This is a genomic window from Streptomyces sp. NPDC032472 (assembly GCF_040636955.1).
Taxonomy (GTDB): Bacteria; Actinomycetota; Actinomycetes; order Streptomycetales; family Streptomycetaceae; genus Streptomyces.
Window position 1 is genome coordinate 1 of sequence record NZ_JBEZVK010000019.1, and the last position, 54,720, is coordinate 54,720.

57 protein-coding genes (1 of these 57 only partly in view) are annotated in these 54,720 nt (G+C 74.0%); 27 read left to right on the forward strand and 30 right to left on the reverse strand.

All coding sequences use genetic code 11. From position 1 onward, the window contains the following. Positions 1-313: 313 nt before the first annotated feature. Entirely contained in the window at positions 314-826 is a 513-nt protein-coding gene (locus tag AB0F11_RS15070) for a hypothetical protein (protein WP_362172651.1), read from the reverse strand. A gap of 171 nt (positions 827-997) precedes the next feature. On the opposite strand from AB0F11_RS15070, the gene AB0F11_RS15075 reads away from it, so the two are divergent. Next, complete coding sequence (locus AB0F11_RS15075) at positions 998-1,903, forward strand: Gfo/Idh/MocA family oxidoreductase (protein WP_362172654.1); 906 nt, start codon at positions 998-1,000, stop codon at positions 1,901-1,903. On the opposite strand, the gene lnt is transcribed toward AB0F11_RS15075, so the two are convergent. The 5 genes from lnt to AB0F11_RS15100 all read right to left on the reverse strand — a co-directional run bounded on the left by lnt (position 1,827) and on the right by AB0F11_RS15100 (position 6,025). Further along, positions 1,827-3,449 carry an apolipoprotein N-acyltransferase gene (lnt, locus tag AB0F11_RS15080; protein ID WP_362172657.1) on the reverse strand — a complete coding sequence of 541 codons (1,623 nt, stop codon included), beginning with the start codon at positions 3,447-3,449 and terminating at the stop codon, positions 1,827-1,829. The genes AB0F11_RS15075 and lnt overlap by 77 nt on opposite strands. A 47-nt stretch (positions 3,450-3,496) precedes the next feature. Then, complete coding sequence (locus tag AB0F11_RS15085) at positions 3,497-3,985, reverse strand: nuclear transport factor 2 family protein (RefSeq protein ID WP_362172660.1); 489 nt, start codon at positions 3,983-3,985, stop codon at positions 3,497-3,499. Between the two features lie 70 nt (positions 3,986-4,055). Further along, the gene (locus AB0F11_RS15090; RefSeq protein ID WP_362173020.1) at positions 4,056-4,223 is read right to left on the reverse strand and encodes a hypothetical protein; all 168 of its coding nucleotides are present in this window, start codon (positions 4,221-4,223) and stop codon (positions 4,056-4,058) included. 149 nt (positions 4,224-4,372) lie between these two features. Beyond that, positions 4,373-5,251, reverse strand: a complete 879-nt coding sequence (locus tag AB0F11_RS15095; protein WP_362172663.1) for an undecaprenyl-diphosphate phosphatase — start codon at positions 5,249-5,251, stop codon at positions 4,373-4,375. A 48-nt stretch (positions 5,252-5,299) separates the two neighbouring features. Beyond that, positions 5,300-6,025 (reverse strand): VTT domain-containing protein, encoded by a 726-nt coding sequence (locus AB0F11_RS15100; protein ID WP_362172666.1) that lies wholly within the window; start codon positions 6,023-6,025, stop codon positions 5,300-5,302. 194 nt (positions 6,026-6,219) lie between these two features. On the opposite strand from AB0F11_RS15100, the gene AB0F11_RS15105 reads away from it, so the two are divergent. From AB0F11_RS15105 to AB0F11_RS15120, 4 genes are all read left to right on the forward strand, one after another. Continuing rightward, a complete protein-coding gene (locus AB0F11_RS15105) occupies positions 6,220-6,381 on the forward strand; it encodes a hypothetical protein (RefSeq protein ID WP_362172669.1) in 162 nt (53 codons plus the stop codon). A 113-nt stretch (positions 6,382-6,494) separates the two neighbouring features. Then, positions 6,495-7,676 (forward strand): elongation factor Tu, encoded by a 1,182-nt coding sequence (tuf, locus tag AB0F11_RS15110; protein ID WP_362172672.1) that lies wholly within the window; start codon positions 6,495-6,497, stop codon positions 7,674-7,676. Positions 7,677-7,833: 157 nt separating this feature from the next. Then, positions 7,834-8,691 (forward strand): patatin-like phospholipase family protein, encoded by an 858-nt coding sequence (locus AB0F11_RS15115; protein ID WP_362172675.1) that lies wholly within the window; start codon positions 7,834-7,836, stop codon positions 8,689-8,691. Positions 8,692-8,791: 100 nt separating this feature from the next. Then, positions 8,792-9,583: a fused MFS/spermidine synthase gene (locus tag AB0F11_RS15120; protein ID WP_362172987.1), complete on the forward strand. Its 792-nt coding sequence runs from the start codon at positions 8,792-8,794 to the stop codon at positions 9,581-9,583. A 418-nt stretch (positions 9,584-10,001) separates the two neighbouring features. Here the strand turns inward: AB0F11_RS15120 and AB0F11_RS15125 are convergent, their stop codons facing one another. Beyond that, positions 10,002-11,369, reverse strand: coding sequence for an MFS transporter (locus AB0F11_RS15125; RefSeq protein WP_362172678.1), 1,368 nt, complete (start codon positions 11,367-11,369; stop codon positions 10,002-10,004). 87 nt (positions 11,370-11,456) lie between these two features. Then, complete coding sequence (locus AB0F11_RS15130) at positions 11,457-12,485, reverse strand: hypothetical protein (RefSeq protein ID WP_362172681.1); 1,029 nt, start codon at positions 12,483-12,485, stop codon at positions 11,457-11,459. 96 nt (positions 12,486-12,581) lie between these two features. Between AB0F11_RS15130 and AB0F11_RS15135 the strand changes: the two genes are divergently transcribed. From AB0F11_RS15135 to AB0F11_RS15145, 3 genes are all read left to right on the forward strand, one after another. Then, a complete protein-coding gene (locus AB0F11_RS15135; protein ID WP_173429180.1) occupies positions 12,582-13,034 on the forward strand; it encodes a DUF4442 domain-containing protein in 453 nt (150 codons plus the stop codon). 93 nt (positions 13,035-13,127) lie between these two features. Continuing rightward, positions 13,128-13,337, forward strand: coding sequence for a DUF2191 domain-containing protein (locus AB0F11_RS15140; RefSeq protein ID WP_362172684.1), 210 nt, complete (start codon positions 13,128-13,130; stop codon positions 13,335-13,337). Between the two features lie 92 nt (positions 13,338-13,429). Further along, on the forward strand, positions 13,430-14,101 hold the full coding sequence (locus AB0F11_RS15145; RefSeq protein ID WP_362172687.1) for a DedA family protein: 672 nt from the start codon (positions 13,430-13,432) through the stop codon (positions 14,099-14,101). 89 nt (positions 14,102-14,190) lie between these two features. Here the strand turns inward: AB0F11_RS15145 and AB0F11_RS15150 are convergent, their stop codons facing one another. After that, positions 14,191-14,742, reverse strand: coding sequence for a gamma carbonic anhydrase family protein (locus tag AB0F11_RS15150; RefSeq protein WP_362172690.1), 552 nt, complete (start codon positions 14,740-14,742; stop codon positions 14,191-14,193). Positions 14,743-14,894: 152 nt separating this feature from the next. Here AB0F11_RS15150 and AB0F11_RS15155 point away from each other — a divergent pair, with 152 nt between their 5' ends. Next, on the forward strand, positions 14,895-15,689 hold the full coding sequence (locus AB0F11_RS15155) for an acyltransferase (protein ID WP_362172693.1): 795 nt from the start codon (positions 14,895-14,897) through the stop codon (positions 15,687-15,689). A 185-nt stretch (positions 15,690-15,874) separates the two neighbouring features. Here AB0F11_RS15155 and AB0F11_RS15160 read toward each other — a convergent pair whose 3' ends face one another. Next, positions 15,875-16,741, reverse strand: a complete 867-nt coding sequence (locus tag AB0F11_RS15160; protein WP_362172696.1) for an EamA family transporter — start codon at positions 16,739-16,741, stop codon at positions 15,875-15,877. 106 nt (positions 16,742-16,847) lie between these two features. On the opposite strand from AB0F11_RS15160, the gene AB0F11_RS15165 reads away from it, so the two are divergent. Beyond that, entirely contained in the window at positions 16,848-17,426 is a 579-nt protein-coding gene (locus tag AB0F11_RS15165) for an XRE family transcriptional regulator (protein WP_362172990.1), read from the forward strand. Positions 17,427-17,446: 20 nt separating this feature from the next. On the opposite strand, the gene AB0F11_RS15170 is transcribed toward AB0F11_RS15165, so the two are convergent. Beyond that, entirely contained in the window at positions 17,447-17,851 is a 405-nt protein-coding gene (locus AB0F11_RS15170) for a CoA-binding protein (RefSeq protein WP_362172993.1), read from the reverse strand. Positions 17,852-17,951: 100 nt separating this feature from the next. Here AB0F11_RS15170 and AB0F11_RS15175 point away from each other — a divergent pair, with 100 nt between their 5' ends. The 3 genes from AB0F11_RS15175 to AB0F11_RS15185 all read left to right on the forward strand — a co-directional run bounded on the left by AB0F11_RS15175 (position 17,952) and on the right by AB0F11_RS15185 (position 22,900). Then, positions 17,952-18,578: a YigZ family protein gene (locus AB0F11_RS15175; protein ID WP_362172699.1), complete on the forward strand. Its 627-nt coding sequence runs from the start codon at positions 17,952-17,954 to the stop codon at positions 18,576-18,578. A gap of 135 nt (positions 18,579-18,713) precedes the next feature. Further along, positions 18,714-19,892 (forward strand): exonuclease SbcCD subunit D, encoded by a 1,179-nt coding sequence (locus tag AB0F11_RS15180; protein WP_362172702.1) that lies wholly within the window; start codon positions 18,714-18,716, stop codon positions 19,890-19,892. Then, complete coding sequence (locus AB0F11_RS15185; protein WP_362172705.1) at positions 19,889-22,900, forward strand: SMC family ATPase; 3,012 nt, start codon at positions 19,889-19,891, stop codon at positions 22,898-22,900. The genes AB0F11_RS15180 and AB0F11_RS15185 overlap by 4 nt, the downstream gene beginning before the upstream one ends. Here the strand turns inward: AB0F11_RS15185 and AB0F11_RS15190 are convergent. Continuing rightward, on the reverse strand, positions 22,890-23,336 hold the full coding sequence (locus tag AB0F11_RS15190) for an Lrp/AsnC family transcriptional regulator (RefSeq protein ID WP_361907246.1): 447 nt from the start codon (positions 23,334-23,336) through the stop codon (positions 22,890-22,892). The genes AB0F11_RS15185 and AB0F11_RS15190 overlap by 11 nt on opposite strands. Before the next feature lie 95 nt (positions 23,337-23,431). Here AB0F11_RS15190 and AB0F11_RS15195 point away from each other — a divergent pair, with 95 nt between their 5' ends. Further along, positions 23,432-23,944 carry a rhodanese-like domain-containing protein gene (locus AB0F11_RS15195; RefSeq protein ID WP_362172708.1) on the forward strand — a complete coding sequence of 171 codons (513 nt, stop codon included), beginning with the start codon at positions 23,432-23,434 and terminating at the stop codon, positions 23,942-23,944. A gap of 83 nt (positions 23,945-24,027) precedes the next feature. Here AB0F11_RS15195 and AB0F11_RS15200 read toward each other — a convergent pair whose 3' ends face one another. The 4 genes from AB0F11_RS15200 to AB0F11_RS15215 form a co-directional block, all read right to left on the reverse strand. Beyond that, positions 24,028-25,749, reverse strand: a complete 1,722-nt coding sequence (locus tag AB0F11_RS15200; protein ID WP_362172711.1) for a DUF885 domain-containing protein — start codon at positions 25,747-25,749, stop codon at positions 24,028-24,030. Between the two features lie 115 nt (positions 25,750-25,864). Further along, positions 25,865-27,334, reverse strand: coding sequence for a GNAT family N-acetyltransferase (locus tag AB0F11_RS15205; RefSeq protein WP_362172714.1), 1,470 nt, complete (start codon positions 27,332-27,334; stop codon positions 25,865-25,867). Between the two features lie 152 nt (positions 27,335-27,486). Next, positions 27,487-29,097 carry an alkaline phosphatase D family protein gene (locus AB0F11_RS15210; RefSeq protein WP_362172717.1) on the reverse strand — a complete coding sequence of 537 codons (1,611 nt, stop codon included), beginning with the start codon at positions 29,095-29,097 and terminating at the stop codon, positions 27,487-27,489. Positions 29,098-29,204: 107 nt separating this feature from the next. Next, a complete protein-coding gene (locus AB0F11_RS15215; RefSeq protein WP_362172720.1) occupies positions 29,205-30,056 on the reverse strand; it encodes an alpha/beta fold hydrolase in 852 nt (283 codons plus the stop codon). Between the two features lie 335 nt (positions 30,057-30,391). On the opposite strand from AB0F11_RS15215, the gene AB0F11_RS15220 reads away from it, so the two are divergent. After that, positions 30,392-31,165 (forward strand): GntR family transcriptional regulator, encoded by a 774-nt coding sequence (locus tag AB0F11_RS15220; RefSeq protein ID WP_362172723.1) that lies wholly within the window; start codon positions 30,392-30,394, stop codon positions 31,163-31,165. Between the two features lie 392 nt (positions 31,166-31,557). On the opposite strand, the gene AB0F11_RS15225 is transcribed toward AB0F11_RS15220, so the two are convergent. The 3 genes from AB0F11_RS15225 to AB0F11_RS15235 form a co-directional block, all read right to left on the reverse strand. Next, positions 31,558-32,715 (reverse strand): ROK family transcriptional regulator, encoded by a 1,158-nt coding sequence (locus AB0F11_RS15225; protein ID WP_362172726.1) that lies wholly within the window; start codon positions 32,713-32,715, stop codon positions 31,558-31,560. A 109-nt stretch (positions 32,716-32,824) separates the two neighbouring features. Next, positions 32,825-33,475 carry a response regulator transcription factor gene (locus AB0F11_RS15230; RefSeq protein WP_362172729.1) on the reverse strand — a complete coding sequence of 217 codons (651 nt, stop codon included), beginning with the start codon at positions 33,473-33,475 and terminating at the stop codon, positions 32,825-32,827. Between the two features lie 9 nt (positions 33,476-33,484). Further along, complete coding sequence (locus tag AB0F11_RS15235; RefSeq protein WP_362172731.1) at positions 33,485-34,657, reverse strand: histidine kinase; 1,173 nt, start codon at positions 34,655-34,657, stop codon at positions 33,485-33,487. 107 nt (positions 34,658-34,764) lie between these two features. Here AB0F11_RS15235 and AB0F11_RS15240 point away from each other — a divergent pair, with 107 nt between their 5' ends. Genes AB0F11_RS15240 through AB0F11_RS15250 form a run of 3 tightly spaced genes read left to right on the forward strand, consistent with a single transcriptional unit; the run spans position 34,765 to position 36,936 of the window. Continuing rightward, positions 34,765-35,676 carry an ATP-binding cassette domain-containing protein gene (locus AB0F11_RS15240; protein WP_362172734.1) on the forward strand — a complete coding sequence of 304 codons (912 nt, stop codon included), beginning with the start codon at positions 34,765-34,767 and terminating at the stop codon, positions 35,674-35,676. Positions 35,677-35,699: 23 nt separating this feature from the next. Then, positions 35,700-36,452, forward strand: coding sequence for an ABC transporter permease (locus AB0F11_RS15245; protein WP_362172737.1), 753 nt, complete (start codon positions 35,700-35,702; stop codon positions 36,450-36,452). Between the two features lie 49 nt (positions 36,453-36,501). Next, entirely contained in the window at positions 36,502-36,936 is a 435-nt protein-coding gene (locus AB0F11_RS15250; RefSeq protein ID WP_362172740.1) for a hypothetical protein, read from the forward strand. Here AB0F11_RS15250 and mug read toward each other — a convergent pair. The 3 genes from mug to AB0F11_RS15265 form a co-directional block, all read right to left on the reverse strand. Continuing rightward, positions 36,933-37,478 carry a G/U mismatch-specific DNA glycosylase gene (gene mug / locus AB0F11_RS15255; RefSeq protein WP_362172996.1) on the reverse strand — a complete coding sequence of 182 codons (546 nt, stop codon included), beginning with the start codon at positions 37,476-37,478 and terminating at the stop codon, positions 36,933-36,935. The genes AB0F11_RS15250 and mug overlap by 4 nt on opposite strands. Continuing rightward, positions 37,475-38,908 carry an adenylosuccinate lyase gene (gene purB, locus AB0F11_RS15260; RefSeq protein WP_362172743.1) on the reverse strand — a complete coding sequence of 478 codons (1,434 nt, stop codon included), beginning with the start codon at positions 38,906-38,908 and terminating at the stop codon, positions 37,475-37,477. The genes mug and purB overlap by 4 nt, the downstream gene beginning before the upstream one ends. A 71-nt stretch (positions 38,909-38,979) precedes the next feature. Further along, the gene (locus AB0F11_RS15265) at positions 38,980-39,771 is read right to left on the reverse strand and encodes an SGNH/GDSL hydrolase family protein (RefSeq protein ID WP_362172746.1); all 792 of its coding nucleotides are present in this window, start codon (positions 39,769-39,771) and stop codon (positions 38,980-38,982) included. A gap of 74 nt (positions 39,772-39,845) precedes the next feature. Here AB0F11_RS15265 and AB0F11_RS15270 point away from each other — a divergent pair, with 74 nt between their 5' ends. Then, a complete protein-coding gene (locus tag AB0F11_RS15270; protein ID WP_362172748.1) occupies positions 39,846-40,082 on the forward strand; it encodes a hypothetical protein in 237 nt (78 codons plus the stop codon). Here the strand turns inward: AB0F11_RS15270 and AB0F11_RS15275 are convergent. The 3 genes from AB0F11_RS15275 to AB0F11_RS15285 all read right to left on the reverse strand — a co-directional run bounded on the left by AB0F11_RS15275 (position 40,060) and on the right by AB0F11_RS15285 (position 43,415). Next, positions 40,060-40,848, reverse strand: coding sequence for an alpha/beta hydrolase (locus tag AB0F11_RS15275; protein ID WP_362172751.1), 789 nt, complete (start codon positions 40,846-40,848; stop codon positions 40,060-40,062). The two genes, AB0F11_RS15270 and AB0F11_RS15275, sit on opposite strands and share 23 nt — an antisense overlap. Before the next feature lie 204 nt (positions 40,849-41,052). Continuing rightward, complete coding sequence (locus tag AB0F11_RS15280) at positions 41,053-42,078, reverse strand: hemolysin family protein (RefSeq protein WP_362172754.1); 1,026 nt, start codon at positions 42,076-42,078, stop codon at positions 41,053-41,055. Then, positions 42,075-43,415: a hemolysin family protein gene (locus AB0F11_RS15285; protein ID WP_362172756.1), complete on the reverse strand. Its 1,341-nt coding sequence runs from the start codon at positions 43,413-43,415 to the stop codon at positions 42,075-42,077. The genes AB0F11_RS15280 and AB0F11_RS15285 overlap by 4 nt, the downstream gene beginning before the upstream one ends. A 235-nt stretch (positions 43,416-43,650) precedes the next feature. Here AB0F11_RS15285 and AB0F11_RS15290 point away from each other — a divergent pair, with 235 nt between their 5' ends. Next, on the forward strand, positions 43,651-44,076 hold the full coding sequence (locus tag AB0F11_RS15290; RefSeq protein ID WP_362172759.1) for a GNAT family N-acetyltransferase: 426 nt from the start codon (positions 43,651-43,653) through the stop codon (positions 44,074-44,076). 109 nt (positions 44,077-44,185) lie between these two features. Here AB0F11_RS15290 and bioD read toward each other — a convergent pair whose 3' ends face one another. From bioD to bioB, 3 genes are read right to left on the reverse strand one after another with little or no spacing between them, the layout of a single operon-like run. Next, complete coding sequence (gene bioD, locus AB0F11_RS15295; protein ID WP_362172762.1) at positions 44,186-44,905, reverse strand: dethiobiotin synthase; 720 nt, start codon at positions 44,903-44,905, stop codon at positions 44,186-44,188. 1 nt (position 44,906) lies between these two features. Then, positions 44,907-46,220 (reverse strand): adenosylmethionine--8-amino-7-oxononanoate transaminase, encoded by a 1,314-nt coding sequence (locus AB0F11_RS15300; RefSeq protein WP_362172999.1) that lies wholly within the window; start codon positions 46,218-46,220, stop codon positions 44,907-44,909. Between the two features lie 31 nt (positions 46,221-46,251). After that, positions 46,252-47,475, reverse strand: coding sequence for a biotin synthase BioB (gene bioB, locus AB0F11_RS15305; protein WP_362172765.1), 1,224 nt, complete (start codon positions 47,473-47,475; stop codon positions 46,252-46,254). Between the two features lie 154 nt (positions 47,476-47,629). Here bioB and AB0F11_RS15310 point away from each other — a divergent pair, with 154 nt between their 5' ends. Further along, the gene (locus AB0F11_RS15310) at positions 47,630-48,805 is read left to right on the forward strand and encodes an 8-amino-7-oxononanoate synthase (RefSeq protein ID WP_362172768.1); all 1,176 of its coding nucleotides are present in this window, start codon (positions 47,630-47,632) and stop codon (positions 48,803-48,805) included. Positions 48,806-48,854: 49 nt separating this feature from the next. Here AB0F11_RS15310 and AB0F11_RS15315 read toward each other — a convergent pair whose 3' ends face one another. Then, entirely contained in the window at positions 48,855-49,082 is a 228-nt protein-coding gene (locus tag AB0F11_RS15315; protein ID WP_362172771.1) for a DUF397 domain-containing protein, read from the reverse strand. Then, positions 49,046-49,981 carry a helix-turn-helix transcriptional regulator gene (locus tag AB0F11_RS15320; protein WP_362172774.1) on the reverse strand — a complete coding sequence of 312 codons (936 nt, stop codon included), beginning with the start codon at positions 49,979-49,981 and terminating at the stop codon, positions 49,046-49,048. Before AB0F11_RS15320 ends, AB0F11_RS15315 begins: the two co-directional genes overlap by 37 nt. Positions 49,982-50,177: 196 nt before the next feature. Between AB0F11_RS15320 and AB0F11_RS15325 the strand changes: the two genes are divergently transcribed. The 6 genes from AB0F11_RS15325 to ureG all read left to right on the forward strand — a co-directional run. Next, complete coding sequence (locus AB0F11_RS15325; RefSeq protein WP_362172777.1) at positions 50,178-50,627, forward strand: ATP-binding protein; 450 nt, start codon at positions 50,178-50,180, stop codon at positions 50,625-50,627. Positions 50,628-50,941: 314 nt separating this feature from the next. Continuing rightward, entirely contained in the window at positions 50,942-51,244 is a 303-nt protein-coding gene (locus AB0F11_RS15330; protein WP_361907199.1) for an urease subunit gamma, read from the forward strand. 14 nt (positions 51,245-51,258) lie between these two features. Further along, positions 51,259-51,570 carry an urease subunit beta gene (locus AB0F11_RS15335; RefSeq protein WP_362172780.1) on the forward strand — a complete coding sequence of 104 codons (312 nt, stop codon included), beginning with the start codon at positions 51,259-51,261 and terminating at the stop codon, positions 51,568-51,570. Beyond that, the gene (locus AB0F11_RS15340; RefSeq protein ID WP_362172783.1) at positions 51,563-53,284 is read left to right on the forward strand and encodes an urease subunit alpha; all 1,722 of its coding nucleotides are present in this window, start codon (positions 51,563-51,565) and stop codon (positions 53,282-53,284) included. Before AB0F11_RS15335 ends, AB0F11_RS15340 begins: the two co-directional genes overlap by 8 nt. Further along, positions 53,284-53,958 (forward strand): urease accessory UreF family protein, encoded by a 675-nt coding sequence (locus AB0F11_RS15345; protein WP_362172786.1) that lies wholly within the window; start codon positions 53,284-53,286, stop codon positions 53,956-53,958. Before AB0F11_RS15340 ends, AB0F11_RS15345 begins: the two co-directional genes overlap by 1 nt. A gap of 73 nt (positions 53,959-54,031) precedes the next feature. Continuing rightward, positions 54,032-54,720 carry the 5' portion of an urease accessory protein UreG gene (gene ureG / locus AB0F11_RS15350; RefSeq protein WP_361907191.1) on the forward strand. Its footprint extends 7 nt past the window's final position, so 689 of the gene's 696 nt are visible here — the first part of the coding sequence; it begins with the start codon at positions 54,032-54,034; its stop codon lies off the right edge, out of view.

Consider the following 54,720-nt stretch of genomic DNA (forward strand, 5'->3'; position numbering starts at 1 on the left):
TTGCGGACCCCCGGTCAGAGGCGTAGGCGGAGCCGCTGGGCTTCTGGGGCTCCGCCCCAGACCCCGTGCCTCAATCGCCGGCGAGGCTGGATTTGCGAACCCCCGGTCACAGGCGTAGGCGGAGCCGGCCGGGCTTTCTGGGGCGCCGCCCCAGACCCCGCGCCTCAAACGCCGGCGAGGCTGGAAGGTCCCCCCGCTTCGACAGCGAGGGCAGGATTGGGGAATCCACCCCACTGAAGCGAGGGCAAGGGTGGGGTGACCCCGCGCTGGAGTCAGGGCAGGGTCCGGGGCGTTCAGTGCCGGAAGTGGCGGGTCAGGGAGTGCGGACGCCCTCGCAGATTCGGGATTCCGGGCTGTCCGGGGTCCAGCGGCCGCGTGCGCGGCCCAGGGCGCATACGTCGGCCGGGCGGACCGGCAGCTGGTCCAGGACCTCGCGCGGAAGCTCGGCCTGCGCGGCGGGCCGTGGCGCGGGCCCGGCCGACTTGCCCCCCGCAGGCCGCTCGGCCGGCTTGCGCGGCTCCGGGATGTCCGGGACCGGCGGCGCAGTGGCCGGGGCGGCCGCGCCGGCCGGGGCCCGGCCCGTCCCCGTGGCCGAAGCCGTCGGCTCCCGCGGCACCGCCTTCAGCGCCTCCAGCGCCGGCGCCTGCACCTCCACCGCAGCCCCCGGCCCGCCCCGCGGATCGTGCCGGGGCGGCGCCGCCCCCGTCGTCCCGGGAGCGCCCGCCGGCTGCATGGAGGCGGGGGTCACATTCACACAGCCGGAAACGGCCGACACGGCGCCGGCGACCGAGAGCAGCAGCTTCGTCGAGGTTCGGGTGGTGTGCACTCGGGCAACTCTGCTGTGCGAGCACCCGGTTGTGGAAACCCGGAGCCGATATTGACCCCGCACGGGTGACACGCATCCGCCGGACACCCGCGCGGCTCCTCGGCCAACCGGGCCCCCGCCGCCAGGGATTAAGCTGCGGTGGTCCCCCGAGGAACAACCAGGAGGTATGCGGTGAAGGTCGGCGTCATCGGACTGGGCGACATCGCCCAGAAGGCGTACCTGCCCGTCCTGACCGCCCGCCCGGGCCTGGAGCTGCACCTGCAGACCCGCACCCCCGCCACCCTCGAACGGATCGGCGAGATCCACCACGTCCCCGTGGAGCGCCGCCACACCGGCCTTGACGGGCTGCTCGCGGAGGGCCTGGACGCGGCGTTCGTGCACGCGCCGACCACCGTGCACCCCGAGATCGTCGCGCGGCTGATCGAGGCCGGCGTGCCGACGTACGTGGACAAGCCGCTCGCGTACGAGCTCGCCGACTCGCGGCGGCTGGTCGAGCTCGCCGAGGACCGCGGGGTCCCGCTCGCCGTCGGCTTCAACCGCCGCCACGCGCCCGGCTACGTCCAGTGCGCCGACCACCCGCGCGAGCTGATCGTCATGCAGAAGAACCGGGTGGGACTGCCGGAGGACCCGCGCACCCTCGTCCTCGACGACTTCATCCACGTCGTCGACACCCTGCGCTTCCTGCTGCCCGGCGAGGCCGACCACATCGACGTCCGGGCCGTCGTGCGCGACGGCCTGATGCACCAGGTCGTCCTCACGCTGTCCGGCGCCGGCTTCACCGCGCTCGGCATCATGAACCGGCTGTCCGGCTCCACCGAGGAGATCCTGGAGGTCTCCGGCCAGGACACCAAGCGGCAGGTCGTCAACCTCGCCGAGATCATCGACCACCGCGGCCAGCCGACCGTGCGCCGCCGCGGGGACTGGGTGTCGGTGGCCCGCCAGCGCGGCATCGAGCAGGTCGTCGACGCCTTCCTGGAGGTCGTCGACGCGGGCAAGCCGCTCAGCGCCCGGGACGCGCTGCTGACCCACGAGCTGTGCGAGCGGGTGGTGCTGTCGGCTCTGGAGCAGGCTTCCTGAGCCCGAGGGAGCGGGTTCCCGCGACCGTGCAGTACGCGGCCAGCAGCACCAAGGCCAGGCCCGCGGGCCAGTTGCCGAAGCGGACGTAGAGCGTAGTCCCGCGGGCGAGCGGGACCTCGTACACCTGCGCCTCGCGCGCGGAGCCGGACAGCGCCGGGCCGATCTGCTCGCCGCCCGGGGCGTGCACGGCGCTGATACCGGTGAGGGTGGCGTGCACCACGGGGCGGCCGGTCTCCGCGGCGCGCAGGGCGGCCAGCGAGGCGTGCTGGGCCGGCGCCCAGCTGTTCTGGAAGGTGGAGGTGGCCGACTGGGCGACGAGCAGGGCCGCCCCGTCGCGGGTCAGGCGGCGGCTCATGTCGGGAAAGGCCGACTCGAAGCACACCAGCGGGCCGATCCGGACGTCCGGCCGCCCCGGCAGTCCCATCAGGACCGGGGCCGCGCCGCGGCGGCGGTCCTCGCCCGCGGCCTTGCCGACGGAGGTGGCCCAGCCGAGCAGGGACCGGGCCGGTATGTACTCGCCGAAGGGGACCAGGCGCATCTTGTCGTACCGGTCCCCGGTGGGGCCGCCCGGGCCGACGAGCACGGAGCTCTTGTAAATGCCGGTGCCGGTGCCGGTCCCGGACCCCGTTCCGGCAGCGGTGCCGGCCGCCGCCGGACGGCGGGCGTCGACGTTCACCAGGAGCGGGGCCCCGACCTCCGCGGACAGGGCGGCCAGTCTGCGGGACAGGTCCGGGCGCGCCGCCAGGTCCGCGCCCATACTGCTCTCGCCCCACACCACCAGGTCCACCGGCCGCCCGGCCAGGGCGCGGGTCAACTGCTCCTCCAGCGCGAAGCGCCGCTCCGCGCTGTCCGGGCCGTCGGCGACCAGGCCCGGCTGGACGACGGCCACCCGCAGCGTGCCCGAACCGCCCGCGCGCTCGGCCCGCGGCACCCACAGCCACACCGCCCCCGTCAGCACCGCACACCCCGTCACCCCGGCCACCGCCGGGAGCCGGGCCGCGGGAGCCGTGAGGAGCAGCACCACCGCACAGTTCACCGCCACCACCAGCAGGCTCACCAGCCACACGCCGCCCACCGAGGCCAGCCGCAGCGCCGGCGGCACCTGCCACTGGCTCGCCCCCAGCAGCCCCCACGGCCCGCCCAGCCCCTGCCACGACCGGGCCAGCTCCGACAGCAGCCAGCCCGCCGGTACGAGCAGCAGCGCGGCCCCGGCGCGCCCCGGCCGCGGGTTCCCGGCGAGGAGCTCGCGCACCAGCAGTGCCCAGGGGATCCACAGCAGGCCGAGCAGCGCCGCCAGCGGCAGCAGGAACACGTGGAGGCTGGGCAGCAGCCAGTGGTGCACGGCCACGATGAACCCGGCGCCGCCGAGCCAGCCCTCCAGGGCCGCCCGCCGCCCGGTCGGAGCCGTCCTCAGCAGCAGCATCCAGGGCACGAGGGCCACGTACGCGAACCACCACAGCGCGGGGGCGGGGAAGGCCAGGCACGGCAGCGCCCCGGCGGCGGCCGCGGCCGCCGCACGCCAGCACCGGGTCTGCCTCGTCAGCATGACGCGCCTCCGCTCTCAGTGTGGGACAGGGCAGGGCCGGCGGCCGCTCAGGGGGAGAGGTGGCGCCACTTCTCGTGCACGGTGACCCGGGTGAGCCGCCAGCCGTCGTGGGCGGTACGGGCCAGGGCGAAGGTGTAGCGGCCGGCCGCGGTGAAATTGGGGGCGGTGGCGGCCGCACCGGTCCCGGCCCCGCTCTCGGCCCCGCCCGTGTCGAGCCGCATCGGGTTGACGAAGTCCGCCCGGACCTCGGCCAGATCGGCCGGCCAGCCCACCCGGTTCTCCAGGCGGACGAGCCGGTTGACGATGAGGTGCTGGCGCACCGGGAACAGCTTCATGGTCTCCGCGAGCCACTCGGCGACCTCGCCGGCCGGCCCCTCGATCCCGCCCGCGGAGGTGTAGTCGGCCCGCCCGCCGGGCGCGAACAGCGAGCGGTACGCCGCCCAGTCGCCGTCGTCCACGGCCACCGCGTACCCCGTGACCACCTCGTCGATCGCCAGCCGGTCCATGACCGTGGCGAGGTCCACACGCTGCGTCATCGGGTCAGTGTGGGGGCGCCGGGCCGCGAGGCCAAGGGGTGTGCGCGCCACCGGCGGCTTCCGGGCGGGATCAGTGGCCGGAATGCCCCTCCCGCTGCTGTACCACGACCAGGAACGCGTCGCTGGCCAGGTCCATCACCACCTCGGCCGGCACGCCCTCGCGCAGCCGTTGCGCGGCGTACTCCTCGGCGGGCCAGCTTCCCCGCGGACTCCCGGCCGGGAAACGCTCCAACACCACGCGGCCCATGGGACACCCCCTGCTGTCTTGCCTTCGGGTCTTTTGCGGTCTCACCCGGCACAACGACGCAAAGGCCGCCCGGGAACGTTCCCGGGCGGCCTGGCGGTTCATGCGTGGGGGTGACGGCCGGGGTGACGGCCGGGCGTGCGCTATCCGGCGGACTCGCCGGCGTGCGGGCTCAGGACGTCCGTGCCGACCAGCACGAACAGGGCGATGCCCAGGGCGATCCGGTAGATCACGAACGGCATGAAGCTCTTGGTGGAGATGAACTTCATGAACCACGCGATGACGGCGTAGCCGACGACGAAGGCGATCACCGTGGCGAAGATGGTCGGGCCCCAGACGATGTGGCCCGGGCTTTCGACCACGTCCTTCACCTCGAACGCCCCCGAGGCCAGGACGGCGGGAATGGCGAGGAGGAAGGAGTAGCGGGCCGCGGCCTCGCGCGTGAAGCCGAGCAGCAGGCCGCCGGAGATCGTCGCACCCGACCGGGAGACGCCCGGGATCAGCGCCATCGCCTGGCAGACGCCGAAGATCAGGCCGTCCTTGACGCTCAGCTGCCGCAGCGTCTTGCGCTCGCGGACGGCGCGGTGGCGGCCGCCCTCCTCGTCGCGGGCCGCGAGCCGGTCGGCGACGCCGAGGACGATGCCCATCACGACGAGCGTGGTGGCGGTGACCCGCAGATCGCGGAACGGGCCCTCGATCTGGTCCTTGAGCGTCAGGCCCAGCACGCCGATCGGGATCGAGCCGACGATCACCAGCCAGCCCATCTTGGCGTCCTGCTCCGACCGCAGCGACGCGGTGTACAGCGAGCGGAACCAGGTAGAGATGATCTTCGCGATGTCCTTGCGGAAGTAGATCAGCACGGCGGCCTCGGTGCCGATCTGCGTGATCGCGGTGAAGGCCGCGCCCGGATCCTCCCAGCCGGCGAATGCCGCGGTCAGCCGGAGGTGGGCGCTGGAGGAGATCGGGAGGAACTCCGTAAGCCCCTGGACGAGACCGAGGATTAGGGATTCGAACCAGCTCATGTCGGGGTGCGCTCGTCCTTGTGATCGTCGGGCAGTTCGGGTCCGATGCTAGGGCCCGTGGGAAACGGCTCCGACCACAGGGGGGTGCTGGGCGAGGGGCTCGGGCTCCCCGGCCGTCTTCGCGGGTGCCAACCGGTGCCGCTTGCGCCAGCCGACGACCGCCGCGGCCACCGCCGAGACGGCGATGAAGCCGAACGAGACGAGGAACGCGGGCGAGCCCGGCGAGGAGGCGCTGGACCCGGCGACCACGTACGCGGCGGTGTTCGGTACGACCCCGATCGCGGTGGCCGTCAGGAAGGGCAGCCAGCCGCAGCGGGAGAACGCCGCGCAGTAATTGGCCACCGCGAAGGGCAGCCCGGGGAAGACCCGCACGGCCAGCATCGAGCGGAAGCCGTGCCGAGCCAGCTGGTCGTCGGCCGCCAGCAGCCAGCGCCCCCGCAACAGCGGCCGCAGCGCGTCGCGGCCCAGGGCCCGGCCCAGGCCGAAGGAGATCCCGGCGCCGAGCACCGATCCGGCCACCGCGGCGGCCAGGCCGAGCGGGGCGCCGAACAGGGCCCCCGCGGCCAGGTTGAGCAGGGGGCGCGGGACCAGGGCCGCCGTGCCGGCGCCGTACGCGGCAGCGAAGACGAGCGCCGCGGCGCCCTTCGGCAGATCCGGCGGCAGGCCCTCCGTGAGGAGGCGCTGGGGCTCGTACAGCAGCGCGCACGCGCCGGCCGCGGCCAGCAGCACGGCGAGCAGCGCCAGCCGGATCCACGGCGCCAGGAGGAGGGACATCCCGGGAGCGTAACCGACGCAAGCGGCGGGCCGCCGTAATCCAGGCCTCATGCGGAGGAACGGCCGGCGACCCGCGCACCGCACGGCCCGCGCCCGTCGTTCGCGCCCGTCGTTCGCGGCCGGGACGCCCAAGGGCCCGCGGGTGCACGGAAATTCATTCGACGGGCCGCCGCCGGTCCGGCAGGATCGGCCCCATGTTCCGGCACGCCTTCCCCGCAGCGCCGTCCGCAGTCGCGGACGCGCCGAAGGCTGCCGCCCTTCTCTTCGAGGCACAGGCGCAGGCGCCGGCGCAGGACCTGGCGCAGGCACTCGCCCTGGCACTGGCCCTCGCCGCCGTCGACGGCGCACGAAGCTGACCCTTCCCGGACAGTCCGGCGGGCCCCACAGGGGGAGGGTCGGCTCGTTTCCAGGGGTCCCGTTCCGGCTCCGGCCGGTTGTGAGAGCACCGAAGAACACGGGAAGAGACATCATGGCCAAGACGGCCTTCGTGCGCACCAAGCCGCACCTGAACATCGGCACCATGGGTCACGTCGACCACGGCAAGACCACCCTCACCGCCGCCATCACCAAGGTCCTCGCCGAGCGCGGCGGCGCCTCCTTCGTGCCGTTCGAGCGGATCGACAGGGCCCCGGAGGAGTCCCGGCGCGGCATCACCATCAACCTCACCCACGTCGAGTACGAGACCGACACCCGGCACTACGCCCACGTGGACATGCCCGGGCACGCCGACTACGTCAAGAACATGGTCACCGGCGCCGCCCAGCTCGACGGGGCGATCCTCGTCGTCTCCGCCCTCGACGGGGTCATGCCGCAAACCGCCGAGCACGTGCTCCTCGCCCGGCAGGTCGGCGTCGACCACATCGTAGTCGCCCTCAACAAGGCCGACGCCGGCGACCCCGAGCTCACCGACCTGGTCGAGCTGGAGGTCCGCGAGCTGCTCACCGCCCACGGCTACGGCGGCGACAGTGCGCCGGTCGTACGGGTCTCCGGGCTCGGGGCGCTGGAGGGCGACCCGCGGTGGACCGGGGCGATCGAGGCGCTGCTCGACGCGGTGGACACCTACGTCCCCATGCCGGTGCGGTACACGGAGGCGCCCTTCCTGCTGCCGGTGGAGAACGTGCTGACCATCACCGGACGCGGGACCGTCGTCACCGGCGCCGTCGAGCGCGGCACCGTCCGCATCGGCGACCGGGTCGGCGTGCTCGGCGGCGACGGCGAGCCCGTCGAGACGGTGGTGACCGGCCTGGAGACCTTCGGCAAGCCGATGGAGTCCGCCGAGGCCGGGGACAACGTGGCGCTGCTGCTGCGCGGGGTGCCGCGCGACGGGGTGCGCCGCGGCCACGTGGTGGCCGCGCCCGGCAGCGTGGTGCCCCGGCGCCGCTTCACCGCGCAGGTGTACGTGCTGTCCGGCCGCGAAGGCGGGCGCACGACGCCGCTGTCGACCGGCTACCGGCCGCAGTTCTACATCCGCACCGCCGACGTGGTGGGCGACGTGGACCTGGGCGCGGCGGCGGTGGCCCGGCCGGGCGAGACGGTCACGATGACCGTGGAGCTCGGGCGGGACCTGCCGCTGGAGGCGGGGCTCGGCTTCGCGATCCGCGAGGGCGGGCGGACGGTGGGCGCGGGGACGGTGACGACCGTCCTCGGCTGACCTGCGCGGTGTGACGCGGGAGATGTGGGGCGCCCCGGCTGCGGCCGGTGCGCCCCGCGGCAGTCGGCGTCGGCGGCCGTCCACCCCGCCGTGGGGGCGGCCCGCCCGGTGGGCGAGACTGCCCTCGACACGGGCGCGGCGGCGAAGGGCGGGCGGGATGGACGGCGGTACGGCACTGGTGCTGGGCGGCGGCGGGCTGACCGGCGTCGGCTGGGAATCCGGGATCCTGTACGGGCTCGCGCAGGCGGGCGTGGACCTGGCCGCCGGCGCCGACCTCGTCGTCGGCACCTCGGCCGGCTCGCTCGTCGGCGCCCAGCTGGCCTCGGGGCTGCTCACGCCGCAGGAGCTGTACGAAAGCCAGCTCGGCGACGCGGCCGGCGAGCCGGTGGCCCGGTTCGGCGCGGGCCTCATCGCCCGGTACGCCGTCGCCATGCTGCGCTCGCGCGACGCGGTGGCCTACCGGCGGCGGGTCGGCGCCCTCGCCCTGGCCGCCCACACCGGCGGGGAGGAAGAGCGCCGCACGGTGCTGCGGGCCCGGCTCGGCTCGCCCGACTGGCCCGGGCGCAGGCTCCTGGTCACCGCCGTCGACGCCCTCACCGGCGAGCTGACCGCCTTCGACAAGGACAGCGGGGCCTCGCTGCTCGACGCGGTCTCGGCGAGCTGCGCCGTGCCCGGGGTATGGCCGCCGGTGACGGTCGGCGGGCGGCGCTTCATCGACGGCGGGATCCGCTCGGCGACCAACGCGGACCTGGCCGCCGGATACTCCCGCGTGGTGATCGTCGCACCGATCACCCTCGGGTCCGCGCTCGTCCCCTCGCCGGCCGCCCAGGCGGCGAAGCTGCGGGCGGCGGGCGCCCGGGTGCTGCTGATCACCCCGTCCGCGCAGGCGCGCAAGGCCTTCGGGCGCAACCTGCTGGACCCCGCGCGGCGGGATCCGGCCGCGCGCGCCGGGCTCGCGCAGGCCGCGGAGCACGCCGCGGAGGCGGCCGCGGTCTGGGCGGGCCCGGCGGTCTGAGGGCGCGGCCGGACGGATCGTCCCGCTGCCGGACAATGGTGCCGTGAGCGACGAACAGATCCCGGTGATCCGGGACGTGGGCCAGGGCACCGCCAGGCTGATGCCGGACGTGGACCGGGACCGGGCCTGGCTGCTGACCGTGGACGGCGCCCCGCAGTCGTACGTGGACCTCGACGATCCGCTCCACCTGGAGTTCGAGTACGCACGCCGCCTCGCGCACGTCCTGGACTGCGCCGCGGAGCCGGGCGCCGCGCTGGACCTGCTGCATCTGGGCGGCGGCGCGCTGACGCTGCCCCGGTACGCGGCGGCGACCCGGCCCGGCTCCCGCCAGGAGGTCGTCGAGTTCGACCGGGGGCTGGTGGACCTCGTCGCGGAGCACCTCCCGCTGCCGGCCGGATCGGGGATCGCGGTGCACGCGGCAGAGGCGCGGGTTTGGCTGGCGCAGGCGCCGTCCGGCAGCGCGGACGTGCTCGTCGCCGATGTCTTCGGCGGCTCGCGGGTGCCGGCGCAGCTGACCTCCGTCGAGTACGCGCGGGAGGCGGCGCGGGTCCTGCGGCCGGGCGGGATGTACGCGGCGAACCTGGCCGACGGGGCGCCGTTCGACTTCCTTCGGGCCCAGCTGGCCAACTTCCGGACGGTGTTCGGGGAGCTCGCGCTGATCGCGGAGCCGGGGGTGCTGCGCGGGCGCAGGTTCGGCAACGCCGTGCTGCTCGCCTCGGACCGGGAGCTGCCGGTGGGCGCGCTGGCACGGCGGTGCGCGGCGGACGCCTTTCCCGCGCGGGTGGTGGCGGGGTCGGATCTGGCCCGCTTCCTGCGCGGGGCCGCACCGGTGGCCGACGCCGACGCGGCGCCCTCCCCCCAACCCCCGCCCGGCGCCTTCAGCCTCGGCTGAGGTACGGGCCCGCACTCCAGCCCCGCCCCTCAGGCAACCAGGCTCCGCCGGGCACCGGGCTCCGCCGGGCACCGGGCTCCGCCGGGCACCGGGCTCCGCCCGGACCCGCGCCTCAATCGCCGGCGGGGCTGGGTTTTGCCGGTCTCTCGTCACGGCCGTCGGCGGAGCCGGCTGGGCGTCCGTGCTATTCCCTCGCCTTCGAAGCCGGGGCCCGGCAACTCCAGCCTCGCCGGCGTTTGAGGCGCGGGGTTTGGGGCGGAGCCCCAAGGATCCCGGCTTCGCCGGGTACCGGGCTCTGCCCGGGCCCGCGCCTCAATCGCCGACGGGGCTGCATTTGCCGGCCCCCGCTTCGAAGGGCAGCGGGGCTGGATGTGCCGAACCCCCGCTTCGGAAGTGGGGGGCTGGACGGTGGCGGTGTTCAGGTGCCGGCGGAGGACCCTGCCGGGGCGGCGGCGGTCGCGGCGGCGGCGGTCGCGGGGACGGAGTCGGTGGGGCGGGGGGCCGAGCCGGACTTCGGGGGTGAGGGGCGGCGGGTGAGCCGGCGGACGTCGGGGACGGCCAGGACGGCGGCGGTGACCAACACGACCAGCGCGGCGCAGCCCCACAGCGCGGCGGTGCGGCCGACGGCCGACTCGACGGGCCCCGCCACGGCAGTGGCCAGCGGCAGCATCGACACCGACCCGAACCAGTCGTAGGCGGAGACCCGGGAGAACTTCTCCTCCGGGATCTCCTGGTGCATGGTCGTCATCCAGTTCACGCCAAACACCTCGATTGCGGTCCCGCTGACGAACATCACCGCGCACAGGCCCCCCACGGGCAACGGCACGGCCAGACCGGCCGACGGCAGCGCCAGCGGAAACACGCACAGGGTGCCGACCAGCAGCAGCCGCCGCGGCTTCCACACCATCATCAGGACCGCACCGGCAATGGTGCCGGCACCGAAGCAGGCCAGGGCCAGGCCCCAGGGCGCCGGCCCGCCCAGCCGCTCCCGGGCGACCAGGGGCCCGTACACCGCCTCGGCGGCGCCGACGACGGCGACGACCACGGAGAACTGGAGCACGATGCTCCACAGCCAGGGCCGGGTCCGGAACTCCACCCAGCCCTCGCGCAGGTCGGCCAGCAGCCCGCCGCCGGCCGACCGTTCGGCTGCGCGGCCCACGTCCAGGGCGGCGCGCAGGGCTCCGGCGAGGGCGAACGCGCCGGCGTCGACGGCCAGGACCCAGCCGGGGCCGATCGCGGCGATCAGTGCCCCGCCGAGGGCCGCGCCGCCGATGCCGGCGCCGTTCATGGCCATCCGGAAGAGGGCGAAGGCGCGGTTGGCGTGCTCGCCCCCGACGCTGGAGAGCAGCATGCCCTCGGCGGCCGGGTTGAAGAAGGCGGTGCCCGTGCCGCAGAGCGCGGTGAGCAGCATCATCTGCCACAGCTGCGGGTCGCCGGCGAGGACGAGCACGGCGAAGGCGGCCTGCGACACGCAGTTGAGGGCGTTGGCCGCGACCATGACGCGGTGCCGCGGCAGCCGGTCGGCCAGCGCTCCGCCGATCAGCAGGAACAGCACCAGCGGCAGGGTGCGGGCGGCCGCCACGAGGCCGACGTCCGCACCGGACCCGCCGACCTCCAGGACGGCGAACGCCGAGGCGATGAGCGCTCCGTGGCTGCCGAGGTTGGTGATGACGGCGGCGCCGGTCAGGAGGCTGTAGTTGCGGCCGGCCCAGGCGGGCGGCCGCAGGCGGCGTGCGGACGGGCGGTGCGGTGCGGCTGAGGGGGGCTTCACCCTCGGACTATCCATGCCCCGGGCCGCGAATCCAAACGGATATCGGGCCCGGGGAACGGATCGGATCCGGCGGGACGGGAGCCCCCGGCGGGCTCCCTCCGGTCAGCCCGTGCCGACGCCGTTGAGGCGGACCGAGCTGAGGATCTTGTCCATCGTCTCCTGGGGGACCTCACCCTCCACACCGGCGGCGGTGAAGAGGATCCAGCTGGAGAAGTCGCCGTTGGCGGTCTTGAAGCTGAACGCGATGGTCTTGCCGTCGCGGGAGCACTTGTTCTCCTTGGGCACGCCGAGCGCGGTCGCGGTCGCCATGTGGCCCTTCAGGCCGGAGGAGGTGGTGTACTCCTTCGGCTCGGAGACCTTCACGGTGCCCTTCGGCGCCTTCTGCGCGAACGCCGCGAACGCCCAGTTGCCGGCCTCGTTCTTCACGGCCTCGGCGGTGTCCTTGGCGCCCTGGCCGCCCTTGGTGCCGGTGCCCGCGAGCTCGGTCTTCTCCTCGCGCCCGTCCTTGTTGGAGTCGATCTTGCACCAGTCCTCCTTGAGGAAGGCGGGTGCGGAGAAGCCGATGATGGGCTTGCCGTCGTTCTTGACGTCGTCCGTGAAGCTGGCGATGACACCGGGGTTGGCGACGTTCCACTCCGGCGGCACGTCGAAGGCCGTGCCGTACTTCGGGTTGACGACGACCTTCCAGCCCGGGATCACCGGCTGGATGTCGCCGCCGGCGCGCGGGTTGGCGCCCGAGGCGGAGGGTGCGGCCGACTCGGGGGTCGAGGCCGACGCCGAGGCGGCCGGCTTGTCGTCCGCCACGTCGTTCTTCTTGTCGTCCCGGGTCAGGACGAACGCGCCGGTGGCGGCCGCCGCGACGACGACCGCGGACGCGGCGACGATGGCCACGGTCTTGGTGGAGAGCCCGCCGCCCCCGCCGCCGTTCGGCGGGGCCGGTACGGCCTGCTGGGGCTGGGTCCACTGCTGGGCAGCGGGCTGGGGCTGCGTCGGGTAGCCCGCCTGCGGGTATCCGTAGCCGGGCTGCTGCTGGTACGGGTTCGGCTGCCCCGGCTGCTGCTGGTACGGGTTCTGATGCGCGTCCTGAGGGTTCTGCTGTCCCCCGGGCGGCTGCTGCTGTCCTGGCCACATGGCCGGTAACGATAGTGGGAGCGGCTTACATGAGCCACGGCCGCCCCCGCAAGAGGTCTGGTCAAGCCCATCTACTCGTGGGTAACATCCGGTTCCATGAGCGCAGACCAGATGAACGTGGGCGAACTGCTCGCCGCGACCGTGCCGATGGCCCGGACCCTGAACCTCGAGTTCCTGGAGACCACCCCCGAGCGTGCGGTCGTCCGGCTGCCCGACCAGCCCGACTACCACAACCACGTGGGCGGCCCGCACGCCGGCGCCATGTTCACCCTGGCCGAGTCCGCCAGCGGCGCCATCGTCCTGGCCGCCTTCGGCGACCAGCTCTCGCGCGCCGTGCCGCTCGCCGTGAAGGCCGAGATCGGCTACAAGAAGCTCGCCAAGGGCGTCGTGACCGCCACCGCCACCCTCGGCCGCCCGGCCGCCGAGGTCGTCGCCGAACTCGACGCTGGCGGCCGCCCCGAGTTCCCGGTCACCATCGCCATCCAGCGCGAGGACGAGGCCGTGACCGGCGAGATGACCGTCGTGTGGACCCTGCGCCCGAACGCGTAGGGGTGCAGCGGGGAGCGCGAGTGCGGGGCCGTGCCTGACGGGCACGGCCCCGCTGCGGTTAGAGTCCGTGCGACGCCACACGGAGGAGGCCCCATGGCCGGTCGTGCCAAGGTCGACATCAGTCTGGACGCCGAGCTCGTGGTGGAGGTGATGGTCCTCGCCGGAGTCGGCTCGCCGCAGGACGCGGTGGAGGCCGTCGTACGGGACTACATCGCCCGCGGGCACCGCACCGAGGCGCGCGTGCAGGCGCAGGACGAGCCGCGCCGCACCGCCGACACCGTCGAGCAACCGCCGCAGGGCTGAGTGCGTCCGTACGGCTGGGGCCGAAGAGCGGATAGGCTGCCCGTTCGGCGTGCCACAGGGGACGCGCCGGGACGAATCGGGAGGACGTACCGGTGCACATCCAGGAATGGCTGGAGACGATTCCGGCGGTCAGCATCTATCTCCTGGTGGGCCTGGTCATCGGGCTGGAGAGCCTCGGCATCCCGCTGCCGGGGGAGATCATCCTGGTCAGCTCCGCGCTGCTCGCCTCGCAGCACGGGCAGATCGACCCCGTGGTGCTGGGGATCTGTGCGACCACCGGGGCGATCGTGGGCGACTCCATCGGCTACGCGATCGGGCGCCGCGGCGGCAAGCCGCTGCTGGAGCGGCTCGGCCGGCGCTTCCCCAAGCACTTCGGCCCGGACCAGGTGGCCCAGGCGGAACGCTCCTTCGAGAAGTGGGGCATGTGGGCCGTCTTCTTCGGGCGGTTCGTGGCGCTGCTGCGGATCTTCGCCGGGCCGCTCGCGGGCGTGCTGCACATGCCGTACTGGCGCTTCCTGGTCGCGAACGTCCTCGGCGGCATCCTGTGGGCGGGCGGCACGACGGCCGCCATCTACTCCATCGGGATCGTCGCGGAGCCCTGGCTGAAGGGCTTCTCCTGGGTGGCGCTGGTCATCGCCCTGCTGATCGGGCTCACCGCGACGCTGGTGGTGCGCAGCCGCATGAAGAAGGCCGCGGCGGCGGCAGCCGCCACGGCCGGCGCGGCCGTGGCGGCCGACGCGGAGCCGGCGCCCGCCGAGCGCTGACCCCCGCCGAGGACTTGGCCCGCGGCGGCCGGGGCCGGCCGCCTTGCGCCGGGGCACGCGCGCCGGGCCCCCGCGGTGCCCGCTCCTCGCTACGCGCCCGGCGTCATCGCGGCGCGGTGCTGCTTGGCCAGCTCCACGTACATGGCGGCGTTGACCTTGATGCCCTCGCGCTCCTCGTCGGTCAGCTCGCGCCGCACCTTGGCCGGCACGCCGGCCACCAGCGAACCGGGCGGGACCACCATGCCCTGCGGGACCAGCGCCTGCGCGGCCACCAGCGAACCGGCGCCGATGACCGCGCCGTTGAGGACGGTGGCGCCCATGCCGATGAGGCAGTCGTCCTCGACGGTGCAGCCGTGCACCACCGCGTTGTGGCCGATGGAGACGCGCTCGCCGATGGAGACCGGGAAGCCGGGGTCCACGTGCAGGGTGCAGTTGTCCTGCACGTTGCTGTCGGCGCCGAGCACGATCGGGCCGCAGTCGGCGCGCAGCACCGCCGAGTACCAGATGCTCGCGCCCGCGCCCAGGGTGACGTCGCCCACGACCACGGAGGTGGGCGCGGTGAAGGCCGTCGGGTCGACCTGCGGGCTCTTGCCGGCCACGCCCGCGACCAGTGCCTGGCGTTCGTCCGCGTGTTGCGTCATGTTCTCTTCCTCAGTCCGCTGCCGCCGTGTCCGGCGTGCCTGGTGTGCCTGACGTGTCGCGCTACCGGCACCGTAGGGCACGCGCCCGCGCGACCGGCGATGGGGTGAAGATCACGGCGCGGGCGGGGCGCCCCGCGCGCTACGGTGGCCCGGTGCCGAAGAACCAGAACACGTTCTCATCCCTGACCGCGCTGCGCCGCAAGCTCGCCAGCCGCGCGGCCCACGCCGGCTGGCGCTGGATGCAGCGGGCCGGAGCCGTCACGGCCCAGACGCCGGGCCGGCTCCGCTTCGGCGCGATCGGGCACGGCACCCGGCTCGCCTTCCCCCAGGGCACGGTCTTCGGCGAGCCGTGGATCCACCTCGGGGAGCACTGCATCATCGCCGAGCAGGTCACCCTGACCGCCGGGATGATGCCCGACCTCGACCTCGGGGCCGAGCCGGTGCTGGTCATCGGCAACGGCGTCGTGCTCGGCCGGGACACGCACGTCATAGCCGACACGCGGATCACCATCGGCAACGACACCTTCTGCGGGCCCGGGGTGTACATCACCTCCACGAACCACAGCTACGACGACCCGGACGAGCCGGTCGGCCGGCAGTGGCCGCGCAGCGCGCCGGTGGAGATAGGCCCCGGCTGCTGGCTCGGGACGGGCGCGGTGATCCTCCCGGGCGCGCGGCTGGGGCGCAACGTGGTGGTGGCCGCCGGATCCGTGGTCCGCGGCGAGGTGCCCGACCACGCCGTGGTGGCCGGTGCTCCGGCCCGGATCGTCCGCCGCTGGCTCCCGGAGACCGGCTGGCAGCCCCCGCTGCGCACCCCGGCCCCGGTCCCGATCCCCGACGGCGTCACCCCGGACCAACTGCGCGCCCTCGCGGAGCTGGCGGAGCAGGAGGCCGAGCAGCTCCCGGCGCCCGAGCCGGCGCCCGAGCCGGCGTCCGAGCCTGCCTGAGCCGGGCAGGGCGAGCAGCAGGGGCCGGTGCTGTGACCGGAAGGGTTCACCGGGTCGCGACGCCCGGCACGGCACCGCGCCGCGTTGTCGGACCTCGCACGTACGTCCAGTACGAGCCGAGGCCCTCCGCCTTGCGACGCACCGCACCGGACGCCGCGACCCGGCAAACCCTTCCGGCCACAGCACTAGCCGGCCGCGAGGAGGACCGTGCCGGCCAGGGCGAGGCCCGCGCCGGCCGCCTGGACCGGGCGGAGGCGTTCCTTCAGGACGGCGAAGGCGGCGAAGGCCGTGATCACCGGGTAGAGCGAGGACAGTACGGCGGCCACGGTGACCGGGCCGCTCTGGGCGGCGACGGAGTACGTGCCGTTCGCCGCGACGTCCGCGAGGCCGACGAAGGCCAGCGCGGGCAGCAGCCGCCACAGCATCCGCGGGCTCGTGCCCGCCGGCAGGGCCGGGGTACCGCGCCGGGCGCGGGCCCACAGGACGGCGCCGCCCGCGGTCACATTGGTGACCCGCTGGACGAACAGGGCCAGGAACAGCCCGGTGACGGTGGTGGAGGCGTGCGAGATCAGGGCCATCACCGCGCCGAACCCGAACGCGGCGACCAGCGTCAGCACCACGGCCTGCCGCTGCACGGGCGCGCCACGCAGCTCGGGGCCGCCCGCCAGGACGATGCCGACGACGGCGATCGCGATCCCGGTGTACTGGCCGAGGCCGGGCTGCTCGCCGAGGGCCAGCCCGACACCGACGGGCACGACCACCCCGAGCGAGCCCAGCGGCGAGACCACGCCCATCGGCCCCAGGGCGAGCGCCTTGTAGAAGCTGAGCATCGCGACGGGCCCGACCAGGCCCGCGGCGACGGCGAACCACAGCTGCGGCCCGGCCTCCCGCCAGGCCCCGGTCGCCAGGACCACCGTGCCGAGCGCGACGACGGCGAGGATCTGCGAGACGACGACCACCGTCAGCGCCGGCAGGCGGCGGGTCAGCAGCCCGCCGCCGAAGTCGGCGAGGCCCCAGAGCACGGCTGTGGCCAGGGCGAACAGGGTGGTCATGCGGGGCCTCGCAGTACAGTGCAGTGAACGGTGGAGTGCAGTGTCGAGTACACCGCACGATAGTTCAGTCTATTGGACCTTTGAATCCAGGATTTTGGACGGAATGGTGTCGGACTTCGAACAGCTCACCCAGGCGCTCGCCCGGAACCTCAGGCGCTGGCGCGGTGAGCGGGGCTTCACCCTCGACGCGCTGGCCGCCCGGGCGGGGGTCAGCCGCGGGATGATCATCCAGATCGAGCAGGCCCGGACGAACCCCAGCGTCGGCACGACGGTCAAGCTCGCCGACGCCCTGGGTGTGAGCATCACCACGCTCCTGGACCACGACCGCACCCCGCGGGTGCACGTGGTGCTGCCGGGCCAGGCGGTACGGATGTGGTCCACCGACGCCGGCAGCGGGGCCAGCATGCTCCTCGGCGACGACCGGCGCGGGCCGGTGGAGATGTGGAGCTACCGCCTGGAGCCGGGCGAGGGCACCGACTCCGACCCCCACCCGTCCGGGACCTTCGAGATGCTGCACGTCACGGCCGGGGAGCTGACCCTGCACATCGCCGAGGAGCGGTACGTGGTCCCCGCGGGCGGGGCCGTCTCCTTCGAGGCGGACGTCCCGCACGCCTACCGCAACGAGGGCCCGGACCCGATGGAGATGACCCTGGCCGTCTCCATCCCACCGGTGTCGGGCGCCTGACAGCACGGGGACGCCTGCGCCTACAGGGCGGGGATCTCGATGGCCGGGCACCGGTCCATCACCATGTCGAGCCCGGCCTCACGGGTCCGGGCGAAGGCGGCCTCGTCGACCACGTCCAACTGGAACCACACGGCCTCCGCCCCGGCGGCCACCGCATCGTCGGCGACCTGCCCGGCCAGGAAACTGTTCACGAACACGTCCACCACGTCGACCTTGAACGGGATCTCGCCGAGCGAGGCGTACCCCTTCTCGCCGTGCACCGTCTCGGCCTTCGGATGCACCGGCACGACCCGCTTGCCGAACCGCTGCAGCACGCGCGCCACCCCGTAGGCCGCCCGGTCCTGGTTGTTGGACAGGCCCACCACGGCCCAGGTGTCGCCGAGCTCGGTGAGGATCCTGCGAATGGTTGCCGGGTCGCCGTACACGGGCGCCGCCTCCTGTTGCATACCGGATGCGCCCCGGTGCTCCGGGCCGCCCCCGGATCAACGGAAGGGACGCATGTCCGATTCCCCGTAGGGTGGAGCGGTGAAGTCAGACCAGTACGTGACGGTGGCCCGTGAGGGCGTGCACGAGTCCGAGATCAACCGCTCGCGCTTCCTGTGCTCGCTCGCGCCCGCCGCGACCGAGCAGGAGGCGCAGGAGTTCGTCGCTCGGATCCGGCGCGAGCACCCCACCGCCACGCACAACTGCTTCGCCTACGTGATCGGTGCCGACGCGGCCGTGCAGAAGGCCAGCGACGACGGCGAGCCCGGGGGCACCGCCGGGGTGCCCATGCTGCAGATGCTGATGCGGCGCGACATCCGGTACGCGGTCGCCGTCGTCACCCGGTACTACGGCGGTGTGAAGCTCGGGGCCGGCGGGCTCATCCGGGCCTACGGCGGGGTCGTCGGCGAGGCCCTCGACGAGCTCGGCACCGTCACCCGCCACCGCTACCGGCTGGCCACCGTCACCGTCGACCACCAGCGGGCCGGCAAGACCCAGAACGACCTGCGCTCCACCGGCCGGACCGTGGTCGACCTGCGCTACGGGGCGGCCGTCGAGATCGAGGTCGCCCTGCCCGAGGCCGACCTGCCCGCCTTCGAGGCCTGGCTCGCCGACAGCACCGCCGGCACCGCCACCCTCACGCTCGGCGGGGAGACGTACGCGTCCTGAGGGCGCCGGGTGAGGCGTTAGCGTAGAGGGGCTCATCCACAGCGGGTGACACCGGGAAGAACGAGAAGACGGCGACCAGGGGGCGGGCGGGATGTGCGGCGACACGGCCGGCGCGGCGGTCGGCGGGGCGGGCGAGTGAGGCTCCTGCACACCTCGGACTGGCACCTCGGCCGGTCCTTCCACCGCGTCAACATGCTCGGTGCCCAGGCCGTCTTCATCGACCACCTCGTCGAGACCGTCCGCACGCACGAGGTCGACGCCGTCCTCGTCGCCGGCGACGTCTACGACCGGGCCGTCCCGCCGCTGCCCGCCGTCGAGCTGTACGACCGGGCCCTGCACCGGCTCGCCGAGCTCGGCGTGCCCACCGTGATGATCTCGGGGAACCACGACTCCGCCCGCCGGCTCGGCGTCGGGGCCGGGCTCATCGGCCGGGCCGGGATCCACCTGCGGACCGATCCGGACGGCTGCGCCGACCCGGTCGTGCTGGCCGACGTACACGGGGACGTGGCCCTGTACGGGCTGCCGTACCTGGAGCCGGCCCTGGTCAAGGACCAGCTCGGCGCGGCGAAGGTCAGCCACGAGGCCGTCCTCGGCGCGGCCATGGACCGCGTCCGGGCCGACCTCGCCGCACGGCCGCCCGGCACCCGCGCCGTCGTCCTCGCCCATGCCTTCGTCACCGGCGGGCAGGCCAGCGACAGCGAACGCGACATCGCCGTCGGCGGGGTCGAGGCCGTCCCCGCCTCCGTCTTCGACGGGGTCGACTACGCCGCCCTCGGCCACCTCCACGGCTGCCAGACGATCAGCGAACGGGTCCGCTACTCCGGTTCCCCGCTCGCCTACTCCTTCTCCGAGGCCGACCACCGCAAGAGCATGTGGCTGGTCGAGCTCGGCGCACCCGGCGAGATCGGCGCCGAGCGCATCGACACCCCCGTGCCGCGCCCCCTCGCCCGCCTGCGCGGACGGCTCGACACCCTGCTCGATGACCCCGCGCACACCGTGCACGAGGAGTCCTGGGTCGAGGCCACCCTCACCGACCCCGTACGCCCCGACGACCCCATGGCCCGCCTCGCCGTCCGGTTCCCCCACACCCTGAGCCTCGCCTTCGACCCCGAGGGCCGCGAGGAGGACGGCGCGGCCACCTACGCCCAGCGCCTCAAGGGCCGCACCGACCAGGAGATCGCCGAGGACTTCGTGGCCCACGTACGCGGCGGCGGCAAGGCCGACGAGGCCGAGCGGGCCGTGCTCCAGGCCGCCTTCGAGGACGTCCGCACGGCCGCGGCCGCCGCCGACGGCGGGCAGGAGGCCCGGCGATGAGGCTGCACCGGCTGCGGATCACCGCCTTCGGCCCCTTCGCCGAACCCCAGGAGATCGACTTCGACGCCCTCTCCGGCGCCGGGATCTTCCTCCTCCACGGACCCACCGGCGCCGGCAAGACCTCCGTCCTCGACGCCGTCTGCTACGCCCTGTACGGGTCCGTGCCCGGCGCCCGCCAGGCCCCCGGCACCAGCCTGCGCAGCGACCACGCCGACCCCGGCACCCCGACCGAGGTCACCCTCGAGCTCACCGCCGGCGGCCGCCGCCTGGAGATCACCCGCCGCCCCGAACAGGACCGGCCGAAGAAGCGCGGCACCGGCACCACCAAGGACAAGGCGCAGAGCCGGCTCCGCGAGTACGACGGCGAGCAGTGGGCGGCGCTCAGCCGCTCCCACCAGGAGATCGGCGAGGAGGTCGAGCAGCTCCTCGGCATGAGCCGCGAGCAGTTCTGCCAGGTCGTGCTGCTGCCGCAGGGCGAGTTCGCCCGCTTCCTGCGCGCCGACGAGGCCGCCCGCGGACGCCTCCTGGGCCGCCTCTTCGACACCCGCCGCTTCGCCGCCGTCGAAACCCTCCTCGCCGAGCGCCGCCGGGCCGCCGAGGCCAAGGTCCGCGCCGGCGACGAGAAGGTCCTCGCCATCGCGCACCGCCTGGCCCAGGCCGCCGGGGACAGCGCCGACCTGCGGGCCTGGCCGCTGCCCGGCCACCAGCCGGGCGACCCGGGCCTCGCCGAGGCCGTCCGCGCCTGGGCGGCCGTCGCCCGGTCCGCGGCCCGCGAGCGGCTGACCGTCGCCGAGTACGCGCTGGCCGCCGCCGAGGGCCGGGACGCCGCCGCCCGCCGGGCCGCCGAGGAGGCCCGCGAGCTCGACCGGCTCCAGCGCCGGCACGCCGAGACCGCCCGCCGCGCCGCCCTGCTCGCCGAGGCGGAGCCCGAGCGCCGGCGCATCCGCGAGCTGCTCGACCGGGCCGGGCGCGCCGCCCTCGTCGCCCCCGCCCTGGAACTGCGCGGAGCCGCCCACTCCGCCCACCTGTCCGCCGCCCACACCGAGGCCGCCGCCCGCGCCGAACTCCCGCCCGCGCTCGCCGACGCGGGCACTGAGCAGCTCGCCGCCGTCGAGCAGCGGCTGCGCGAGGACCTCGGCGCCCTCGGCGCCGCCCGGCGCGCCGAGCAGCGCAGCGCCGAGATCGGCCGCGAACGCGCCGGCCTGGAACGCGAGGCCCGCGACGCGGAGGAGCAGCTGCGGGAGTCCGCCGAGTGGCTCGCCCGCTGGGAGGACACCCGCACCGCGCTGGCCGGGCGGGTCGACGCCGCCCAGCAGGCCGCGACCCTGGCCGAGCAGCTCGCGGGGAAGCTGGAGCCCGCCCGCCTGCACCTGAACGCCGCCCGGCGCCGGGACGCGTTGGACGCCGACGCTCAGCGCGGCGAGGGCGAACTGCTCCGCGTACGCGAGGAGTCGGCCGCGGTCCGGGAGCGCTGGCTGGAGCTGAAGGAGGCCCGGCTGCGCGGGATCGCCGCCGAGCTCGCGGCCGCCCTGGCGCCCGGGGAGCCCTGCACGGTGTGCGGCTCGGCCGAGCACCCGGCCCTGGCCCGCCCCGCCGCGGGGCACGTGGACCGCGCCGCCGAGGAGGCCGCCCACGCCCGCTACGAGCAGGCCGAGGACCGCCGCGCGGCCGTGGAGCGGGGACTCGCCGCCGTCCAGGAGGCCCGCGCCGAGGCCGCGGCGGCCGCCGGGGACGCCACCACCGCCGAACTCCTCGCCCTGACCTCGGACCTGAGCTCCCGGCACGCCGCCGCCCACGCCGCGGCCGCCGGACTGCACGCCGCCCGCGAGCAGCTGGCCCGCGCCGAGCGGGAGCACGCCGTCCGCGGCTCCGACCGGCTCGACGCCGAGCGCCGGGCGGCGGCCCGGGTCTCCCGCCGCGAGGCCCTGGACCGGGAGCAGGCCTCGCTGGAGGCCGAGCTCGCCCTCGTACGGGGGGACGCGCCCACCGTCGCGGCCCGCGCCCGGACCCTGGAGGACCGGGTCCGCATGGTCACCGCGGCCGCCGCCGCACTGCGCCGGGCCGAGGCCGCCGCAGCCCGGCTCAAGGAGGCCGACGGCCAGCTCGCCGACGCCGCCTTCAAGGCCGGCTTCGACACCGTCGAGGCCGCGGCCGCCGCCGTGCTCCCGGACTACGAGCGCACCGCGCTGCAGCACCGGCTCGACGCCTGGCAGGCCGAGGAGGCGATGCTGGCCGACCGGCGCCGCGAGGAGGACACCGCCGCGTCCGCCGCGCTGCCCGCGGCCGACCCGGACGCCGCCGGGGCCGCCGCCGTGCGGGCCGCGGCCCGGCTGCGCGAGGCGGGCTCCGCCTTCGACGCGGCCCGGGTGCGCTGCGCGGAGCTCGACCGGCTGTCCCGGCAGGCCGAGCAGGAGCTGCGCGCCCTCGGCCCGCTGCGCGAGGCGTACGAGCGGGTGGCCCGGCTCGCCGCCCTGACCGCCGGCACCTCCGCCGACAACGAGCGCAAGATGCGCCTGGAGGCGTACGTCCTGGCCGCCCGGCTGGAGCAGGTCGCGGCCGCGGCGACGGTGCGCCTGCTGAAGATGTCCGGCGGCCGCTACACGCTGGTCCACTCCGACGCCAAGGCGTCCGGACGCGGCCGCTCCGGCCTCGGCCTGCACGTGGTCGACGCCTGGACCGGCAACGAGCGCGACACCGCCACCCTCTCGGGCGGGGAGACCTTCTTCGCCTCCCTCGCCCTCGCCCTCGGGCTGGCCGACGTGGTCACGGACGAGGCGGGCGGCGTCCGCCTGGACACCCTCTTCATCGACGAGGGCTTCGGCAGCCTCGACGACCAGGCGCTCGACGAGGTCCTCGACGTCCTGGACTCACTGCGCGAACGCGACCGCAGCGTCGGCATCGTGAGCCACGTCGCCGATCTGCGCACCCGGGTGCAGGCCCAGCTGGAGATCGTCAAACAGCGCGGCGGCTCGGTGGTCCGCCACCGCACCGCGGGGCTCACGGACTGAGCGGGCGGCGGGGCAGCGGCGAGGAGTACACGATGCTGGTCGTGACCGCGCCGAGCCCGGCGATCCGGCCCGCGACCTCCTCCAGGTGCCGCATCGAGCGGGCGGCGACCTTGAGCACGAAGCAGTCGTCGCCGGTGACGTGATGCGCTTCGAGGATCTCCGGGGTGGCCTCCAACAGGTCGTGGAACGGCTTGTAGTTGCCGTGCGGATAGCGCAGCCGGACCAGCGCGAGGATCGACTTGCCCAGTTTCTCCGGATCGACCACGGCGGTGTAGCCGGTGATCACGCCGGCCTCCTCCAGGCGGCGCACCCGCTCGGTGACGGCGCTCGCGGACATGGAGACGGCGCGGGCGAGTTCGGCGAAGCTGGCCCGGCCGTCCGCCTGGAGGGCCGCCAGGATCCGCCAGTCGGTGGCGTCAGGGGAATACTCGGTCATGCAGGAGATGTAGCAGGGAAATCCCCGGCAGAACAAGGGGAAGGCCGGGGAAAGTCCCTTCCGATGATGATCAGCGGAACCGTAGATTCTGAGCCATGACGACGACGAACCAGAACAGCGCCCCCGCCACCGAGAACCCCGTCCTGCGGGTGCCCCCGGCCGCTCCGGCCGCGGCCGCCGCCTACTTCGCCGCGAGCCTCGCCTTCCACGCGGACGTGTCCGACGTCGCCGCCGCCTTCAAGGCCCACCGCGAGCAGGGCGCCGCGCTCGGCTTCCAGCTGATCGACTCCCGCTCCACCCCCGCCTGGGACCAGGCCCACGTCCCCGGCGCGATCCACCTGCCGACGGCCCTCATCCCCGAGCAGGCCGAGCAGCTCCTCGACAAGTCCGTGCCCGTGGTGACGTACTGCTGGGGCCCCGGCTGCAACGGCGGCGCCCGCTCCGCCCTGGCCCTGGCCCAGCTCGGCTTCCAGGTCAAGGAGATGCTCGGCGGCATCGAGTACTGGATCCGCGAGGGCTTCGAGGTCGAGACCTGGCAGGGCCGCGCCCAGCGCACCGAGGCCGACCCGCTGACCGCGCCGACGGACTCCGACGACTGCGGCTGCTGAGGCCGTTGGTCCTGCCGACACGTACGGGCCGCCCGCTTCCTTGGAGGAGACGGGCGGCCCGTACGCGTGTGCCTGCGGCCGGATCAGAGCGCCGACAGCTCGTCCACCAGGTCGTCCAGGCCCAGCGAGCCCTGCGACAGCGCCGCCATGTGCCACGCCTTCAGGTCGAAGGAATCGCCGTGCGCGGCCCGGGCGTTGTCCCGGCCCAGCAGCCAGGCCCGCTCGCCCAGCTTGTAGCCGATCGCCTGGCCCGGCATCGACAGGTAGCGCGTCACCTCGCTCTCGATGAACTCCGCCGACCGGCTGTTGTGCAGGGAGAAGAACTCCTGCGCCAGCTCCACCGTCCAACGCTCGCCCGGGTGGAACGGCGAGTCCGCCGGGATCTCCAGGCCCAGGTGCATGCCGATGTCCACGATGACCCGCGCGGCGCGCATCATCTGGCAGTCCAGGTAGCCCAGGCGCTGCTCGGCGTCCTTGAGGTAGCCCAGCTCGTCCATCAGGCGCTCCGCGTACAGCGCCCAGCCCTCGACGTTGGCGCTGACGAGGCCGACGCTCGCCTGGTAGCGGGAGAGCCGGTCGGCGACGTGCGCCCACTGCGCCAGCTGGAGGTGGTGGCCGGGTACGCCCTCGTGGTACCAGGTGGAGACCAGGTCGTACACGGGGAAGCGGGTCTGGCCCATCGTCGGCAGCCAGGTGCGGCCCGGGCGGGAGAAGTCCTCCGAGGGGTTGGTGTAGTACGGGGCCGCCGCGCCGCCCGCGGGGGCGATCATCGACTCCACCCGCTTGACCCGCTCGGCGAGTTCGAAGTGGGTGCCGTCCAGGTTCTCGATGGCCTCGTCCATCAGGCCCTGGAGCCAGGCGCGGACCTCGTCGACACCCTCGATGTGGGTGCCGTGCTCGTCCAGGTGCTTCAGCGCCTCCCACGGGCCGGCGCCCGGCAGGATCCTGGCCGCCTCCGTCTTCATCTCGGCGAGCAGCCGGTGGTACTCCGACCAGCCGTAGGCGTACGCCTCGTCCAGGTCCAGGTCCGTGCCGTTGAAGTAGCGCGACCAGCGGGCGTAGCGCTCGCGGCCCACCGCGTCCGGGGCGCCGGCGACGGCCGGGGCGTACACCGAGCTCATCCAGGCGCGCAGCTCGGAGAGGGCCGCGGTGGCGAGGGCGGCCGCCTCGTCGAGCTCGGCGCGCAGGGACTGCGGGCCGCCGGCCGCGAAGCCGCCGAAGAAGCCGCGGTCGCCTTCGCCGGCCTCGTCGCCTTCGTCCTCGCCCGCCCAGGTGGTGAGCTGCTCGATGAAGGTTGCCGTGGCGCGCGGGCCGCCGTACAGGCCGCGGTCCAGGCCCAGCTGGAGGCTCTCGCGGTAGCCCGCGAGCGCGGCGGGCACGGCCCGCATGCGTGCGGCGATCGCCGCCCAGTCCTCGTCCGTCTCGGCCGGCGTCAGCGGGAAGACCTCGCGGATGGCGTGCGCGGGGGAGTGGATGTTGCTGACGGCCCTGAGGTCCTCGTCCGCCTCGTACACGGCGAGTTCGGCGGTCAGGCGCTCGCGCAGCAGGCGGGCGCACCGGCGCTCGGCGTCGGTGTCCGCACCGGGCAGTTGCTCCGCGGCGTCGAGGCGGGCGAGCGTGGCCCGGGCCAGGTCGGCCACGGCGGCCCGGCCGGCCGGGGAGAAGTCCGGGAGCCGGCCGGAGCTCGCGGCGACACCGAGATAGGTGCCCGTGATCGGGTCGATGGCGATGAGGTCGTCGACGTACGCGTCGGCGACCTGGCGGGGCAGCCGGGCGGCGCTGTCGCTGCGAAGGGTGTCTGACATGCGGACATCTTCGTACGGGGAACGGCCCGTGTCATCACCGTTCGCTGTCGGCCTGCTGACATGCGCCACTGCGCCCCGGGCGAGGGGCCCGGGGCGCAGGGTGGTGGCGGCCGCGCTAGCCCTGAGGGCGATGGGCGCGGGGGAGTTCGTACGGGAGCCGCGAGACGACCGGGGCCGCCTCCAGGCGGGCCGTGATCACGAGGGTGCCCTCCTCGATCTGGTAGTCGAGGGGGAGGCCGAGGCCCCGCATGGCCGCGACCATGCCGGTGTTGGCGGACTGGGTGACGGCGTACACGCTGTCGCAGCCGGCCTCGACGGCCATCGCGATCAGGCGGCGCAGCAGCTCGGAGCCGATCCCGCGGCGCTGCCAGTCGTCCTCGATCAGGAGCGCCACCTCGGTCTCGTCCCCGTCCCACAGCAGGTGGCCGAGGGCGACTAGCCTGCCGGACGCGGTGGTCGCGGCCAGGGTGCGGCCGAAGCGGGGGCTCAGCAGGTGGCCCAGGTAGCGGTCGGCGTCGGCGACGGGCCCGTGGTAGCGCAGGCCGAGGGTGCGCTCGGAGCAGCGGTCGTGCATGGCCCGGGCGGCGGCCAGGTCGGATCCGTCGGCGCGGCGCACCGTGATCTCGTTGCCTTCGGGCAGGGTGAGCACGTCCTGGCTGCGCGGGACGCGCGGGCCGAGGCGGGCGTCGAGCTCGACGAGGGCGCGGGCCCGGGCGAACTCGGTCGGAGTGAAGGGCAGGTAGGGCCGCTCCACCGTGATGGCGCCGCCGGAGGGGTCGCGCAGCCGCATCACCGTGGCCTCGAGGACCCCTTCCACCGGCGCGTCGGCGGCCGCGTTGGGGCGGCCGGAAAGGGTGGTGGCCGGGATCGAGTGGATGGTGCAGCGGCCCAGCAGCTGGCGCAGGGCGAGGGGGAGTTCGGCGGCATCCAGGGCGGTGCGGGTGGCCAGGCCCAGGACGCGGGTCGGCGTGTCGACCAGGTCGTGTGCGTCGGCGCGCTCGATCCAGGTGCTGCGGCCGCCGGCCCCGGAGACGGCCCGGGTGAGCTCCGCCAAGGGCAGCTGCTGCGGGGCGCGCAGCAGGAACTCGTCCACGGTGCCGCCCTCGGGCAGCGGGTGGGTCTGGAGGGTCAGGATGTCCACGTCCGCCCGGGCGAGGGCAGTGCACAGCGCGGCGAGGCTGCCGGGCTCGTCGCGCACGGTCGTCCGCATCCGCCACAGGGCGGTGGATGCGGAGGCGGGCGCGGACACGGACGAGCGTGCCGGCGCAGGGGCGGGCGCCGCCGGATCCGCGCCGGCCATGGCGCTGCCTGCCCCGGCCGGCGCCTGCGGATCGGAGGGCGCCGTGCTCCCGGGCGGCGGCGCATGGCTGTGCCGGCGTGCCCACCAGGTGTGGAACGCCGCCGTCACCAGGAGTGCCACGGCCGAGGCGACGAGCAGGACGGGGCCGTTCGGACCGTGCGCGACGAGGTTGGCGATGCCGTCGGCGACCGCGACGGCGCAGAAGAGCGCGGCCAGTTCGACGAGGTCGCGGCGCCAGTGGTGGCGGTGGGGACGGTGGGCGGGGGCGGCGATACGTTCAGTCATGCATGTCACTGTGGCGCAGGGGTGTTGCGTGATCACGAACGATCTGTGACCGATGGGTTAAGTGTCCCTCTGGCCGATTTGGCCCGGTTTTCCGCTCGTTTTCCGCTGCCGCACTGTTCCTTTGCGGGACCGCCGGGCCTCGGGACCGGCTGCTACTGGCCGACCCGCCCCGGCCGCAGCGTCGTGGAGAACAGTACGCCTCCGCCCTGGCGGCGCAGGCGGACGGTGAGCTCCCCGCTCTCGCCGTCGATCTCGACCTCGCCGTAGTACGGCGGGTTCTCGGACGGCGACATGTTGGGCAGCGGGGCCGACTGCACGAACGCCGTCTCGGGGCCGAAGGTGGCGTCGAGCTTCCCGGCCGGGAACCCGCCGGCCCCGATAGGACCGGAGACGAACTCCCAGAACGGCGCGAAGTCGCCGAAGGCGGCGCGCTCGGGGGCGTAGTGGTTCGCGGCCGTGTAGTGGACGTCGGCGGTCAGCCAGAGCGTGCCCGTGATGCGCTGGTGCTTGATGTGGCGCAGCAGTTCGGCGATCTGGAGCTCGCGGCCGAGCGGCGCTCCCGGATCGCCCTGCGCGACGGCCTCGAAGTTCGCCGCGCCGTCGGGGACGACGATGCCGAGCGGCATGTCGGAGGCGATGACCTTCCAGGTGGCGCGCGAGCGCAGCAGCTCGCGCTTGAGCCAGGCCAGTTGCTCGGACCCCAGGATGCCGACGGGGTCGTCGCTCTGGCGGCCGGGCGAGTTGGCGTTGCGGTGGGTGCGCATGTCCAGCACGAACACGTCCAGGAGCGGCCCGTACCGCATCACGCGGTACATACGGCCTTCGGCTCGGCCGCCCCGCAGGTCGGTGACGGGGAAGTACTCGCCGAACGCCTGGCGGGCGCGCGCCGCCAGGGTGTCGACGTCCTTGACCGTGTAGCGGGGGTCTTCCAGCAGCTGGCCGGGGTACCAGTTGTTGCGTACCTCGTGGTCGTCCCACTGCGCGAGCACCGGCACCTGGGCGTTGAACGCGCGCAGGTTGTGGTCGAGCAGGTTGTAGCGGAAGTTCCCGCGGAACTCGTCGAGGGTCTCGGCGACCTTCGCCTTCTCCTCGGTGGTGACGTTGTGCCAGAGGGTGCCGTCGCGCAGGGGCACCGAGGCCTGGATCGGCCCGTCCGCGTAGACCGTGTCCCCGCTGAAGAGGAAGAAGTCGGGGTCGCGCAGCCGCATCTCCTCGAAGACGCGGTAGCCACCCAGGTCGGGGTTGATGCCCCAGCCCTGGCCCGCCAGGTCACCCGACCACAGGAAGCGCACGTCGCGGCGGCGCGAGACGGGCGTGGTGCGGAAGGAGCCCGCGACGGGCCGGCCGGCCCGCCGCGGGTCGTCGGGGTCGGCGAGGACGACGCGGTAGTGGATCTGCTGGCCGGGCGGCAGGTCGCGCAGGGTCACGGTGCCGGTGTAGTCGGTGCCGGGGCCGAGGTACGGGCCGCCGTGGCGGCGCACGCCGTAGCGGAACGACTCGCTCGGGGAGGTCTCGACGTACATCCGCGCCGGCCGGTCGGAACGGGTCCAGACGGTGGCCGAGTGGGCGGTGATCTCACCGGACTGGACGCCCCACGGCGCGCCCGGGCGGCCCGAGCGGGTGAACGCCGGAGCGTCTGCGGTTGAGACGAGGGCCGGTGCGGCGAACGCGGGGGCGGCGACGGTGCTGGACAGGGCGAGGCCCACCGGAACGGCGATCGAGCCGCCGAGCAGGGACCGTCGGGTGTGCGGCAGGGGTGCCATCGGAGTGTCTCCAGGGCAGGCCGGGGAAGGGTCGGACCAGTGTGCCGAGGTACACCGGCCCGCCCGCGTCGCCCACGCGAACCGCGGATGAACAACCCACCAGCAGCTCATCCCACCTGGCTGTTTGTCGCCCTCACCGTGTCCAGAACCACACGGGCGACCAGGGCCGGGTCGTCGTTCATCGGCACGTGTCCGCATCCGCGCAGCCGCACCAGCCGGGCGTCGGGCACGACGTGCTTGGCCCGCACGCCCTGACGGGGCAGCAGCAGCCGGTCCCGGGAGCCCCAGGCAATGGTGACCGGCAGACCGGGCACGTCCTCGGTGAACCGTACGGAGCGGCCGGCGGCCAGGGTCTCCTCGAAGCCGGTGGCCTGGCGCAGGGCCAGGGTCTCGGCGACGACGGCCTCCGGCGAGCGGCGCGCCGGGCGGGCGTAGATCGTGCCGGTCAGGGCGGTGCGGCCGGCGGCGCTGTGCGAGAGCCGCTCCACGGTGGTCAGGGGCAGGGCCAGGGCGCCGACGCGCATCGCGCGCAGGGTGGCGAAGGCGTACTTGCGCTCGGCCTCGGTCCAGAAGCCGGCCGGCGAGAGCGCGGTGACCGAGCGGACGAGGCTGCTGCGGCCCATTTCGAGGGCGAGGAGGCCGCCGAGGGAGTTGCCGACGACGTGCGGGCGTTCGGCGCCTAGGGCCGAGCACAGCGCGCCGAGGGCGGCGGCGACGGTGTGCAGGTCGTACGGGATCCCCTCGGGGAGGGGCTCCGAGGCGCCGAAACCGGGCAGGTCGACGGCGATCACGTCGTGCTCGGCGGCCAGGATGTCGGTCACCGGGTGCCAGGCCTGGAGGTGGTGTCCGATGCCGTGGAGCAGGAGGAGCGGCGTGCCGGCGCCCTTGCGCTCGTACGCGACGGTGGCGGTGCGGGGGCCCAGCGGCGATGCGATCGGGAAGGACACCGTGGCGGTCATGCTGCTCCTCGTCGGCCGGACGCGGCCGGCCGGTGGCGGTGGGCGGACGCGTGTGAGACAGGCTGTCAGTAATGACTATGACCATGATTACCGCCCGGTAGTCCGCAATTCGCAAGCCCGCGGGGCGTGTCGTGCGCGGTCGGCCGCACGCGCGAACATCCTGTGAACGGCTCGATACGTATGCCCGATCTGCCCGGTAAAGGGGTGAGGATTGGTCTTGACCAAGGTGGTGCGCCGCCCTATGGTCGCAGGGATAGTGCAGGAACCTTTAATAAACAAGGGCGCGGAACTGCCGCTGGAACACGGCGATTGCAGCGATGGCAGGAGGATTCAGGGTGGGGACCACGCAGCTGGAAACGGTGCCGGAGCCGAAGTACTGGCACCTCAAGACCGTCCTCAGCGAGGCGCTCGACTCGGACTTCGCCGTCGGCGAGGTCCTGCCGAACGAGCGTGAGCTCGCCGCCCGTTTCGGAGTCGCCCGCGCGACCCTGCGCCAGGCCCTGGAGCAGCTGGAGCTCGAAGGCCGCCTCCAGCGCCGCCGCGGCGTCGGCACCACCGTCGCCCCGCCGCGCGTCGGCGTCGCCGTCGGCAGTACGCGGCACAGCTGGCCCGGCGAGAGCGCCGACGGCTGGGAGGCCGTGGACGCCGCCGAGGCCGTGCCGCCCGCCGCGGTGCTGAAGCTCCTCGGCACCGCCGCCGACCAGCCCGTGCACACCGTGCGCCGGACCCGCAGCACGCAGGGCCAGGCCGTCGCCGCCGAGCTGCTGTACGTGCCCGCCGCCTCGGTGCCGGGCCTGTCCGTGCCGGGCCTGTCCGCCGTCGACGCCCCGGCCGGAGCCGGGCGCGCCCGCGCCGTGCTGCGCGAGCTCCAGCGCCTCGACCTCGACGGTCAGGACCGTTCGGTCGAGCTCGGCTCGGCCCGCGCCGACGACGCCAAGGAGCTGGACCGCCTGCCCGGCGCCCCCGTACTGGTGGTCACCACCCGGTACTTCACCGCCGCGGGCACGGCCGCCGTCTCGATCGCGACGTACCGCGCCGACACCTGCCGCCTCACCTTCGGCGACTCCGGCGACGTCGAGATCGCTCACGACACGCGCGTCGCCTCCTGACACAGGGCGCGCCGCCTCCGCTCACTGCGACGGCCCCGGCACCGGCTTCTGCCGGGCAGGCCCAGCCCCGCTGGCTTTTGAGGCGCGGGGTCTGGGCGGAGCCGCGGAAGAGCCGTTGGCTCCGCCTGCGCCGGGGACGGGGGTCCGGCCATTCCAGTCCCCGGCGTTTGAGGCGCGGGGTCTGGGGCGGAGCCCCGGAAGACCCGCGGTCTCCGCCGCCACCTGAGCCGGGGGTCCGGCATATCCAGCCCCGCCGGCGTTTGAGTGGGGGTCCCCCGGACGGGTCTGGGGGAGGGGTCCGGGCGGAGCCCGGTGCCCGGCGGAGCCGGGTTTCCCCGGGGCCGGTTGCCGCGTGGCGATGCAGGTCGGCGGTCGCCGGATGCAGCACGGGGTCAGCGGCGCCGGGCGGTGACCGTCCGCTCCACGGCGAAGAGCTCCTCCTCGACCTGGTCCAGCGCCAGCCGGAGCGCCCCGGTGGCCACCGCGGCCTCGCCCAGGAGGGACTGCGCCACCCGGGGCGGGCGCAGGCAGTAGCGTTCGAGCTCCCGGCGGAGGGGGTCCAGGACGCCGTCCAGGCCGGCCGCCCAGCCGCCGACCACCACCAGCTCCGGATCCATCGCCAGCACCAGGGCCGCCACGTCGTGCACCAGGCGCTGGATGAAGCGGTCCACCGCGGCCACGGCCTGCTCGTCGCCCCGCGAGGCCTTGGCGAAGACCTCGGCGACGGCCTGCTCGTCCAGCGGGTGCAGGGGCTCGCCGGTCGTCGACAGCAGCTTCTCCGGGGTGACCTCGCGGCCCAGCAGGTGCAGTGCGCCGATCTCGCCGGCCGCCCCGCCGAACCCGCGGTGCAGCCGGCCGCCGATCAGCGAACCGGCCCCCGGGCTGAGGCCCGCCATCACGAACACCATGTCGTCGGTGTCCTGTGCGGCCCCCTTCCAGTGCTCGGCGAGCGCCGCCGCGTTGGCGTCGTTCTCCACCTGCACCGGGCAGCGGAACGAGCGGCGCAGCCGGTCACCGAGCGGCAGGCCGGTCCAGCCGGGCAGGGCCGTGCCGAGGCGGACGGTGCCGTCCGCCTCCACGATGCCGGGGCTGCCGACGCCGACCGCGCGCAACGAGTCCCTCGGTACGCCGGCGCGGCGCAGCAGATCGGCCACGGCCGCCCGGACCCGCTCCAGCCGCTCGTCGGCGGAGGCGGTCTCGGCCACGTCCTTGGTGCCGGCGCCGATCACCCGCCCGTCCAGCCCGGACAGCAGCACCGCGATCCGGTGCGAGCCGATCTCGATGCCGAGCAGGTGCCCCGCCTCGGCCCGGAACCGGTAGCGCCGGGCCGGCCGCCCCTGCCGGCGGGCGCCCTCCTCCGCATCGGCCTCGACGACGAGTCCGGTGGCGATGAGCCCCTCCACGACGCCTTCGACGGTCGGCCGGGAGAGCCCGGTCACCCGGGTCAGGTCGGTGAGGGTCGGCGACCGGGAGGCGCGCAGTGCCCGCAGCACCACCGCCGAATTGATCCGCCGGAGCAGAGAGGGATCTCCGCCGGTCAGCTGCCCCAACGTCTGTCCTCCCAGCTGGCGAGCCTGTCAGCCGGATCGTACTGCGCACCCGCCGCGGCGGCGAGGAGCGGCCCCCGTCGGAGCGGGCCGGAGCGCTCGGCGCGGGTGATCAGGTCGGGACGACGAAGCCCGATTCGTACGCCGCGATCACGGCCTGGGTCCGGTCCCGCGCGCCCAGCTTCGACAGCACCGCACTCACATGGGACTTCACGGTCTCGGTCCCCACGAAGATCTCGGCCGCGATCTCCGCGTTGGTCAGCCCGCGCGCCATGAGCCGCAGCACCGCCTCCTCCCGCTCGGTCAGTGCGGCCCGCTCCAACCGGGCCCGCGCCCCACTGCTGCCGTACTCCGCGGCCAGCGACCGCACTGCCGTCGGGAAGAGCAGGGTCTCGCCCTCCGCGACCAGCCGCACCGCATGCACGATCTCCGACGGGCGGGCCCGCTTCAGCAGGAAGCCGTCCGCCCCCGCCCGCAGCGCCCGGTACACGTACTCGTCGTTCTCGAAGGTCGTGACCACCAGGATCTTCGGCGGTTCGTCGATGCTCTTCAGCACCGCCTTGGTCGCCTCGATCCCGTCCAGCAGCGGCATCCGCACGTCCATGGCCACCACGTCCGGCCGCAGCTGCCGGACCAGCGGGATCACGGCCGCACCGTCGGCGGCCTCACCCACCACCTCGATGTCGGGCTGGGCGTCGAGCACGGCGCGCAGACCCGCGCGCACCAGGGGTTCGTCGTCGACGAGCAGTACGGTTACCGGCATCCGCTCAGCTTATGTGCTGAGCGGAAGCCGGGCGCGCACCAGCCATCTCCCCTTGTGGGGACCGGACTCGGCCGAGCCGCCGAGCAGCGCGGCCCGCTCCTGCATGCCCCGCAGCCCGCTGCCGCTGCCGCCGCCAGGGGAGACCGGGCCTTCGGGCAGCGGGTTCGACACCTCCAATTCCAGCTGCATCCCCTTCATTTCCACGCGCACCTCGACCGGGACCGGTCCGCAGTGCCGCAACACGTTCGTGAGCGCCTCCTGCAGGATCCGGTACGCCTCCCGGGTGACGGGCCCGGGCAAGGTCTCCAGCGGGCCGTTCAGTCGGGCGTGCACCTCCGCTCCCGAGGCCCGGGTGGAGTCCAGCAGCCGGTCCGCGTCCGCGAGCGTCGGCCGCTGCGAGGGACGCGGACCGGAATCCCGCAGGACCGACAGGACCCGGTCCAGGTCCTCCAGAGCCGTCCGCCCGGTCTCCTCTATTGCGCTCAACGCCCGCTCGGTGAAAGCCGGATCGCCGGCCGCCCGCGCCGCCCCCGCCTGCACCACGGCCACCGTCAGCGCGTGCCCGATCGTGTCGTGCAGCTCGCGCGCGATCCTGGTGCGCTCCAGCAGCTGCTCGGTCCGCTCCTCCAGTACGGACAGCCGCTCCGCGGCCGAAGGCCCCAGCAGCCGGGTCGCGATGGACGTGATGAGCTCGCCCATCAGGAACACGGTCACGAGCAGCACGACCAGCGGCAGCGGAGTGAGCACGGCCGCCAGCCAGGGCGGCGGGACCACCGGCAGCATCACGTCCCCGCGTATGGGGCAGCCGAAGGCGGTGGTGAGCAGCTCGACGGTGAACGCCGGAAGCCACACGGTGGCGAGCATGGCCGCGAAGGACAGCCCCAGCCGTATCTCCAGCCAGAGCACGGTCCGCCAGCGATCGCCCCAGCGCTTCGAGGCCACCGTGGATATGGCGCTCTCCTCGGCCCCGCGGTCGTACGGGGTGAGCAGGAACTGCGCCTGCAGCCCCTCCGCCGTCCGCATCCAGGGGATGAGGCCGAACGGGGCGATGATCAGGGCAGGGGCCCACGGGATCTCGTCGTCTATGAACAACCACACCGCCACCAGCAGCACGGGCACGCACAGGTGCAGCCAGCGCGTGTACGTCAGGGGCCGGAACGGCGCAGTGATCAATCGGTGCATGCCCCCATCGTGACAGCACCGCGATCACGGCCGTCTCCCCCGTGCGGGGGAGACGATCCCCCCGCACGGGGGAGGAGGGGGCGGGGGCCGACGGCGAATCTTGAGCCATGAACCGCATCGAGATCCGCCGACTGACCAAGGAATACGGCACGACCAAAGCCGTTGACCACCTCAGCTTCGACGTCCTGCCCGGCCGGGTCACCGGCTTCCTGGGCCCCAACGGCGCCGGCAAGTCCACCACGTTGCGGGTGCTGCTCGGGCTGGACCGGGCCACTTCCGGGACCGCCACCATCGGCGGCCGCAGCTTCACCGACCTCCAGCAGCCCCTGCTCCACGTCGGAGCACTGCTGGACGCCCAGGCCGCGCACGACGGCCGGACCGCCCGGGACCACCTGCTCGGCCTGGCCGTGAGCAACCGCATCCCGGCGCGCCGGGTGGACGAGGTCATGGAGCAGGCGGGCATCTCCTCCGCCGCGAAGCGGCGGATCAAGACCTACTCCCTGGGGATGCGGCAGCGGCTCGGCATAGCCGCCGCGCTGCTCGGCGACCCCGGCGTGCTGCTGCTGGACGAGCCCACCAACGGCCTGGACCCCGAGGGCATCATCTGGATCCGCGAGCTGATGCGGGGCCTCGCCCGCGAAGGGCGGACGGTCCTGGTGTCCAGCCACCTGATGTCGGAGACCGCCTCCTTCGTCGACCACCTGGTCGTCCTGGGGCGCGGCAAGCTCCTCGCCGACACCTCGATGGAGGACTTCATCAACGCGCGGAGCACCCCCAGGGTGCGGCTGCGCACTTCCGACCCGATACGCCTGCGCGCCACCCTCGCCCGGGACGGCTTCCGGCTGAGCGAGGCCCCAGAGGGCCGCTGGACGGTCGACGGGATGCAGGCCGAGCAGCTCGGCGCGCTCGCGGCCCGCGAGGGCATCCCGATGCTCGAACTCTCCGATGATCGGGCCTCGCTGGAGCAGGCCTACCTCGACCTCACCGCCGACCACGGCGAGTTCGCCGCCACCCGCTGACCACGACCGGAGGAAACCGCATCATGTCCACCACCGCCCTGCCCACCCGAGCCGCCCTGCACGCGGAATGGATCAAGATACGCTCGCTGCGCGGCATCATCGGGTCGCTCATCGCGACCTTCGTGGCCGTCACCGGGATCCAGATGCTGACCGCCGCCGCCATCGGGAGCGCCGAGGAAGGCAGCATGGGGTCGGACCCGATGTTCGCCGCCTTCTACGGGTTGATGTTCGGGCAGACAGCGGCCATCGCTTTCGGTGCGAACGCCTTCTCGAGCGAGTTCCACAACAACGCCCTGCGGATCACGCTGACCTCGGTGCCGAACCGCACCCGCTTCTACCTCACGAAGGTGCTCGCGGTGGGCGGGCTCGCCTTCCTGGTCGGGGAGGCGACCGCTTTCGCCACCTTCCTCGGCGGCCAGGCCTTCATGGGCCAGTACGCGATAGGCCTGGGGGACGAGGGCGCACTGCGTGCCGTCGTCGGCTGCGGGCTCTACCTGACCCTGATGTCCCTGTTCGCCGCCGGCCTCACGGCCGTGTTCCGCAGCGCGGCCGCGACGCTCAGCATCCTCATACCGTTCATCCTGGTCGTCTCCTTCGTCGTGGGCGACGTTGCGGGCGGGGCCGCGCAGTACCTGCCGGACCGTGCGGGGCAGATGGTGATGCGCGTCGAGCCGTGGGGCGAGCTGGGTCCGTGGACCGGCCTGGGAGTGATGGCCCTGTGGACGCTGGCCGCCCTGATCGGCGGCTGGGTGGCGGTGCGCCGCCGCGACGCCTGACGCCCATGACGCAGCGCCAGTTGTCAGTGGTCGGCGGAATACTGACGGCATGACCACGGCACAGCATCTCGAGACGATCGAACGGCTGCGGGCCAGGGAGTTCCCCACCGAGCGCGGCCGGTCGGACGTGGGGACGAGCGGCCCGGGGTACCACCTCGCCGAGCTGGGCGGCAGCCGGTGGTACGGCGACGAGGACGCGGCCGACCGGGCGGCGCACGAGGACCAGGTGTCCGCCGAGTACGAGGCCCTGACCCACCGGTTGGAGGAGCGCTGGGGGAAGGCCGACACGTTCAGTCTCGGCAGTCTGCGGCTGCGGGACGGGGGAGAGGAGGTGCCGCAGCCGTGGCGGGAGATCGGTGACACCAGCGACCACCTGCACCTGTGGCGGGCCGGGGACCGCTGGGTCGCCGTCTACACGGCCCACTGGGGGGCCGACCACTCGCCGCAGCTGATGGCCGCGGTCACGGTGGTCGACCCGCCCTAGGAACCGGGCGCGTCGGCGGCTGCGCGGAGGCGGGCGAACTCCTCGGCCATGGTCTGGGCGGTCCAGTGCGCGTTGAGCCCGCTGGGGTTGGGCAGGGCCCAGATCCGGGTGGAGCCGATCGTCCGGTCCTGGGGGCCGATCCGGGCGTGGCGTTCGCCGAAGGCGGTGCGGTAGGCGGTGACGCCTGCGACGGCCAGCCAGCGGGGGCGCAGCGCCTTCACCTTGGCCTCCAGGATGCGGCCGCCCTCGATCAGTTCCTCGCGGCTCAGTTCGTCGGCGCGGGCCGTGGCGCGGGCGGCGACGTTGGTGATGCCGAGGCCGTAGAGGAGCAGCTCCTGCTGCTCCGCGGGGGCCAGGCGGCGGGGGGTGAAGCCCGACAGGTGCAGGACGGGCCAGAAGCGGTTGCCGGGGCGGGCGAAGTGGTGGCCCGTCGCGGCGGAGAGGAGACCGGGGTTGATTCCGCAGAACAGCACACGCAGACCGCCCGCGACCACGTCGGGGACGAGGCGGTCGCGGGCGGCTTCGAGCTCTTCGGGGGTCAGAGGATCGACCCCGGTGCGTATCCGGCGGCCTCCGGGTACTGCTTCGCGATGGCCTCGATGCGGGAGACCACCGCCGAGACCTGGTCGCCGGCGGCGCCCGTGAAGGACAGCTTGTCGGCCATCAGGGCGTCGAGCTGGGCCCGGTCCAGCGGCATCCGCTCGTCGGCGGCCAGCTTGTCCAGCAGCTCGTTGCGCTCGGCGCCCTGCTCGCGCATGGCGAGGGCGGAGGCGACCGCGTGCTCCTTGATGACCTCGTGGGCGGCCTCGCGGCCGACGCCGGCGCGGACCGCGCCCATCAGGACCTTGGTGGTCGCGAGGAACGGCAGGTAGCGGTCCAGCTCTCGGGCCACGACGGCCGGGAAGGCGCCGAACTCGTCCAGGACGGTCAGGAAGGTCTCCAGCAGGCCGTCGAAGGCGAAGAACGCGTCGGGCAGGGCCACGCGGCGGACCACGGAGCAGGAGACGTCGCCCTCGTTCCACTGGTCGCCGGCGAGCTCGCCGGTCATCGAGGCGTAGCCGCGCAGGATGACCATCAGGCCGTTCACACGCTCGCAGGAGCGGGTGTTCATCTTGTGCGGCATGGCGGACGAGCCGACCTGGCCGGGCTTGAAGCCCTCGGTGACCAGCTCGTGGCCGGCCATCAGGCGGATCGTCTTGGCGATCGAGGACGGGGAGGCGGCCAGCTGGACCAGCGCGGTGACCACGTCGTAGTCGAGCGAGCGGGGGTAGACCTGGCCGACCGAGGTGAAGGCCTGGGCGAAGCCGAGGTGGGTGGCGATGCGCTGCTCCAGGTCGGCGAGCTTGGCGGCGTCGCCGCCGAGCAGGTCGAGCATGTCCTGGGCGGTGCCGACCGGGCCCTTGATCCCGCGCAGCGGGTAGCGGCCGATCAGGTCCTCCAGGCGGTCGAAGGCGACCAGCAGCTCGTCGGCCGCGGTGGCGAACCGCTTGCCCAGGGTCGTCGCCTGCGCGGCGACGTTGTGGGAGCGGCCGGCCATGACCAGCTCGGCGTGCTCGCCGGCCAGCTTGCCGAGGCGGGCGAGGACGGCGACCGTGCGGTCCCGGGCCAGCTCGAGGGAGAGCCGGATCTGGAGCTGCTCGACGTTCTCGGTCAGGTCGCGGGAGGTCATGCCCTTGTGGACGTGCTCGTGGCCGGCGAGGGCGTTGAACTCCTCGATGCGGGCCTTCACGTCGTGGCGGGTGACCTTCTCGCGCTCGGCGATCGAGGCGAGGTCGACGGTCTCGAGCACGCGCTCGTAGTCGGCGAGCGCGGCGTCCGGGACGTCGATGCCGAGGTCCTTCTGGGCGCGCAGCACGGCGAGCCACAGCCGCCGCTCCAGCGTCACCTTGTACTCGGGGGACCACAGGACGGCGAGCTCCGGGGAGGCGTAGCGGCCGGCCAGGACATTGGGGATGCGGGGCTTGGCTGTCACGTGTAGGGATTCTACTTGGGCCGCCGCTGTGCGTTTACGCAGGTCGGACCCCCGCCCCGGATTGTGCTTTGCTACGAGGGCAGCTCGCCGGCGGCGGCCTCGTACGGCACCAGCTCCGGGCGCTTGGCCGGCCGGCCGTCCCCCGAGGAGCGGCCCGTCAGCCGGCGGCCGATCCAGGGCAGCAGGTGCTGCCGGGCGAAGCCGAGGTCCTGCGAGCGGCGCACCGCCCAGCCCGGCCGCACGGCCGGCGGGAGGCCGGCGCGCCAGTCCTCCTCGGCCGGCAGTCCGAGAGTCTGCCAGACCGCCTCCGCCACCCGCCGGTGGCCCTCGGCCGTCAGGTGCAGCCGGTCCACGTCCCACATCCGCTGGTCGCCGAGGACCTCGGCCCCGTACAGGTCGACCACCAGGGCGCCGTGCCGGGCGGCGAGCTCCTCGACCAAGGCGAAGAGCTCCTCCATCCGCGGCCGGAAGCGCTCCATCACCGGGCCGTTGCGCCCCGGGGAGCGCATGAGCACCAGCGTCTTGCAGGAGGGGGCGAGGAGGCCGACGGCCTCCTCCAGGTGGCCGCGGACCCGGCCCATGTCGACCTTGGGCCGCAGCGCGTCGTTGAGCCCGCCGACCAGGGTCACCACGTCGGCGCGCATCGCCGCCGCGGCGGGGACCTGCTCCTCGGCGATCTGCCCGATCAGCTTGCCGCGGACGGCGAGGTTGGCGTACCGGAAGCCCGGCTCCCGCGCGGCCAGCCGGGCGGCGAGCAGATCGGCCCAGCCGCGGTAGGAGCCGTCCGGGAGCAGGTCGGACATGCCCTCGGTGAAGGAGTCGCCGACGGCGACGAAGCTGGTGTAAGACGCATTGATCCCCATGGCGGGAGCGATGCTACCGGGCGGTACCCCAGCCCGCCGGGCCGGGTTGGGCCCGGCGGGCGGGTACCGGCGGGGTGCGGCCCGCAGCGGCGGCAGGCCGCTCGCGCTGTCCGGACGTACGACTGCGCCGAGGGCCCCGCCGCATCGTCGCGGAGCCCGACGCGCGCAACGACGACGTCCTCCAGCGCCTGGAGCGGACGGGCTTCGTCCTCGGCCCGGAGGTCGAGCTCCCGGAGGTCGACCTGCCGGAGGTGTACCTCCCGGCGAAGCGCGCCCGCCTCGCGTTCCTCAGCGCGCCAGGAAGTCGGTGACGAGCTTCGCCCACTCGGCCGGGCGCTCCAGGAACGGAAGGTGCCCGGTGGGCAGTTCCGCGACCTCGGCGCCCGGCAGTCGCTGAGCGATCTCCAGCTGCCGGTCGAGCGGCACGAGCCGGTCCTCGGTCGTCGCGATGACGAGGGCCGGTACGTCTATCCGCGCGAGCTCGGCGCGCAGGTCGGCCCCCGGCACCAGGGCGGCGTGGTCCCCGACGCCCGGCGGGAAGGAGGCGGCGGTCGCCGTCACCACGGACTCCAGCTCCTCGGGGGTCAGCCCCTCGAGCACCTGCTCGCTGAGGGTGAGCGGGACCAGGAGCCGCGCGAGGAGGTCCCTCTCCCCGCGCTCGGCCAGCGCGACCCAGAGGTCGGCGGCCAGCCCGAGGCGGTTGCCGGCGCGCGCGAAGGTGGCCGTCAGGACGAGGGCGGTGACCCGCTCGGGGTACCGGGCGGCCACGCGGACGGCGACGTTCCCGCCGAGCGAGTAGCCGAGGACGGCGAAGCGGTCCAGCCCCTCGGCGTCGGCGGCGGCCACCAGCTGGTCGGCGAGCTCGTCGAGGTCGAGCGGACCCTCGGCCCGCGGGGTGCCGCCGGTGCCGGGGTAGTCGACGCCGACGACGCTGTGCGCGGCGGCCAGGTCGTCCAGGATCGCCCCGAAGTTGGACTCCACCGAACCGCCGCCGCCGTGGGCGAGCAGGAGGCCGGGGCCGCCGCTTTCGGTGCGGACGGTGCGGGCGTAGGCGGTGCGGGACGTGTCGGTGCTCATGAGGGGACCCCCCGATTTCTCTAGCGGTCGTTACACGAGGGACCCTATCCGATTAAGTTAGCGATCGCTACAGAAATCGGGGAACCGAGAACGCGAAACGGCCCGCACCCCAGGGGGTGCGGGCCGCCGGGTGAGCTGATGGACCGCACCTCGTGCTCGCTGACGCCCCACTCCTCGCGCAGGCGGGTGCGGGTGCGGCGTGCGTCAGGCGGAGGCGGGCCGGCCGAACAGCTCCCGCAGCACGTCCTCCATCGTCACCAGGCCCGTCATCGCCCCGTCCGGCCCGAGGACCGCGGCCAGGTGCGTGCGGCTGCGCCGCATCGCGGTGAGGACGTCGTCCAGCGGGGTCTCCGCCCGCACCTGGGCGATCGCGCGCAGCGCGGACGCGGGGAAGGGCGCGTCCCGCTCCGCCCCGTTGGCGTCCAGGGCGTCCTTGACGTGCAGGTACCCGAGGATCCGGGCCTGGCCCTCGGTCACGGGGAAGCGGGAGTACCCGGACTCGGCCGAGAGCCGCTCCAGGCCCGCCGGGGTGATGCCCAGCCGGGCCGCGACCACGCGGTCCGACGGCAGCACCACGTCCCGGACGGGACGGCGGCCCAGCTCCAGGGCGTCGTGCAGGCGCTCGCTCGCCCGGTCGTCGATGAGCCCGGCGTCGCTGGAGTCCTTCACGATCCGTGCGAGCTCGTCGTCGGAGAACGTCGCGGAGACCTCGCCCTTGGCGTCCACCCGCAGCAGCCGCAGCAGGAGGTTGGCGAAGGCGTTGATCGCGAAGATCACCGGCTTCAGCGCCCGGGTGAGGGTGACCAGCGGCGGCCCCAGCAGCAGCGCGGTGCGCACCGGCTCGGCCAGTGCCACGTTCTTCGGGAGCATCTCGCCGAAGAGCATGTGCAGGTACGTGGCCAGCGTCAGCGCGATCACGAAGGAGACCGCATGGGTCACCCCGGAGGGGATCCCGACCAGGTCGAACAGGGGGGTCAGCAGGTGCGCGATGGCCGGCTCGGCCACCACGCCCAGCACCAGGGTGCACAGGGTGATGCCCAGCTGGGCCGCTGCCATCAGCGCCGACACGTGTTCCAGACCCCACAGGACCGCGCGGCCCCGCCGGTCGCCCTGCTCGGCGTACGGCTCGATCTGGCTGCGCCGGACGGAGATCAGTGCGAACTCGGCGCCGACGAAGAAGGCGTTGACCACCAGGGTCGCCAGGCCGATCAGCAGCTGCAGCACGGTCATCGCTCGCCCTCCCGGTCCGTCTCCTGCGCGGGTGCGGCCGGCGCGTGCAGCAGCACCCGGGCGGCCCGGCGGCCGCGGGCGTCCACCACGTCGATCCGCCAGCCGGCCAGCTCCAGGCTGTCGCCGACGGCCGGGATCCGGCCCAGTGCGGTGGCTATGAGCCCGGCGAGGGTCTCGTAGGGGCCGTCCGGCACGCGCAGCCCGATCCGCCGGAGCTGGTCGGTGCGCGCGGCGCCGTCGGCGGAGTACAGGGGGCGCCCGGAGTCGTCCGTTCCGGCGGGGGCCAGGTCGGGGGTCTCGTGCGGGTCGTGCTCGTCGCGCACCTCGCCGACGACCTCCTCGACGATGTCCTCCAGGGTGGCCACGCCGGCGGTGCCGCCGTACTCGTCGATGACGACGGCCATCGTCTGCTTGCCGGAGAGCCGGTCCAGCAGCCGGTCCACGGTGAGGGACTCCGGTACGAACAGCGGGGCGCGCAGCAGCTGCGCGACGGGGTGGTGCAGGCGCCGCTCGGCGGGCAGGGCCAGCACGTCCTTGATGTGGACGGTGCCGACGACGGTGTCGAGGCTGCCCCGGTAGACGGGGAAGCGGGACAGGCCGGTCGCGAGCGTCGCGTTGGCCACGTCCTCGGCGGTGGTCTGCACGTCGAGCGCGGTGACCTGGACGCGCGGGGTCATGACGTTCTCCGCGGTCAGGTCGGCCAGGTTCAGGGTCCGCACGAACAGCTCGGCGGTGTCCTTCTCCAGGGCGCCCGCCTTGGCCGAGTGCCGGGCCAGGGCCACCAGCTCCTGCGGCGTGCGCGCGGAGGCCAGCTCCTCGGCCGGCTCCAGGCCGAACCGGCGGACCAGGTGGTTCGCGGTGGTGTTCAGATGGCTGATGAACGGCCTGAAGGTCCGGCTGAAGACGCGCTGCATGGTCGCGACGCGCTTGGCGACGGCCAGCGGGGAGGAGATCGCCCAGTTCTTGGGCACCAGCTCGCCGATGACCATCAGCGCGACCGTGGACAGCACGGTTCCGAGCATCAGCGCGGTCGAGGAGGCGGCCGCTGCCGACAGTCCCATGGCCTCGAACGGCCCTTGGAGCAGGGCGGCGATCGACGGCTTGGAGATCATGCCGATGATCAGGCCGGTCACGGTGATGCCGAGCTGGGCGCCGGACAGCTGGAAGGTCAGGCTGCGCACGGCGGTCAGGGCGCTCTCGGCGCCGCGCTCGCCGCGCTCGACGGCCCGTTCGAGCTCGCTGCGCTCGACGGTGGTCAGCGAGAACTCGGCCGCGACGAACGCTCCGCAGGCAAGGCAGAGCAGCAGTGCCACGACGAGCAGGAGCACTTCGGTCATCGGTCCGTCACCTCGCTCCCATGATCAGCCAGGAGGAGGGCCGACGCGCGGTGTCGGCCGCAGCGGCGGTGTCGGGTACGGCGACGTCGGATACCGGGGGGCTCGCCCATGGGCGGAAGCTCACACCTTTCCTTGCGTTTCGGCAGCAGGAACCGTCGCCCACCATGGTAAAGGATCGGCAAAGCGCAGGCTTCATCCTTTGGGTGGAGCGGCGAGCGGGTGATGGGATCCAAGGATGAGTGATCTTCATATCGGACCCGCCTCGAGCGACGATCTCGCCGCCGTCCTGGACTTCTGGGAGACGGCCGCGGAGGGGACGAGCATCAGCGACGACCTCGCCGGAATCGGCCGCCTGCACGCGCGCGACCCGCAGGCGCTGCTGCTGGCCCGCCGCGACGGGGAGCTGGTCGGGACCGTGATCGCCGGGTTCGACGGCTGGCGCTGCCACCTCTACCGGCTCGCGGTGCATCCGGAGCACCGCCGCCGCGGGATCGGCTCGGCCCTGCTGGCCGCCGCCGAGGAGCGCTTCACCGAGCTCGGCGGGAGGCGCGCCGATGCGATGGTGCTCGACCGCAACGAGCAGGCGCACGGGGCGTGGGGCGCGGCCGGCTACCACCCCGAGGACCACTGGACGCGCTGGGTCAAGCCGCTGAACGGGTGAGCGAACGCCGAAGCGCCCCGTCCGGGGGACGGGGCGCTTCGACATGCGAGCGGCGGCCGGGCCAGGCCGGGCCGGTCAGGCCGGTCAAACCGGCCAGGCCCAGGACCGGTCAGGCCGGCCAGGCGGCCAGGAAGGACTCTGCCGACCAGGTCCCCGACAGTTCCGGGGCCAGCCACGCCGGCGCCGCGGCCCGGAAGGCCTCGGGGGACAGCGCCCCGGAGCCCTCGGGAACCGCCCCCAGCAGCGGCAGCCCGGACGACTCCGGCAGGTCCGCGAGGTTGCAGCGGCAGGCCAGGTCGGGCTCGGCGGGCCAGCTGCCGATGACCACGCCGCGCGCGCTCAGCCCGCGGGCCCGCAGGGCCTCGGCCGTCAGGGTCGTGGAGTTGAGGGTGCCGAGGGCCGCCGGGGCGACCACCAGGACCGGGGCGTCCAGCAGCCGCGCCGCGTCCGCCAGGGTGCGGCCCGCCTCGTCGAAGCGGACCAGCAGCCCGCCCGCCCCCTCCACCAGGACCAGGTCGTGCGAGGCGGCGAGCTTCTGCGCGGCCTCCGCGACCGCCTCCGGCGACACGGTCGCCAGCCCCGCCCGCCTGGCCGCGGTGTCCGGGGCCAACGGCTCCGGATAGCGGGCCAGTTCCACGGGCGTGACCCGGGGGCCGGCCAGCCGGGCCGCCTCCGCCGCATCGCCGGGGACGCCCGGCTCCAGACCCGTCTGGGCGGGCTTGAGCACCGCCACCGAACGGCCCCCGGCCGCCGCGGCGGCCGCGATCGCGGAGGTGACCACGGTCTTGCCGATCTCCGTGCCCGTGCCGGACACGACGAGGACGCCCATCTCAGCCCTCCTTCGCCGCCGCGCACACCGCGCGGCAGATCCGGGCCACGTCGGCGTCGCCCGTCACGAACGGCGGCATCGTGTAGACGAGGTCGCGGAACGGACGCAGCCACACGCCCTCCCGGACCGCGGCCAGGGTGGCGGCCGCCATGTCGACCTCGTGCGTCAGCTGGACCACCCCGATGGCGCCGAGCACGCGCACGTCCCGTACGCCGGGCAGCTCACGGGCCGGTGCCAGCCCCTCCAGGAGCCCGGCCTCGATCCGCTTGACGTCGCGCTGCCAGTCCTGGCCGAGCAGCAGCTCGATCGAGGCCAGCGCCACGGCCGTGGCCAGCGGGTTGCCCATGAACGTCGGCCCGTGGGCCAGCACCGGCACCTCGCCCTGCGAGATGCCCGCCGCCACGCGCTCCGTGCACAGGGTCGCCGCCAGCGTGAGGTAGCCGCCGGTCAGGGACTTGCCCAGGCACATCACGTCCGGGGTGATCCCCGCGTGGTCCGCGGCGAACAGGGCGCCGGTGCGGCCGAACCCGGTCGCGATCTCGTCCAGGACCAGCAGGACGTCGTACTCGTCGCACAGCTCGCGCAGCACCCGCAGGTAGCCCGGGTTGTGGAAGCGCATGCCGCCCGCGCCCTGGACCACCGGCTCCACGATCACCGCGGCGAGCTCGGCGGCGTGCGCGGCGATCAGGGAGCGCAGGTGGTCCACGTACGCGGGGTCCACCGGCGCGGAGAACCCGCCCGGCGGCACGTCGGCGAACACCTGGCGCGGCAGCACGCCCGACCAGAGCTCGTGCATGCCGCCCTCGGGGTCGCAGACGGCCATCGGCGTCCACGTGTCCCCGTGGTAGCCGCCGCGCCAGGTCATCAGCCGGGTCTTGTCGCGCCGGCCGATCGAGCGCCAGTACTGCAGGCACATCTTCGCCGCGACCTCGACCGCGACGGAGCCGGAGTCGGCGAGGAAGACGTGCTCCAGGCCGGCCGGGGTGATCTCGACGAGCTTCGCGGCCAGCCGGACGGCGGGCTCGTGGGTGAGCCCGCCGAACATCACGTGCGACATCCGGCCGAGCTGGTCGGCCGCGGCCTCGTTCAGCGCCGGGTGGTTGTAGCCGTGGATGGCCGACCACCAGGACGACATGCCGTCGACCAGCTCGTCCTGCCCCTGTGCGGGCTGGGCGAGCCGCAGCCGGACCCCCGAGGCGGAGGAGACGACCAGCGGCTCCTGCCGCCCGGGCATGGGCCCGTACGGATGCCAGACGTGCTGCCGGTCCAGCGCGAGCAGGTCGGCGGCCGACAACGGGCCGTACCGCTCGGACATGCCGTCGCGCCCGGACGGGCCGTGCTGCGGATCAGGCATTGGGGGCGAGATCCGTCCCCGCGCCACGGCGACGCACCGCGACCAGGTCCGGGCGCACCTCGCCCGGCTCCGCCTGCGCGGGTGCGGCCTCGTGCCCGTGGCCCGAGCAGCCGCCGCAGGCCGAGCCGCAGCCCGCCTCGGCCGCCGCGGAACCGCACGGCCCGTGGGACGCGGCAGCAGCCGCGGCAGCGGCAGCCGCCGCGGCGGCGTCGGCGCGGTGCGCGGGCAGGGAAGACGTACCGGCGCCCTCCACCTCGAAGCCGGCGTCCGCGATCATGTCGAGGTCGGCCTGGCCGGCCTGGCCCTCGCTGGTGAGGTAGTCCCCGAGGAAGATCGAGTTCACCACCTGCAGGGCGAGGGGCTGCATGCTGCGCAGGTGGACCTCGCGGCCGCCGGCGAGGCGGACCTCGATGTCGGGGCAGACGAACCGGACCATCGCCAGGATGCGCAGGCAGCGCTGCGGGGTGAGGTTCCACTCCTTGGCCAGCGGCGTGCCCTCGAACGGGATGAGGAAGTTGACCGGCACCGAGTCGGGGTCCAGCTCGCGCAGCGAGAAGACCACGTCGACCAGGTCCTCGTCGCTCTCGCCCATGCCCGCGATCAGGCCGGAGCAGGCCGACAGGCCGGCGGCGTGCGCCTTCTGCACCGTGTCGACGCGGTCCGCGTAGGTATGCGTCTTGGTGATCTGGCCGTACGTGGCCTCGGACGTGTTCAGGTTGTGGTTGTAGGCGTCGGCGCCCGCGTCCTTCAGGCGCTCCGCCTGGCCGTCGGTGAGCAGGCCGAGGCAGGCGCAGACCTCGATGTCCTCGTTCTGCTCCTTGATCGCCTCGATCGTCCTGCCGACCCGCTCCACGTCCCGGTCCGTCGGGCCGCGCCCGCTCGCCACCAGGCACACGCGCTTCGCGCCGCCCGCGACACCGGCCGCGGCGGCCGCCGAGGCCTCCTCCGGCTTCAGCCACGTGTACTTGAGGATGTCCGCCTTCGAGCCCAGGCGCTGGGAGCAGTACGAGCAGTCCTCCGGGCAGAGCCCGGACTTCAGGTTGACCAGGTAGTTCAGCTTGACCCGACGCCCGAACCAGTGGCGGCGCACCTTGCCGGCCGCGGCCACCACGTCGAGCAGTTCGTCGTCAGAGGTCGCCAGTACGGCGAGCGCCTCTTCGCGGGTCGGCAGCTCGCGCCGCAGCCCCTTGTCCACCAGGGTGTTCAGCAGGTCCATGACGCCGATCCTGGACCACACGACCACTCCCGGCCAAGGAGAGATCGCACAACATGGCCGGAACGGAGTGTGTGTATCGCCACACCTGGCGCTCGAGTCCCGCCCGTTAGGGTCGGGCATCGCCTGTGGACAGCCGACAAAACGCGGAGACCCGATGCCCCAGCCCCGCCCCGAGCCCGATGACGTGTTCGCCTGGATCGACGGGGCGGAGCAGGCCCGTGAACAGGCCGGACTCGTCCGGACGCTGCGCCCCCGCCCCGCCGACTCGCCGCTGCTGGACCTCGCGAGCAACGACTACCTGGGCCTGTCGCGGCACCCCGAGACCGTGCGCGGAGCCTGCGATGCGGCCGAGCGGTGGGGAGCCGGGGCCACTGGATCGCGCCTGGTCACCGGCACGACCGAGCTTCACGGGGAGCTCGAGCGGGAGCTCGCGCGGTTCTGCGGGTTCGAGGCGGCGCTCGTGCTGTCCTCCGGGTACGCGGCCAATCTCGCGGCCGTCACCGCGCTCAGCGACCGGGGCACCCTGGTCGTCTCCGACGCCGGCAACCACGCCTCGATCGTGGACGGCTGCCGGCTCTCGCGCGCCGGTACCGCGGTGATCCCGCACTCGGACCCGGAGGCCGCCCGCAAGACGCTCGCCAGCCACGAGGGTCGGGCGCTGCTGGTCAGCGACTCGGTGTTCTCCGTGGACGGGGACGCGGCTCCGCTCGCCGCGTACGCGGCCGCCTGCCGCGAGGAGGGTGCGGCCCTGGTCGTGGACGATGCACACGGCCTCGGCGTACTGGGCGAGGGCGGCCGCGGCGCACTGCACGCGGCCGGGCTCGCGGGGGCGCCCGACGTGGTCGCGACGCTGACCCTGTCGAAGTCCCTCGGCAGCCAGGGCGGGGCCGTGCTCGGCCCGGCCAAGGTGATCCGGCACCTGGTCAACACGGCCCGGACCTTCATCTTCGACACCGGGCTGGCGCCCGCCGCCGCGGGCGCGGCGCTGGCGGGCCTGAAGCTGCTGCAGCGCGAACCGGAGCGCGCCGCGCGGGCCCGCGAGGTGGCCGGCCGGCTGTACGGGCGGCTCACCGCGTCCGGCCTGACCGCGGCCAGGCCGGACGCGGCCGTGGTGTCGGTACGGGCCCCCTCGGCCGCGGCGGCACTGCGCTGGGCCGCCGACTGCCGCGAGGCGGGTCTGTCCGTGGGGTGCTTCCGTCCGCCGTCCGTGCCGGACGGCATCTCCCGGCTGCGGCTGACCGCTCGGGCCGATCTCACGGGGGACGAGATCGACCGGGCCATCGAGACGATCCTGCGGACCGCCCCGGCCGGAGCCGCGGACGCGCCCTAGGACCTCCGGGCGTGCGGGCGTGCGGGTGTCAGGACGTCATACCAGCACGTCATACGAGCACGTCCGCCCGTAGCGATGCGAGGAAGCCGTCCCAGGCCGGCCCGGTGAAGAGCACGGCCGGGCCGTCCGTCCGCTTGGAGTCGCGGACGGCCAGCAGGCAGCCGCCGTCGAGCACGGCCGTTTCCACGCAGTTGTTCATTCCGGTGCTGCGGCTGCTTCGCCGCCACCGGGTCGCACTGATCAGAAGTCCGCTGGTGGAGAGGGGGGTTGCGGACACGGGGGTGCCTCCTTATACGCGTCGTCGGCCAGCGAGCCGATGAGATCCGACGAGTCCTGGGGCGGGAGGGCGTGCGCCTGGATGGTGCGGAACGCGGCGCTGTACGCCTCGAGGTCTTCCTTCCGCTCCAGATAGAGGCTACTCGTCAAATGGTCGAGTACCACCACGTCCAGATCGGCGATGTTCGGAAATGAGAAAATTACGAACGGTCCGGTCAGGCCGAGATGACCCCCCACGCTGAACGGCAGCACCTGGAGCCTCACTTGGGGCAGCCGTGCCACCTCCACCAGATGGCGCAGCTGCGCCGCCATCACCCGGGCCCCCCCGATCTGCCGCCGCAGCACCGCCTCGTCCAGCACGGCGCTGAGCTGGAGCGGCGGATCGGCCCGCAGCACCGACTGCCGCGCCAACCGTACGTCGACCAGCGCGTCCACCTTCGGCTCCGGCAGCCCGCCCAGCGCGGCTCGCGTCACCGCCCGCGCGTACTCGGCGGTCTGCAAGAGGCCGGGAACCACGGAGAGTTCCACCGTGCGGGCCGAGCGGGCCCCCGCCTCCAGGTTGATGAAGTCCCGGTACTCCTGCGGCAGCAGCCCCCGGTAGTCGTGCCACCACTGGCGGCCCCGCACGGCGTCGCCGCCCGCACCGGGGCCGGCCGCCGACACCGCCAGGGCCTCCAACAGCGCCCGCTGCTCCGGGCTCACCACCGAACCGTAGGCGTCGAGCAACAGCCGGATGTCCTCCGGTTTGACGCCACTGCGGCCCGTTTCGATGCGGCTGATTTTCGACTGGTGCCAGCCGACGATCCGGGCTGCCTCACCACTGGTGAGTCCGGTACGGTCGCGCAGGGCACGCAGTTCCTCGCCGAGCTTGCGCCGGCGCACCGCGGGACCGTGCTGCATACCCGCCTCCTTCCACCGGCACAGCTCGCACCAGTTTGCCGTCCAAATACGCTCTTCCGTAGCAGAGTTCACCGCATTGAGCGACAGATATATGCATATCTTGGGGGAACGGCAGCACCCGCGGGACGATGGTGGCACTCTGGCGTCCAGCGCAGATCCGGGGCGGTTGCGCCCCGGTGGGAAAGGGACCGTCGCCATGGCAGACCACCAGGAAGCAACCGTCACTCTGCCGAGCGATCCCGCCTCGGTCGCCGCCGCCCGCCGCTACGTCGCCGACGTGCTCACCGAATGGGGCCTGCCCGACGGGGCCGACACCGCGGACAGCGTGAGACTGATCGTCTCCGAGCTGGCCACCAACGCCGTTCAGCACACCTTCGGGCAGTCTCCCACCTTCACCGTCGACGTGCGGCTGGAGCGCGGGGAGTGGCTGCGCGTCGGGGTCACCGACAGCCACCCGCGCTGGCCCAAGCGGCTCCCGGCCGCCGTCCAACAGGACAACGGCCGGGGCATGGTCATCATCCGCTGGCTCGCCGCCGAGGCGGGTGGCCGGCTCTCGGTCAGCCCCACCGAGGAGGGCGGCAAGACCGTGTGGATCGCCCTGCCCTGGCCGGTCGCGGCCCCCGCCGCGAGCGGCAGCGCCTGCTGAGCGGCCGGCGACGGCGCGCACGCATCCGAGTCCGTATACGGAACCCGCTGAAGTCGGCCCGCGGGCCGAACCGGGTGCCTCCCCGAAACGTGGGTTAACGCGACGGAAAAACGCGGCCCCTAGCGTGGTGCCTTCGGCCTTCCGTCAATGGTCACCCATACGCCGGTAAAGCGGTGGTGCTCGGGACGGAAAGCCTTTTTCAGCGTTGGGCAAGACACGCTTGGCTCGGATATGCGCAGGTCAACACAGTGTTGAAGGCCATTAGGGTCGGTTCGGCGCGATGTTGATCTTGTCCTGGAAGCTTGGTGATACGAGTGCAACTGACACCGCACGAGCAGGAAAGACTGCTCATCCACGTGGCCGCCGACGTGGCCGAGAGGCGCAGGGCGCGCGGGGTCCTCCTCAACCACCCCGAGGCGGTGGCCCTGATCACCGCGCACATCCTCGAAGGCGCCCGCGACGGGCGGACCGTGGCCGAGCTCATGGCCTCCGGCCGCAGCGTGCTCGGCCGCGCCGAGGTCATGGAGGGGATCCCCGAGATGATCCACGACGTCCAGGTCGAGGCGACCTTCCCGGACGGCACCAAGCTCGTCACCGTCCACGACCCGATCGTCTGAGGGGGAGCAGCCGCATGATCCCCGGCGAGATCGTCCACGGGGACGGACCGGTGCGCCTCAACGAGGGCCGCCCCGTCACCCGCCTCACCGTGCTCAACGCTGCCGACCGGCCCGTCCAGGTCGGCTCCCACTACCACTTCGCCGAGGCCAACCCCGGCCTCGACTTCGACCGCGCCGCCGCCCGCGGGCTCCGGCTCAACATCGCCGCCGGCACCGCCGTCCGCTTCGAGCCGGGCATCCCGGCCGAGGTGGAACTCGTACCGCTGGGCGGCCTGCGCACGGTACCGGGCCTGCGCGGCGAGACCGGAGGGCCGCTCGATGGCTGAGCTCGAACGCGGCGCGTACGCGGACCTCTTCGGGCCGACGGCCGGCGACCGGATCCGGCTGGCCGACACCGACCTCTTCATCGAGATCGAGCAGGACCTCAGCGGCGGCCCCGGACGCGCAGGAGACGAGGCCGTGTTCGGCGGCGGCAAGGTCATCCGCGAGTCCATGGGCCAGGCCCGCACCACCCGCGCCGAAGGCGCCCCCGACACCGTGATCACCGGGGTGGTGGTCCTCGACCACTGGGGCATCGTCAAGGCCGACCTCGGCATCCGCGACGGGCGGATCTGCGGCATCGGCAAGGCCGGCAACCCCGACACCATGGACGGCGTGGACCCCGCCCTCGTCATCGGCCCCGAGACCGAGATCATCGCGGGCAACGGGAAGATCGTCACAGCGGGCGCCATCGACGCCCACGTCCACTTCATCTCCCCGACCGTCATCGACGAGGCCCTCGCCTCCGGCATCACCACCCTCGTCGGCGGCGGCACCGGACCGGCGGAGGGCACCAAGGCCACCACCGTCACCCCAGGCCCCTGGCACCTGGCCCGCATGTTCGCCGCCCTGGAGGCCTACCCCGTCAACATCGGCCTGCTCGGCAAGGGCAACACCATGTCCCGCGAGGGCATGCACTCCCAACTGCGCGGCGGCGCCCTCGGATTCAAGATCCACGAGGACTGGGGGGCCACCCCGGCCGTCATCGACGCCTGCCTGAGCGTCTGCGAGGAGACCGGGGCGCAGGTCGCGATCCACACCGACACCCTCAACGAGGCCGGATTCGTCGGCGACACGCTCGCCGCCATCGCGGGGCGGACCATCCACTCGTACCACACCGAGGGCGCGGGCGGCGGGCACGCACCCGACATCATCACCGTGGTCTCCGAGCCGAACGTCCTGCCCAGCTCGACCAACCCGACCCGGCCGCACACCGTCAACACCATCGAGGAACACCTCGACATGCTGATGGTCTGCCACCACCTCAACCCCGCCGTCCCCGAGGACCTCGCCTTCGCCGAGTCCCGGATCCGGCCCTCCACCATCGCCGCCGAGGACGTCCTGCACGACATCGGCGCCATCTCGATCATCTCCTCCGACTCCCAGGCCATGGGCCGCGTCGGCGAGGTCGTCCTGCGCACCTGGCAGACCGCCCACGTGATGAAGCGGCGCCGCGGCTTCCTGCCCGGCGACGGGCCCGCCGACAACCACCGCGCCCGCCGCTACGTCGCCAAGTACACGATCAACCCCGCCGTGGCCCAGGGGCTCGCCCGGGAGATCGGCTCGGTCGAGACCGGCAAGCTCGCCGACCTCGTACTGTGGAACCCGGCGTTCTTCGGGGTCAGGCCCGAGGCCGTCATCAAGGGCGGCCAGATCGCGTACGCGCAGATGGGCGACGGCAACGCCTCCATCCCCACCCCGCAGCCCGTGCTGCCCCGCCCGATGTACGGGGCCCACGGGCGCGCCCCCGCCCTGAACTCGGTGAACTTCACCGCGCAGGCGGCACTCGACGACGGCCTGCCCGAACGGCTCGGCCTCGGCAAGGCGTTCACCGCCATCGAGAGCACCCGCAAGGTCGGCAAGGCGGACATGCGCAACAACGACGCCATGCCGCGGGTCGAGGTCGACGCCGACACCTTCACCGTCACCATCGACGGCGAAGCGGTGGAGCCGGCCCCGGCCGCGGAACTGCCCATGGCCCAGAGATACTTCCTCTTCTGATGGGCCTCGCCGCACTGCTCGTCCTCGCGGACGGCCGCTTCCCCGCCGGGGGCCACGCCCACTCCGGCGGGGCGGAGGCCGCCTGCAAGGCGGGCCGCATCCACGACGCCGCCTCCCTGGAGGAGTTCTGCCGCGGCCGCCTGCACACGGCCGGGCTCACCGCCGCCGCCCTCGCCGCGGCCGCCGCCCTCGGGCTCGACCCGGCCGTCCTCGACGCCGCCGCCGACGCCCGCACCCCCTCGCCCGCCCTGCGCACCGCGGCCCGGCGGCTCGGCCGGCAGCTGCTGCGCGCCGCCCGGGCCACCTGGCCCGCGGCGGAACTCGACGCCCTGGCCGCCGCGTTCCCGCGCGGGACGCACCAGCCCGTGGTGCTCGGCCTCACCGCCCGGGCCGCCGGGCTCGGGCCGCTCGACGCCGCGCACGTGACGGCGTACGAGAGCGTCAGCGGGCCCGCCACCGCCACCGTGCGACTGCTCGGCCTGGACCCCTTCGAGGCGAGCGGGGTCCTGGCCCGCCTCGCCGCCGAGCTCGACGCGGTGGCCGAGCTGGCCGTACAGGCCGCGCAGCGGGCCCGGATCGAAGGGCCCGAGGCCCTGCCCGCGGCCTCCTCGCCGCTGCTGGAGATCGCGGCGGAGATCCATGCCGACTGGCCGGTACGGCTGTTCGCGTCCTGACCAGGCCCGACCCGTCCGGCCGACGCGCCACACCGGCCACCCCGGCCCCACCTCCGAACCCCTGGAGCGCCCCATGCACCTCGACCACGCCACGACCTTCCCCGAGCGCCACACCCACAGTGCCGAGCCCGTCCGCGCCGACGGCTCGCGCCGCGCCCTGCGCATCGGTCTCGGCGGACCCGTCGGCTCCGGCAAGACCGCCACCGTCGCCGCGCTCTGCCGTGCCCTGCGCACCGAACTGTCCATGGCCGTCGTCACCAACGACATCTACACGCGGGAGGACGCCGAGTTCCTGCTGCGCGAGGCCGTGCTGCCGCCCGAGCGGATCACCGCCGTGGAGACCGGGGCCTGCCCGCACACCGCGATCCGCGACGACATCTCCGCCAACCTCGAGGCGGTGGAGGAGCTGGAGGAAGCGCACCGGCAGTCCGCCCCGCTCGACCTGATCCTGGTCGAGTCCGGCGGCGACAACCTCACCGCCACCTTCTCCCGCGGACTCGTCGACGCCCAGATCTTCGTGATCGACGTGGCGGGCGGTGACGACATCCCGCGCAAGGGCGGCCCCGGCGTCACCACCGCCGACCTGCTCGTCGTCAACAAGACCGACCTCGCCCCGCACGTCGGCTCCGACCTGGACCGGATGGCCCGCGACGCCGCAGAACAGCGCGGCGCACTGCCCGTCACCTTCCAGTCCCTGCGCGGCGAGGAGGGCGTCGCCCCGGTGGCCGCGTGGGTGCGCGAGCGGCTCGCCGCCTGGACCGC

Coding starts and splice junctions, on each gene's coding strand:
- lnt (WP_362172657.1), bottom strand. CDS start 3,449: ATGCTGACGAGGCAGACCCGGTGCTGGCGTGCGGCGGCCGCGGCCGCC.
- AB0F11_RS15085 (WP_362172660.1), bottom strand. CDS start 3,985: ATGACGCAGCGTGTGGACCTCGCCACGGTCATGGACCGGCTGGCGATC.
- AB0F11_RS15095 (WP_362172663.1), bottom strand. CDS start 5,251: ATGAGCTGGTTCGAATCCCTAATCCTCGGTCTCGTCCAGGGGCTTACG.
- AB0F11_RS15100 (WP_362172666.1), bottom strand. CDS start 6,025: ATGTCCCTCCTCCTGGCGCCGTGGATCCGGCTGGCGCTGCTCGCCGTG.
- AB0F11_RS15105 (WP_362172669.1), top strand. CDS start 6,220: ATGTTCCGGCACGCCTTCCCCGCAGCGCCGTCCGCAGTCGCGGACGCG.
- tuf (WP_362172672.1), top strand. CDS start 6,495: ATGGCCAAGACGGCCTTCGTGCGCACCAAGCCGCACCTGAACATCGGC.
- AB0F11_RS15115 (WP_362172675.1), top strand. CDS start 7,834: ATGGACGGCGGTACGGCACTGGTGCTGGGCGGCGGCGGGCTGACCGGC.
- AB0F11_RS15120 (WP_362172987.1), top strand. CDS start 8,792: ATGCCGGACGTGGACCGGGACCGGGCCTGGCTGCTGACCGTGGACGGC.
- AB0F11_RS15125 (WP_362172678.1), bottom strand. CDS start 11,369: ATGGATAGTCCGAGGGTGAAGCCCCCCTCAGCCGCACCGCACCGCCCG.
- AB0F11_RS15130 (WP_362172681.1), bottom strand. CDS start 12,485: ATGTGGCCAGGACAGCAGCAGCCGCCCGGGGGACAGCAGAACCCTCAG.
- AB0F11_RS15135 (WP_173429180.1), top strand. CDS start 12,582: ATGAGCGCAGACCAGATGAACGTGGGCGAACTGCTCGCCGCGACCGTG.
- AB0F11_RS15140 (WP_362172684.1), top strand. CDS start 13,128: ATGGCCGGTCGTGCCAAGGTCGACATCAGTCTGGACGCCGAGCTCGTG.
- AB0F11_RS15150 (WP_362172690.1), bottom strand. CDS start 14,742: ATGACGCAACACGCGGACGAACGCCAGGCACTGGTCGCGGGCGTGGCC.
- AB0F11_RS15160 (WP_362172696.1), bottom strand. CDS start 16,741: ATGACCACCCTGTTCGCCCTGGCCACAGCCGTGCTCTGGGGCCTCGCC.
- AB0F11_RS15185 (WP_362172705.1), top strand. CDS start 19,889: ATGAGGCTGCACCGGCTGCGGATCACCGCCTTCGGCCCCTTCGCCGAA.
- AB0F11_RS15190 (WP_361907246.1), bottom strand. CDS start 23,336: ATGACCGAGTATTCCCCTGACGCCACCGACTGGCGGATCCTGGCGGCC.
- AB0F11_RS15195 (WP_362172708.1), top strand. CDS start 23,432: ATGACGACGACGAACCAGAACAGCGCCCCCGCCACCGAGAACCCCGTC.
- AB0F11_RS15200 (WP_362172711.1), bottom strand. CDS start 25,749: ATGTCAGACACCCTTCGCAGCGACAGCGCCGCCCGGCTGCCCCGCCAG.
- AB0F11_RS15205 (WP_362172714.1), bottom strand. CDS start 27,334: ATGACTGAACGTATCGCCGCCCCCGCCCACCGTCCCCACCGCCACCAC.
- AB0F11_RS15210 (WP_362172717.1), bottom strand. CDS start 29,097: ATGGCACCCCTGCCGCACACCCGACGGTCCCTGCTCGGCGGCTCGATC.
- AB0F11_RS15215 (WP_362172720.1), bottom strand. CDS start 30,056: ATGACCGCCACGGTGTCCTTCCCGATCGCATCGCCGCTGGGCCCCCGC.
- AB0F11_RS15230 (WP_362172729.1), bottom strand. CDS start 33,475: ATGCCGGTAACCGTACTGCTCGTCGACGACGAACCCCTGGTGCGCGCG.
- AB0F11_RS15235 (WP_362172731.1), bottom strand. CDS start 34,657: ATGCACCGATTGATCACTGCGCCGTTCCGGCCCCTGACGTACACGCGC.
- AB0F11_RS15240 (WP_362172734.1), top strand. CDS start 34,765: ATGAACCGCATCGAGATCCGCCGACTGACCAAGGAATACGGCACGACC.
- AB0F11_RS15245 (WP_362172737.1), top strand. CDS start 35,700: ATGTCCACCACCGCCCTGCCCACCCGAGCCGCCCTGCACGCGGAATGG.
- AB0F11_RS15250 (WP_362172740.1), top strand. CDS start 36,502: ATGACCACGGCACAGCATCTCGAGACGATCGAACGGCTGCGGGCCAGG.
- AB0F11_RS15265 (WP_362172746.1), bottom strand. CDS start 39,771: ATGGGGATCAATGCGTCTTACACCAGCTTCGTCGCCGTCGGCGACTCC.
- AB0F11_RS15275 (WP_362172751.1), bottom strand. CDS start 40,848: ATGAGCACCGACACGTCCCGCACCGCCTACGCCCGCACCGTCCGCACC.
- AB0F11_RS15280 (WP_362172754.1), bottom strand. CDS start 42,078: ATGACCGTGCTGCAGCTGCTGATCGGCCTGGCGACCCTGGTGGTCAAC.
- AB0F11_RS15285 (WP_362172756.1), bottom strand. CDS start 43,415: ATGACCGAAGTGCTCCTGCTCGTCGTGGCACTGCTGCTCTGCCTTGCC.
- AB0F11_RS15290 (WP_362172759.1), top strand. CDS start 43,651: ATGAGTGATCTTCATATCGGACCCGCCTCGAGCGACGATCTCGCCGCC.
- bioD (WP_362172762.1), bottom strand. CDS start 44,905: ATGGGCGTCCTCGTCGTGTCCGGCACGGGCACGGAGATCGGCAAGACC.
- AB0F11_RS15300 (WP_362172999.1), bottom strand. CDS start 46,220: ATGTCCGAGCGGTACGGCCCGTTGTCGGCCGCCGACCTGCTCGCGCTG.
- bioB (WP_362172765.1), bottom strand. CDS start 47,475: ATGGACCTGCTGAACACCCTGGTGGACAAGGGGCTGCGGCGCGAGCTG.
- AB0F11_RS15310 (WP_362172768.1), top strand. CDS start 47,630: ATGCCCCAGCCCCGCCCCGAGCCCGATGACGTGTTCGCCTGGATCGAC.
- AB0F11_RS15320 (WP_362172774.1), bottom strand. CDS start 49,981: ATGCAGCACGGTCCCGCGGTGCGCCGGCGCAAGCTCGGCGAGGAACTG.
- AB0F11_RS15325 (WP_362172777.1), top strand. CDS start 50,178: ATGGCAGACCACCAGGAAGCAACCGTCACTCTGCCGAGCGATCCCGCC.
- AB0F11_RS15335 (WP_362172780.1), top strand. CDS start 51,259: ATGATCCCCGGCGAGATCGTCCACGGGGACGGACCGGTGCGCCTCAAC.
- AB0F11_RS15340 (WP_362172783.1), top strand. CDS start 51,563: ATGGCTGAGCTCGAACGCGGCGCGTACGCGGACCTCTTCGGGCCGACG.
- AB0F11_RS15345 (WP_362172786.1), top strand. CDS start 53,284: ATGGGCCTCGCCGCACTGCTCGTCCTCGCGGACGGCCGCTTCCCCGCC.